This window comes from Campylobacter sp. RM16192 (assembly GCF_004803855.2).
Taxonomy (GTDB): Bacteria; Campylobacterota; Campylobacteria; order Campylobacterales; family Campylobacteraceae; genus Campylobacter_A.
The window spans coordinates 859,806-917,476 of the sequence record NZ_CP012552.1 but is presented as its reverse complement, the minus strand read 5'-3'; the positions used below and the strand labels follow the sequence as shown (position 1 = coordinate 917,476).

At 36.8% G+C, this 57,671-nt stretch carries 53 protein-coding genes and 2 pseudogenes (2 of these 55 cut by a window edge); 17 read left to right on the top strand and 38 right to left on the bottom strand.

Annotated features, from left to right (window positions below; translation table 11 throughout):
* Together pta and CDOMC_RS04740 are read left to right on the top strand one after the other, a co-directional pair.
* A protein-coding gene (gene pta, locus CDOMC_RS04745) for a phosphate acetyltransferase (RefSeq protein ID WP_172128382.1) crosses the window boundary here: on the top strand, positions 1–473 show its end. Its footprint begins 910 nt before the window's first position; 473 of the gene's 1,383 nt are visible here — the last part of the coding sequence; its start codon lies beyond the left edge, outside the window; its stop codon occupies positions 471–473.
* Positions 470–1,672 (top strand): acetate kinase, encoded by a 1,203-nt coding sequence (locus CDOMC_RS04740; RefSeq protein ID WP_172128381.1) that lies wholly within the window; start codon positions 470–472, stop codon positions 1,670–1,672. Before pta ends, CDOMC_RS04740 begins: the two co-directional genes overlap by 4 nt.
* Before the next feature lie 76 nt (positions 1,673–1,748).
* On the opposite strand, the gene CDOMC_RS04735 is transcribed toward CDOMC_RS04740, so the two are convergent.
* The gene (locus CDOMC_RS04735; protein WP_172128380.1) at positions 1,749–4,739 is read right to left on the bottom strand and encodes a molybdopterin-dependent oxidoreductase; all 2,991 of its coding nucleotides are present in this window, start codon (positions 4,737–4,739) and stop codon (positions 1,749–1,751) included.
* A 12-nt stretch (positions 4,740–4,751) separates the two neighbouring features.
* Positions 4,752–5,492, bottom strand: coding sequence for a 4Fe-4S dicluster domain-containing protein (locus CDOMC_RS04730; RefSeq protein WP_172128379.1), 741 nt, complete (start codon positions 5,490–5,492; stop codon positions 4,752–4,754).
* 152 nt (positions 5,493–5,644) lie between these two features.
* Here CDOMC_RS04730 and CDOMC_RS04725 point away from each other — a divergent pair, with 152 nt between their 5' ends.
* Positions 5,645–6,712: a tyrosine-type recombinase/integrase gene (locus CDOMC_RS04725; protein WP_172128378.1), complete on the top strand. Its 1,068-nt coding sequence runs from the start codon at positions 5,645–5,647 to the stop codon at positions 6,710–6,712.
* A 135-nt stretch (positions 6,713–6,847) separates the two neighbouring features.
* Here the strand turns inward: CDOMC_RS04725 and CDOMC_RS04720 are convergent, their stop codons facing one another.
* Positions 6,848–9,424, bottom strand: a complete 2,577-nt coding sequence (locus CDOMC_RS04720) for an ATP-dependent Clp protease ATP-binding subunit (RefSeq protein ID WP_172128377.1) — start codon at positions 9,422–9,424, stop codon at positions 6,848–6,850.
* Positions 9,425–9,624: 200 nt separating this feature from the next.
* Here CDOMC_RS04720 and CDOMC_RS04715 point away from each other — a divergent pair, with 200 nt between their 5' ends.
* The 9 genes and pseudogenes from CDOMC_RS04715 to CDOMC_RS10340 all read left to right on the top strand — a co-directional run.
* A complete protein-coding gene (locus tag CDOMC_RS04715; protein ID WP_172128376.1) occupies positions 9,625–10,944 on the top strand; it encodes a S41 family peptidase in 1,320 nt (439 codons plus the stop codon).
* A gap of 15 nt (positions 10,945–10,959) precedes the next feature.
* The gene (gene purC / locus CDOMC_RS04710) at positions 10,960–11,670 is read left to right on the top strand and encodes a phosphoribosylaminoimidazolesuccinocarboxamide synthase (RefSeq protein ID WP_172128374.1); all 711 of its coding nucleotides are present in this window, start codon (positions 10,960–10,962) and stop codon (positions 11,668–11,670) included.
* Positions 11,671–11,679: 9 nt separating this feature from the next.
* Entirely contained in the window at positions 11,680–11,916 is a 237-nt protein-coding gene (gene purS / locus CDOMC_RS04705) for a phosphoribosylformylglycinamidine synthase subunit PurS (protein WP_172128372.1), read from the top strand.
* Positions 11,913–12,578, top strand: a complete 666-nt coding sequence (purQ, locus tag CDOMC_RS04700) for a phosphoribosylformylglycinamidine synthase I (protein WP_172128370.1) — start codon at positions 11,913–11,915, stop codon at positions 12,576–12,578. The genes purS and purQ overlap by 4 nt, the downstream gene beginning before the upstream one ends.
* Positions 12,572–13,765: an SH3 domain-containing protein gene (locus CDOMC_RS04695; RefSeq protein ID WP_172128368.1), complete on the top strand. Its 1,194-nt coding sequence runs from the start codon at positions 12,572–12,574 to the stop codon at positions 13,763–13,765. The genes purQ and CDOMC_RS04695 overlap by 7 nt, the downstream gene beginning before the upstream one ends.
* Entirely contained in the window at positions 13,746–14,432 is a 687-nt protein-coding gene (locus tag CDOMC_RS04690) for a lysophospholipid acyltransferase family protein (protein WP_172128366.1), read from the top strand. Before CDOMC_RS04695 ends, CDOMC_RS04690 begins: the two co-directional genes overlap by 20 nt.
* Before the next feature lie 78 nt (positions 14,433–14,510).
* Positions 14,511–15,353, top strand: a complete 843-nt coding sequence (locus tag CDOMC_RS04685) for a hypothetical protein (RefSeq protein ID WP_185768481.1) — start codon at positions 14,511–14,513, stop codon at positions 15,351–15,353.
* Between the two features lie 114 nt (positions 15,354–15,467).
* Positions 15,468–17,333: a molecular chaperone HtpG gene (gene htpG / locus CDOMC_RS04680; protein ID WP_172128364.1), complete on the top strand. Its 1,866-nt coding sequence runs from the start codon at positions 15,468–15,470 to the stop codon at positions 17,331–17,333.
* A gap of 1,326 nt (positions 17,334–18,659) precedes the next feature.
* Positions 18,660–19,157 (top strand): annotated as a pseudogene (locus CDOMC_RS10340) (methyl-accepting chemotaxis protein); the annotation flags it as partial.
* A 33-nt stretch (positions 19,158–19,190) separates the two neighbouring features.
* Here CDOMC_RS10340 and CDOMC_RS04670 read toward each other — a convergent pair.
* The gene (locus CDOMC_RS04670; protein ID WP_172128360.1) at positions 19,191–21,224 is read right to left on the bottom strand and encodes an ATP-dependent helicase; all 2,034 of its coding nucleotides are present in this window, start codon (positions 21,222–21,224) and stop codon (positions 19,191–19,193) included.
* A gap of 143 nt (positions 21,225–21,367) precedes the next feature.
* On the opposite strand from CDOMC_RS04670, the gene CDOMC_RS04665 reads away from it, so the two are divergent.
* Together CDOMC_RS04665 and murG are read left to right on the top strand one after the other, a co-directional pair.
* Positions 21,368–22,531, top strand: a complete 1,164-nt coding sequence (locus tag CDOMC_RS04665) for a peptidoglycan glycosyltransferase FtsW (protein WP_172128358.1) — start codon at positions 21,368–21,370, stop codon at positions 22,529–22,531.
* Complete coding sequence (gene murG, locus CDOMC_RS04660; RefSeq protein ID WP_172128356.1) at positions 22,528–23,565, top strand: undecaprenyldiphospho-muramoylpentapeptide beta-N-acetylglucosaminyltransferase; 1,038 nt, start codon at positions 22,528–22,530, stop codon at positions 23,563–23,565. Before CDOMC_RS04665 ends, murG begins: the two co-directional genes overlap by 4 nt.
* Here murG and CDOMC_RS04655 read toward each other — a convergent pair.
* The 15 genes and pseudogenes from CDOMC_RS04655 to CDOMC_RS04595 all read right to left on the bottom strand — a co-directional run bounded on the left by CDOMC_RS04655 (position 23,543) and on the right by CDOMC_RS04595 (position 38,603).
* Complete coding sequence (locus CDOMC_RS04655; protein WP_172128354.1) at positions 23,543–24,280, bottom strand: imidazole glycerol phosphate synthase; 738 nt, start codon at positions 24,278–24,280, stop codon at positions 23,543–23,545. The genes murG and CDOMC_RS04655 overlap by 23 nt on opposite strands.
* A 9-nt stretch (positions 24,281–24,289) precedes the next feature.
* A complete protein-coding gene (locus CDOMC_RS04650) occupies positions 24,290–24,790 on the bottom strand; it encodes a PAS domain-containing protein (protein WP_172128352.1) in 501 nt (166 codons plus the stop codon).
* A 111-nt stretch (positions 24,791–24,901) separates the two neighbouring features.
* Positions 24,902–25,792: a TPM domain-containing protein gene (locus CDOMC_RS04645; protein WP_172128350.1), complete on the bottom strand. Its 891-nt coding sequence runs from the start codon at positions 25,790–25,792 to the stop codon at positions 24,902–24,904.
* A gap of 10 nt (positions 25,793–25,802) precedes the next feature.
* The gene (locus CDOMC_RS04640) at positions 25,803–26,507 is read right to left on the bottom strand and encodes a TPM domain-containing protein (RefSeq protein ID WP_236861367.1); all 705 of its coding nucleotides are present in this window, start codon (positions 26,505–26,507) and stop codon (positions 25,803–25,805) included.
* 106 nt (positions 26,508–26,613) lie between these two features.
* A complete protein-coding gene (locus CDOMC_RS10150; protein WP_172128346.1) occupies positions 26,614–27,504 on the bottom strand; it encodes a TPM domain-containing protein in 891 nt (296 codons plus the stop codon).
* Positions 27,505–27,576: 72 nt separating this feature from the next.
* Positions 27,577–28,458: a TPM domain-containing protein gene (locus CDOMC_RS10085; RefSeq protein ID WP_218975690.1), complete on the bottom strand. Its 882-nt coding sequence runs from the start codon at positions 28,456–28,458 to the stop codon at positions 27,577–27,579.
* 18 nt (positions 28,459–28,476) lie between these two features.
* Positions 28,477–29,067 carry a LemA family protein gene (locus CDOMC_RS04630; protein WP_172128344.1) on the bottom strand — a complete coding sequence of 197 codons (591 nt, stop codon included), beginning with the start codon at positions 29,065–29,067 and terminating at the stop codon, positions 28,477–28,479.
* 585 nt (positions 29,068–29,652) lie between these two features.
* A complete protein-coding gene (locus CDOMC_RS04625) occupies positions 29,653–30,054 on the bottom strand; it encodes a transposase (protein WP_172128342.1) in 402 nt (133 codons plus the stop codon).
* 125 nt (positions 30,055–30,179) lie between these two features.
* The gene (locus CDOMC_RS10335; protein WP_442861618.1) at positions 30,180–31,313 is read right to left on the bottom strand and encodes a methyl-accepting chemotaxis protein; all 1,134 of its coding nucleotides are present in this window, start codon (positions 31,311–31,313) and stop codon (positions 30,180–30,182) included.
* 195 nt (positions 31,314–31,508) lie between these two features.
* Positions 31,509–31,979 (bottom strand): annotated as a pseudogene (locus CDOMC_RS10330) (PDC sensor domain-containing protein); the annotation flags it as partial.
* A gap of 293 nt (positions 31,980–32,272) precedes the next feature.
* Complete coding sequence (locus CDOMC_RS04615) at positions 32,273–34,831, bottom strand: molybdopterin-dependent oxidoreductase (RefSeq protein WP_172128338.1); 2,559 nt, start codon at positions 34,829–34,831, stop codon at positions 32,273–32,275.
* A 23-nt stretch (positions 34,832–34,854) separates the two neighbouring features.
* The gene (locus CDOMC_RS04610) at positions 34,855–35,421 is read right to left on the bottom strand and encodes a cytochrome C (RefSeq protein WP_172128336.1); all 567 of its coding nucleotides are present in this window, start codon (positions 35,419–35,421) and stop codon (positions 34,855–34,857) included.
* A gap of 162 nt (positions 35,422–35,583) precedes the next feature.
* On the bottom strand, positions 35,584–36,315 hold the full coding sequence (locus CDOMC_RS04605) for a response regulator transcription factor (RefSeq protein WP_236861355.1): 732 nt from the start codon (positions 36,313–36,315) through the stop codon (positions 35,584–35,586).
* Entirely contained in the window at positions 36,305–37,552 is a 1,248-nt protein-coding gene (locus CDOMC_RS04600) for a PAS domain-containing sensor histidine kinase (protein ID WP_236861354.1), read from the bottom strand. Before CDOMC_RS04600 ends, CDOMC_RS04605 begins: the two co-directional genes overlap by 11 nt.
* A gap of 34 nt (positions 37,553–37,586) precedes the next feature.
* Positions 37,587–38,603, bottom strand: coding sequence for a bifunctional 3,4-dihydroxy-2-butanone 4-phosphate synthase/GTP cyclohydrolase II (locus CDOMC_RS04595; protein WP_172128334.1), 1,017 nt, complete (start codon positions 38,601–38,603; stop codon positions 37,587–37,589).
* A 537-nt stretch (positions 38,604–39,140) separates the two neighbouring features.
* Between CDOMC_RS04595 and CDOMC_RS04590 the strand changes: the two genes are divergently transcribed.
* Positions 39,141–40,709: a phage terminase large subunit family protein gene (locus CDOMC_RS04590; protein ID WP_172128332.1), complete on the top strand. Its 1,569-nt coding sequence runs from the start codon at positions 39,141–39,143 to the stop codon at positions 40,707–40,709.
* 335 nt (positions 40,710–41,044) lie between these two features.
* On the opposite strand, the gene CDOMC_RS04585 is transcribed toward CDOMC_RS04590, so the two are convergent.
* Positions 41,045–41,188 carry a hypothetical protein gene (locus CDOMC_RS04585; RefSeq protein ID WP_172128330.1) on the bottom strand — a complete coding sequence of 48 codons (144 nt, stop codon included), beginning with the start codon at positions 41,186–41,188 and terminating at the stop codon, positions 41,045–41,047.
* 183 nt (positions 41,189–41,371) lie between these two features.
* Positions 41,372–41,596: a hypothetical protein gene (locus tag CDOMC_RS04580; RefSeq protein WP_172128328.1), complete on the bottom strand. Its 225-nt coding sequence runs from the start codon at positions 41,594–41,596 to the stop codon at positions 41,372–41,374.
* A 175-nt stretch (positions 41,597–41,771) separates the two neighbouring features.
* Between CDOMC_RS04580 and CDOMC_RS04575 the strand changes: the two genes are divergently transcribed.
* Both CDOMC_RS04575 and CDOMC_RS04570 read left to right on the top strand, forming a co-directional pair.
* Positions 41,772–42,176: a hypothetical protein gene (locus CDOMC_RS04575; protein WP_172128326.1), complete on the top strand. Its 405-nt coding sequence runs from the start codon at positions 41,772–41,774 to the stop codon at positions 42,174–42,176.
* 2 nt (positions 42,177–42,178) lie between these two features.
* Entirely contained in the window at positions 42,179–43,036 is an 858-nt protein-coding gene (locus tag CDOMC_RS04570; RefSeq protein ID WP_172128324.1) for a tyrosine-type recombinase/integrase, read from the top strand.
* 326 nt (positions 43,037–43,362) lie between these two features.
* On the opposite strand, the gene CDOMC_RS04565 is transcribed toward CDOMC_RS04570, so the two are convergent.
* The 17 genes in view from CDOMC_RS04565 to CDOMC_RS04485 are tightly spaced (at most 55 nt apart) and all read right to left on the bottom strand, a layout consistent with a single transcriptional unit that may run on beyond the window.
* On the bottom strand, positions 43,363–45,804 hold the full coding sequence (locus CDOMC_RS04565; RefSeq protein WP_172128322.1) for a hypothetical protein: 2,442 nt from the start codon (positions 45,802–45,804) through the stop codon (positions 43,363–43,365).
* Positions 45,804–49,415 (bottom strand): hypothetical protein, encoded by a 3,612-nt coding sequence (locus CDOMC_RS04560; protein ID WP_172128320.1) that lies wholly within the window; start codon positions 49,413–49,415, stop codon positions 45,804–45,806. The genes CDOMC_RS04565 and CDOMC_RS04560 overlap by 1 nt, the downstream gene beginning before the upstream one ends.
* Positions 49,415–50,263: a hypothetical protein gene (locus CDOMC_RS04555; RefSeq protein ID WP_172128318.1), complete on the bottom strand. Its 849-nt coding sequence runs from the start codon at positions 50,261–50,263 to the stop codon at positions 49,415–49,417. Before CDOMC_RS04555 ends, CDOMC_RS04560 begins: the two co-directional genes overlap by 1 nt.
* The gene (locus CDOMC_RS04550) at positions 50,263–50,532 is read right to left on the bottom strand and encodes a hypothetical protein (RefSeq protein ID WP_172128316.1); all 270 of its coding nucleotides are present in this window, start codon (positions 50,530–50,532) and stop codon (positions 50,263–50,265) included. Before CDOMC_RS04550 ends, CDOMC_RS04555 begins: the two co-directional genes overlap by 1 nt.
* A gap of 55 nt (positions 50,533–50,587) precedes the next feature.
* Entirely contained in the window at positions 50,588–51,706 is a 1,119-nt protein-coding gene (locus CDOMC_RS04545) for a hypothetical protein (RefSeq protein ID WP_172128314.1), read from the bottom strand.
* Entirely contained in the window at positions 51,703–52,317 is a 615-nt protein-coding gene (locus CDOMC_RS04540) for a hypothetical protein (protein WP_172128312.1), read from the bottom strand. Before CDOMC_RS04540 ends, CDOMC_RS04545 begins: the two co-directional genes overlap by 4 nt.
* Positions 52,304–52,552, bottom strand: coding sequence for a hypothetical protein (locus CDOMC_RS04535; protein WP_172128310.1), 249 nt, complete (start codon positions 52,550–52,552; stop codon positions 52,304–52,306). Before CDOMC_RS04535 ends, CDOMC_RS04540 begins: the two co-directional genes overlap by 14 nt.
* Positions 52,553–52,555: 3 nt before the next feature.
* On the bottom strand, positions 52,556–52,969 hold the full coding sequence (locus CDOMC_RS04530) for a DUF5675 family protein (protein WP_172128308.1): 414 nt from the start codon (positions 52,967–52,969) through the stop codon (positions 52,556–52,558).
* A complete protein-coding gene (nrdD, locus tag CDOMC_RS04525; RefSeq protein ID WP_172128306.1) occupies positions 52,944–53,120 on the bottom strand; it encodes an anaerobic ribonucleoside-triphosphate reductase in 177 nt (58 codons plus the stop codon). Before nrdD ends, CDOMC_RS04530 begins: the two co-directional genes overlap by 26 nt.
* Before the next feature lie 2 nt (positions 53,121–53,122).
* Positions 53,123–53,581 (bottom strand): hypothetical protein, encoded by a 459-nt coding sequence (locus CDOMC_RS04520; RefSeq protein WP_172128304.1) that lies wholly within the window; start codon positions 53,579–53,581, stop codon positions 53,123–53,125.
* Positions 53,574–53,882 (bottom strand): hypothetical protein, encoded by a 309-nt coding sequence (locus tag CDOMC_RS04515; protein ID WP_236861353.1) that lies wholly within the window; start codon positions 53,880–53,882, stop codon positions 53,574–53,576. The genes CDOMC_RS04520 and CDOMC_RS04515 overlap by 8 nt, the downstream gene beginning before the upstream one ends.
* A complete protein-coding gene (locus CDOMC_RS04510) occupies positions 53,879–54,292 on the bottom strand; it encodes a hypothetical protein (RefSeq protein ID WP_172128302.1) in 414 nt (137 codons plus the stop codon). The genes CDOMC_RS04515 and CDOMC_RS04510 overlap by 4 nt, the downstream gene beginning before the upstream one ends.
* Positions 54,293–54,294: 2 nt before the next feature.
* Positions 54,295–54,636 carry a DUF1353 domain-containing protein gene (locus CDOMC_RS04505; RefSeq protein WP_236861352.1) on the bottom strand — a complete coding sequence of 114 codons (342 nt, stop codon included), beginning with the start codon at positions 54,634–54,636 and terminating at the stop codon, positions 54,295–54,297.
* The gene (locus CDOMC_RS04500; RefSeq protein WP_172128300.1) at positions 54,636–55,247 is read right to left on the bottom strand and encodes a hypothetical protein; all 612 of its coding nucleotides are present in this window, start codon (positions 55,245–55,247) and stop codon (positions 54,636–54,638) included. Before CDOMC_RS04500 ends, CDOMC_RS04505 begins: the two co-directional genes overlap by 1 nt.
* A 1-nt stretch (position 55,248) precedes the next feature.
* Positions 55,249–56,235, bottom strand: a complete 987-nt coding sequence (locus CDOMC_RS04495) for a leucine-rich repeat domain-containing protein (protein ID WP_172128298.1) — start codon at positions 56,233–56,235, stop codon at positions 55,249–55,251.
* A complete protein-coding gene (locus tag CDOMC_RS04490; RefSeq protein ID WP_185768479.1) occupies positions 56,232–57,620 on the bottom strand; it encodes a hypothetical protein in 1,389 nt (462 codons plus the stop codon). The genes CDOMC_RS04495 and CDOMC_RS04490 overlap by 4 nt, the downstream gene beginning before the upstream one ends.
* Positions 57,613–57,671, bottom strand: the final stretch of a protein-coding gene (locus tag CDOMC_RS04485) for a hypothetical protein (RefSeq protein WP_172128296.1). Its footprint extends 601 nt past the window's final position; 59 of the gene's 660 nt are visible here — the last part of the coding sequence; its start codon lies beyond the right edge, outside the window; the stop codon is at positions 57,613–57,615. The genes CDOMC_RS04490 and CDOMC_RS04485 overlap by 8 nt, the downstream gene beginning before the upstream one ends.

Below are 57,671 nucleotides of genomic sequence, written 5' to 3'. Positions count from 1 at the left end.
TCCCAAATCCGGACGCTAATGCCCTAGCTCATATAGCAATCTCATCTGCTAAAACAGCGGTTGAGTTTGGAATAGAGCCTAGAGTCGCCCTACTCTCATATGCAACCGGAAATAGCAGCGAAGGAAGTGACACAGATCTAATCAAAGAGGCAAAAAAGATCATTAACGAGCTTGAGCCAGAGCTTAAGGTTGAAGGACCGATACAATATGACGCGGCAATAGATATTGGAGTGGCTAGAAAAAAGATACCAAATAGTGAGGTAGCGGGACGCGCCAATGTCTTTGTATTTCCAAACTTAAATTCAGGTAATATAGGCTATAAAATCGCCCAAAGAAGCGGTCATTGTATAGCCATAGGACCGATTTTACAGGGATTAAAAAAACCGGTAAATGACCTAAGTAGAGGATGTTTGGTGGATGACATCATAAATACGGTTTTAATAACAGCAATACAAGCAGGAGAGAAAAAGTGAAAATTTTAGTCTTAAATTCGGGTAGCTCATCTATAAAATTTCAGCTTTTTAACATGAAAGACAATCATGTCATAGCAAGCGGACTTATCGAAAAAATAGGCGAAAATAGCTCATACGCCAAGCTAAAAGATACGGCTAAAGATAGGATATATGAGGAAAATTTAGCTATCAAAGATCACCACGAGGGACTTGAGGTGATGACAAGTCTTTTTGTGGCTTCAAATATACTGCACGATCTAAGCGAGCTTGACGGAATAGGACACAGGATAGTGCACGGCGGAGAGAGTTTTACAGAGTCTGCTTTGGTAAATAAAGATGTGATCACTAAAATAGAGCAAAACTCAATACTCGCCCCGCTTCATAATCCTGGACATCTAGCCGGCATAAGAAACGCCATGCAAGAGAGCGGCGAAAAGGTGCCTCATGTGGTTGTGTTTGATACGGTTTTTCATCAGACAATGCCTGAATATGCCTATAGATATGCCCTACCTTACGAGCTTTGCAAGCGCTTACATATCCGCAGATACGGCTTTCACGGCACATCACACCACTATGTGACAAAGACTGCCGCACAAATGCTTGACATAGATTATAGTAAATTTAACGCCATCTCGCTTCACCTTGGCAACGGCGCTTCTGTTTGTGCTGTTCAAAATGGCAAAAGTGTGGATACTTCCATGGGGCTTAGTCCGCTTGAGGGGCTTATAATGGGCACAAGAAGCGGCGATATGGATCCTGCGATTATAACCTATCTGCTAAATTTAGGCGAACTAAAGGCTGATGAGATAGATGCCTTTTTAAACAAAAAGAGCGGACTGTTAGGAATTTGTGGCTCAAACGATATGAGAGAGGTAGTTGCAAAGATGGAACACGATGAAAGGGCTCACCTGGCCTTTGAGATGTTTTGTTACCGCATTAAAAAATATATCGGTGCTTATTATGCAGTACTTGGGCGCGTTGATGCGCTTATATTTACAGGTGGCATCGGCGAAAACGCTCCATACAGTAGAGAGAAAGTTTGTGGAGATTTGGCGCATCTTGGCATAAAGATAGATCACGAATTAAATTTCGCCAAAGCAAGCGGAGCTAGGTGTATAGACGCTGACAAAGCATTGATAAAAACATTAATCATCCCTACAAATGAAGAGCTTGAGATAGCGCTTGAGACAAAAAGAGTTATAGAGTCTTCTAAAAAATAGATCACACAAATACATATAATTTTACATAAAATAAATTTAGGCTAGCCAAATAAGCTAGCCTAATGTCCGTAAAGAGCTAAATTTTATAGATATTTGCAGGTAACGCTTGTCTTGCGCAGGTGCCTACAAGCCAGTCGTTAAGGCTAAATTTGCCCTTGCGTTTTGGATCAAGCAGACCAAGTAGGTTGTGGTTTATACCCACTTCTGTTCCTTCTATCCTGAGTGCCGGTTTGCCGTCTATATAGTGAGTTCTGGCACCAAATTCAGTATGTCCAAAGCCGTGTTCAAGGCTTATAATGCCTTTTGCAACGCCGTTTGTTACAAACGCCGTGCCTTTTGCGCTTGCGTATGGAGTTACGACTTTAACCTCATCGCCCGTTTTGATATCCTGCTCTTTTGCTATATCTTCGCTGATACGCACGAAATTTACGGGATGTATGCTTCTCATCCTATCGCTCATTATAGTGTAGTAGTGCTGCGCGTTTGATTTTTTCGAGCTTACCAGATACTTCCACTCGGATTTCGGGAAGAATTTTTCAAGAGGAGTTCCGTCGCTTGCCACAGGCTTCATCAGCGTAGGAGTTCCCGGCATGTATTCGCCCGTGATAGAGTGGCGATGTCCGCCAAGCGGCTCGTAGTATATCGAGGCGGGATTTGGCGCAGGCACTTTTACAGTCGCTTTATCGCCCTTATAAGCCGTGACGTAGTCGTCGTATCTTCCGCCTTTTGCAAGTACGTGAGCGACCTTTGCCACCTCTTCTTTTTTAAGGTATTTTTCTATCTTTGGCATAACTCTGTGAATTTTACTAAGCTCGGCATCTTCTTTGCTAATGTCGCTTACCGCTTCGCCGTCAAAGGCTAAATTCGCAAGTGCGGCAGCATAAAACTGCTCTTTAGTGTCAAGATCCATAGCATTGCCGTCTTTATCCTTAAAGGCACCCTTGCCAAAGCCTTTTAGCCCAAGCTTTTTAGCGATAGTTATATAAAAGAGCTCCACATCTATCGGCGTGCCATTTTTATCCTTATCTTGTCTTGGAGTTACCGCAGGATAGCGCACGACTGAAGTTTTAGTTATAGTTCCCCAAAGTGCGTTTGGCATACCCCAGTTTTCTAAATTTAACCCGTCAGGCACGATATAGTCGGCATAGGCGTTAGTTTCGTTCATAAACGCGTCTATACCGATGAAAAGCGGCAGATCACGGCTATCTTTTAGAGAGTCTTTCACTGCCGTTTCAAGCCCCGCTTGTCCGTAGATGACGTTTGTCATGTAGTTGATGAAAATTTTAGCTTTATAAGGATATCCAACCGCATGACTTGTAAGAGTTTCGTTGATAAGCGGCATAGAGATAGGATACCAAGGTTGCTGTGCAGGATAGCCCGTGCCACCTGCTGCGACCTTGCGCTTAAACTCAGAGCTTGTCTCGTAGTATTTGCCCGAGCGGGATAAATTCACACCGCTTGGCTTATATGCGCCCTCAAATTTCTCAAGCTCATATCTGCCGCTCATAAATTTATGCGTGCCTGCGCTTGCGTTTACGTTTCCACCCTTGTAGCCGTAAGTTCCCATAAGCGTATTTAGACAAAGTATCGCGTAAGTGCTCATTGCGGCTTGCGTGTGCATCATGCCGCCGTGCACGTTCGTGCTTACTTGGCGACCGTTTTTTGTGAAATTTTCACAAAGCCAAAGTATATCATCCATACTCACGCCGCAAAGCTCCGAATACTCTTTCATAGTGTGCTTGAAGGCTGACTCTTTAAGAAGCTGCATAGAGCTTTTTACGGCTACTTTTTCGCCGTTTATGTCTATCTTGCCTTTATAGTAGAGCTTAGCAGGCTCATTTACTTTATAGCTTTGGATTTTACCGCTTTGGGAGCATACTTGCCACTCGTCATTAATTCGCGCAAATTTGCCGTAGTCTTTATGTCCTTTTTGAGTTATGACTAGGTGAGTTGCGTTGCACCAGTGAATTTCGCCTGCTAGCTTGGCTTGCTCTAAATTCGGCTGGATGAGGTAGTTTGTAGCGTATTTTTCATTTTCGATTATCCATCTTATCATCGCCATAGCAAGCGCTGAATCCATGCCAGGCTTTATGCCTATCCAGCGAGCCTTATCGCTTGTGGCGTATTTGATAGAATTTGAAACCGTCGGATCGATGACAGCGTAAGTAAATCCGTTGTCCGAACTTCTTGCATAAGATACCATCTTAGCTTGCTTTTGGAAAGGATTTCCGCCATTGCCGGGTGCCGTTCCCCAGTAAATGCTAAATTTAGAGTGCTCGTAATCAGGCTTAGTATGAGCAAATCCACCCGCATTGTGAGCTATCTTACCACCCGCTCTAAATCCGCCGCCGCAAATTCCTCCGTGCGAGTAGTGATTAACGGTGCCAAATGACTTTTTCATAAATCTATCAACAATATCGCTTCTGCCGTCATATAGATAAAAGCTTAAGAGCTGGTTGCGTTTGGTGCCGTATTCGGGATTTTCGGGATCGATTAGCTCATCGGAGTAGATAGCGCGAAGTCCGTCCACGTGTCCTTCACCAAAGAGATCTCCACCCTCGACAACCTCTTCTATGAGCTGCTCAAAGCTGATAGTCTGCCACTTACCCTCGCCTCTTTTGCCAACTCTTTTAAGCGGAGAGAGAATTCTAATCGGCGAATAAAGCATCTCAGGAAGCATAGCGCCCCTAACGCAAACGGTAGCTCGCTGATCGTCATTGCCGCTTCTGGTTGTAGCTATTAGCGCGTCGTTTATAGAGGTGTTATAAGGCATCCAGTGGAAATTTGCAAGCGGATGGAAAGGATTTCCCACAGAGCGAAGAACGCGATCGTTTTTATCGTCTATATGAAGCCTAAGACCACATTTTGTAGTGCACCCGTGACACATAGAAAACACTATCGAGTGCCCTTCATTCATCACGACTTTACCGTCTATTACTTTAAATTCCGGCTCATGAGAATTTCCTTGAACCTTATAATCATCTATCTTTTCATCTTTATTTGCAACGGCAGCCACAGGAAGAGCCGAGGCAATCATAGCTTTTTTAATAAAATCTCGTCTTTGCATCTTTAGCTCCTCTTAAAGCGTTATCTCTTCGTTCCAATGAACGACTCGTTTATAGCCTGCTTCCTTCTCCGCTTCTACGTCGTTTTTGGTTAAAACCTCGCTAACACAGTAGTAAAACACTTGCGGATTTGTATTTTTCGGACTATCTATAACCATAGTCTCGTGAGTTGCTAAAAATTTTCTGATATTTGAATTTGGATCGTTTAAATCGCCCATTATACGGCTTCCGCCCACACAGGTTTCCACACAGCTTGGAAGAAGTCCCGCACGAAGTCTGTGATCACAGAATGTGCATTTATCGGCTTTTAGAGTAGTCGGATTAAAGTATCTTGCGTGATACGGACAGGCCTCAACGCAAAGCGCACAGCCTATGCACTCGCTGCTGTTTATCTTAACGATACCGTTGCTTCTTTGATGACTTGCGCCGGTTGGACACATATCGATACAAGCAGGGCTTTCGCAGTGATTGCAAAGTCTTGGAAGTGAAGCCATAGCAGCTCTTTTACCGTCTTTTGCGTAAGCTTCATATTCTGAAACTATAGTTCTAAACATCCCTGCTGGAACGTCATTTTCCATAGCACAGTTCATAGTACAGGATTGACATCCGATACAGCGCGTAAGGTCTATCACCATACCAAAGCGCTCCCCTTTGCCCTCTTCAAACTTAGTCGGTGCGGCTTTTAAAGCGGTAGCCGCAACAAACAGTCCCGCAGCAGCCATAAAACTGCGACGCGAATTTTGGCTTGATTGCATCTTTTCCCCTTTATCAAAAAGTTTAAAACTTGAGAAATTTAACATAAATTAACTTAAAGTTATTGTTAAATTTAACTTTTTATTTTAATTATATTTTCAGGTGTATAAATTTGATATAATTTCCATTATCTAAAATTTCGCAAGGAAAACATTTGAAATACCCGCTTGATTGTAAAGATAGTTTTGAAAAGTCATTTCTTTTTTGGCTAACGAGATACGTTAAATTTAAACTAAGTTCGCTTTCAAACAAAGAGCTAAGAGACCCAAAAGCTCTTGCTAGCGTAAATTATTCCTTAAGCCGTAGTGTAAGGAGCATAAACGAGCTTGACGGACTTGTAAAATCAGCCAGAAACGCTGGACTTACCGGCATAAATACCTATTTTAACCCGCTTAAAAAAATTTATGAGACGCTTTGCTTTTACGAGCTTGAGAGTTTAAAACAGATAGACGAAGAGCTTTTAAGCGAAATTTTAGCTAGCACGACTGGTGGACTAAGAGATGCAAGCAAGAAAAACTACAGAATTTCGGTTATAAATTTCTTTTCGTTTTTAGATAAGCAAAACGAAGAGGACGGCAGAGCCCACATATACGATATCTCACTTAAAAACTGGGGCGGCATAAGCGGGACGCGGGGACAAAAACTGCCTGAATTTATGAGCGAAGAGGAAGTTAAGAGGTTTTTAGAGGCTATCGAAAATAGTGACTTTAAGGTAAATACAAACAGAAACAAGCTCATTATAAAGACGATAATATTTACGGGAATTCGCGTAAGCGAGGTTCTGAATTTAAAGCGCAAGGATATAACGGAAGATGGCGATTTATACACTATAAGAATTCGCGGCAAAGGCAACAAATACAGAATAGTAATGATAAAGCGCCACCTCATAGAAGCTCATCTTGACGCGATAGCGATAAACTATATAAATAAAGAAGGCTATCTCTTTATAAACAAAAAAGGTACGCGCCTAACGCAAGCTTACGTAAGCAGGATAGTGGAGCAAATTTTGTTTAAAGCCGGAATTCGCAAGGAAAAAAACGGCGCTCACATGCTTCGCCACACCTTTGCGACAATGTTATATAAAAAGCAAAAAGATCTCGTTTTAGTCCAGGAAGCACTCGGGCATGCAAGCTTAAATACATCGCGAATTTATACGCATTTTGATAGCGAGAAACTAAAGCTAGCAGCCCAAATCGCAGAGGATATGAATTTAAAAAATTAAGATAAGCTAAAGCTTAAAACAGCTTTGATTAAATTTCATTAGAAAAGCTATTTGTATCGCAAATTTTACTGCAAGTTATCGCGACTAATCAAAATAATAAAGAGTAAGTAAAGAGCCTTTAATAGGCTCTTTAAACTATCTTAAAACTTCTATGGATATATCTTCACCATTTGAGCTTATCACGATCTCATCGCCGCTTTCAAGCTCATCTTTTAGTATCATATCGGCTAGGCGGTCTTCTACTAACTCATAAAGTGCGCGTCTAAGCGGTCTAGCGCCATAGACTATATCAAATCCGGCCTTTGCTATAAATTTCTTAGCCTCTTCATTCATGCTAGCTTTAATGCCGCGATTTAGAAGCGTTTTTTCAAGCTCTTTAAACATAATTGCTACGATTTGAACAAGTCCTTCTTCGCTTAGCGGATTAAAGATGATAGTATCATCAAGCCTGTTTAAAAATTCAGGCTTAAAGTAGCTTTTTAGCTCGTTTTTAACAGCCTCTTCTCTCTCTTCGCCCTTTAAATCCATGATAAAATTTGAAGCGATGTTTGAGGTTAGGATAATGATCGTATTTTTAAAATCAACCGTCACACCCTTATTATCCGTCGCTCGCCCGTCATCCATAATGCCAAGCAGGATATTAAACACATCTTTATGCGCCTTTTCTATCTCGTCAAATAGTATCACGCTATAAGGACGCCTTCTAACGGCCTCGGTTAGCTGTCCTCCCTCATCATATCCTACATATCCCGGAGGCGCTCCAAGAAGCCTTGAGACGCTATGTTTTTCCATATATTCGCTCATGTCAAAGCGTATAAGCGCTCTTTCGTCATCAAACAAAAATTTAGCTAGAGCCTTAGCCGACTGGGTCTTGCCCACGCCTGTTGGACCAAGGAAAAGAAACGATCCTATCGGACGAGAGCCTTCATTAAGTCCTGCTTTATTTCGTTTGATAGCTCTTGCTAGAGCGTGAAGCGCAGGATCTTGTCCTACCACGCTATCTCTTAAATGATCCTCTATCATCAGGTATTTTTGCTTCTCGCTCGTTAACATCTTTGAAACCGAAATTCCCGTCCACTTGCTTAAAATTCCCGCAACCAACTCTTCATCCACTTGATTTTTAAGCAGAACGCCCGCCTTTTTCATCTCTTCCCACTTGATCTCAAGCTCTTTTTGGCGGTTTGAAGCGTCTAAAATTTTGCCGTATTCTATCTCGGCGGCCTTTTGAAGATCACCGTTTCTACGTGCTATCTCAGCCTCGTTTTTAAGAGTTTCTATCTCTTTTTTTGCATTTGAAATTCCGTTAAATACGCTCTTTTCATTTTCAAATTTCACTTCAAGAGCTTGCTTTTTCTCGTTTAGATCGGCAATTTCTTTCTCTATCTCTTTAAGACGCTCTTCGTTTTTAGTCTCATCTTCCATCTTGAGCGCCTCTTTTTCAACCTGAAGCGTTACTATCTCGCGCTTAATCTTAGCCAGATCATAAGGCTCGCTTTCTATCTGCATCTTAAGCTCGGCAGCCGCCTCATCGATGAGGTCTATAGCTTTATCAGGCAAAAAGCGGTTTGAGATATATCGATCGCTTAGCTTTGCAGCCGCTACCAAAGCGCTGTCGGTTATGCTTACGCTATGGTGAACCTCTAAACGCTCCTTTATACCGCGCAAAATTTGCAAGGCCTCATTTACGCTTGGCTCTTTTACGTCAATGGGCTGAAATCGGCGCTGAAGTGCGGCGTCTTTTTCAAAATATTTCCTATACTCTTTTAGTGTCGTTGCACCCACGGCATGCAACTCTCCTCTTGCAAGTGCAGGCTTGAGGATGTTTGCCGCGTCCATACTTCCCTCGCTCGCTCCCGCACCTACGATAGTATGAATTTCATCGATAAAAAGTATGATATTTCCCGCGCTTTTTACTTCGTTTATGACGGCTTTTAATCTATCTTCAAATTCACCCCTATACTTTGCGCCCGCAATAAGAGCGCTCATATCAAGCGCGATAACTCGCTTGTTCATAAGACTTACGGGAACGTCTTTTGAAACTATCTTTTGAGCTAATCCTTCAACGATAGCTGTTTTTCCGACACCAGGCTCACCAAGCAAGATAGGATTGTTTTTGCTCTTTCTTATTAGAATTTGCATCATCCTGGTTATCTCTTCATCTCGCCCGATAACCGGATCAAGCTCGGCATTTATCGCTTTTTTTGTTAGATCGATACCGAATTTTTCCAAACTATCAAGAGTTTCGTCGCTTGTTTGAGTGTCTATCTTTCGCCCTGCCCTAATGACTTCTAAACTCTTTTTGATCTCAAGAATATCGGTAAATTTAGCCAAAATTTCTCTTATCTCTTTAAGCTCTAAAGCGGAAATTATCCAAGTATCAACCGCTATAAAGCTATCGCCCATACTTACCATAAGAGCTTTTGCGCTCTCAAGCGAATTTAAAAGTTCGCGAGAAATTTGGACATTTTCTTTGCTTACATTTGAGCTGGTTGCCAGGCTTGAAATTTTACTCTTAACCTCCAAATCAACAGCATTTTTTGAGATCGACATCTGGTTGAAGACTTGATTTAGTATGGAAGCCGAGTCCGTCACTAAGCCCCAAAAAACGTGCAAAGGCACGACTTGTGGATTTTTAGCGTGTATGGCTAAACTTATACCGTTTTCAAGAGCTTCTTGCATCTGTACGGTTAAACTTTCACCTATGTTTGCCATTTTATTCTCCTTAGTTTTATAATAATAGTATTATATAACTTTAGTGAAGTATTGTCAAGTTTCATTAGTATATGTATTACATATCGATATAAACATTAAGCTTTTTATTTCTAAATTTTAAATCTCTAATAGCTTAAATTTAGCGACATTTTATACAATTTTTTCTATAATTAAACCCATTTAATATATAGGAGAATTTTTTGAGCAAGAAAGGGATTTTTTTCACTTCAGGGTTGGTTTCTGCAGCACTTGCCGCCACATTAATCACAGCAAACCTGAATGCAAAAAACAATGAAGATGATGCGAGTGCAAGAGTAGAAGCTCTATCTAAACTTACAAAGACAATATCAACAGTTGAAAAGTACTATGTAGACGATATGAAATTTAAAGAGATTGTGGATAAAGCCATAGAAGGGCTTTTAAACAATCTTGATGCACATTCTGGCTATCTAAGCGAAAAAGCTTTTAAGGATATGCAAGTGCAAACAAACGGTGAATTTGGAGGACTTGGTATAACGGTAGGGATTAAAGATGGCGCACTGACAGTTATATCGCCTATCGAAGGCACTCCTGCAGATAAAGCAGGCGTAAAAAGCGGAGATATCATCCTAAGGATAGATGGCAACGCAACTCTTGGCACAACGATAGAAGAAGCCGTTAATAAGATGCGTGGCAAACCAAAGACACCAATTACCATAACTATAGTGCGAAAAGGCGAGCCAAAGCCGTTTGACATAAAACTAATTCGCGACATAATCTCAGTGGAATCAGTATACGCAAAGATGATAGAAAATGAAAATATACTATATCTTAGAGTAACAAATTTCGATAAACATGTTACTCAGAAAGCTGAAGATTTTATTAAAAAATATCCAAAAGCGGAAGGTATTGTTCTAGATCTTCGTAATAACCCTGGTGGACTTTTAAATCAAGCTGTAGGACTTACAAATTTATTCGTAGATAGCGGAATAATCGTATCTCAAAAAGGAAGAAATTCGAGCGAAAATTCCGAATACAAGGCATCAAGAAGTAACAAGATAACAAATCTTCCTTTGGCTGTATTAGTAAATGGAGGAAGTGCAAGCGCTAGCGAGATTGTAAGCGGTTCTCTACAAGATCACAAAAGAGCTGTTGTAGTAGGAGAAAACACCTTTGGCAAAGGAAGTGTGCAGATAATATTACCTGTAGATGGCAAAGAGGCTCTAAGGCTTACTATAGCTAGATACTACCTGCCAAGCGGACGCACAATACAAGCAGTAGGTGTAACTCCGGATATAAAAGTATTTCCCGGCAAGGTTCCTCAGGAAGAATCAAGTATGTTTGCGATAAAAGAGAGTGAGTTAAAAAAACATCTTGAAAATGAACTAACAAAAATTTCAGATCATAAAAAAGATGCGAATTTAACAGCTAAAAAAGATGAAACAAAAGAAGATAAAACTATACTGGCTCAAGCAAAAGTAAATGAAGACATGCAACTAAAATCTGCTATAGATGCTATAAAAGTGTTAAAAATCAAATAACTTAAGGAGAACAGGATGGAGAAAAAAGAGTTAATCTACGAAGGAAAAGGCAAAAAGATGTACGCGACTGATGACGCGGATCTTTTGATAGCTGAGTTTAAAGACGACTTAACGGCTTTTGACGCTCAAAAGAGAGGAAACGAGGCTGGAAAAGGCGCTCTAAATAATAAAATTTCAACGCAACTTTTCAATCTTTTAAAAGAAAAGGGTATAGAAACTCACTTGGTAAAAACACTTAACGATACTGAACAACTGATTAAAAAATGCAAAATCATCCCTCTTGAAGTAGTAGTAAGAAATATAGCTACGGGTTCACTTACTAAGCGCCTGGCTATACCTGACGGAACAGTTTTGCCTTTTGCTTTGGTTGAGCTATATTACAAAGACGATGCACTACATGATCCTTTGGTGAACGATGAGCACTGCTTGGCAATGGGGCTTGTAAAGAGCGAAAATGACCTTAATAGACTAAAGCATCTAGGTAGAGAGATAAATTCTGTATTGTTTAAATTTTTTGCGGATAGAAAGTTAAAACTTGTTGATTTCAAAGTCGAATTTGGCGTAGATAAAGATGGAAATATTATACTTGCAGACGAAATTAGTCCTGACAGCTGCAGATTTTGGGATGCAGATACAAATGAAAAGCTTGACAAAGATAGATTTAGACAAGATATTGGAAATGTAAAAGTAGCCTACGAAGAGGTTTTAAGAAGAATTTTATCATAAAGGGTATAGATGAAAGCTATAGTAAACGTATCGCTTAAAAATGGAGTTTTGGATCCTCAAGGAAAGGCTGTAGAACACGCACTTGGCTCGCTCGGATTTAACGGTATATCAAACGTAAGAGTCGGAAAACAAATCGTTCTTGACATAAATGCTAAGGATAAAGATGAGGCTAAAAAAGCTCTTGCAAATATGTGTGAAGAGCTTTTAGCGAACACAGTTATAGAAGATTACGAGATAATAGTATGAAAGTAGCGATAGTTCTTTTTCCAGGAACAAACTGTGAAGCGGATACAAAATACGCATTTGATCTTTTAGGATGCGAAACAGAAATCATCTGGCATAAGCAAGATAGTATAAATGCGGACTTGATAGTTCTTCCTGGTGGATTTAGCTATGGAGACTACCTAAGAACGGCAGCTATTGCCAAATTTTCTCCAGCCATGAAAGCCGTCGTAGATCATGCTAAAAAAGGCGGATATATCCTAGGAATTTGCAATGGTTTTCAAATGCTAACAGAGCTAAAATTGCTTGATGGGGCAATGAGAAGAAATGAGAATTTGAGCTTCATTTCAAAGTATCACCATTTAAAAGTAATTTCAAACAAAAATTTATTTCTCTCAAATTTACAAGAAGAAGAAATAGTTGCCATGCCAATAGCTCACGGTGAAGGAAATTTCTATACTGATGAAGATACTTTAAAAAGCATGTATGACAACGAGCAAGTGCTTTTAAAATATTGTGATAAAGATGGAAATGATCTAAATCCAAACGGCTCGATAGATAGTATCGCTGGAATTTGTGATAAAAATAAAAAGATTTTCGGACTTATGCCACATCCGGAAAGAGCATGCGAGAAAATCTTAGGTGGAGATGACGGACTTAGGATGCTTAAAGGGCTAGTTTGTTAAAACAAATCGCCCTATCTTTGATAGCCGTTTTTTCTATTGCGCAAGAACCTAGTATCTTTGATATGATGGGAGGCGAAAGAAGCGAAAAGGTTATCAAAAAGGCTCCGCTGCAAACTATAGCTCCCACAAACGAGCCTGAAATAAATATATCTGAAACTCAAATTTATCAGACGGTAGAGCCAAGCCAGCTTATAATCACAACCTCGGATATGCCAAAAGAGGTCTATTCGGGCGAGATTTTTAAATTCGGAATTACTGCCAATATTCAATCAAATATAGTAGTAGATATCCAAACAACGGTATTAGAAAATGAAAATTTAAAATGGTTGAATAAAAATATACAATGGGAAAATATCGGTAACGGAATTTACAAAAGTGAGATATTTTTAGAAGCTAACTCAACAGAACCAAAGAATACAAAGATAACCATAAATTTAAAAAGAAATGGTGAATTTTTCCAAACTGCAAATACAACTATCAATCTACCAAGCTTAAAACAGATAAAAAGCGATCAAAATTATAGCCATGTAGTAGCAAACTCACTAGAAATTAAAAAACATAAAACAAACAAATTTGATGACAAAAATTTAATTATGATAGTTGAACTAATCGGCAAAAATACTAATATAACCGACTTTTGGCTAAATGACCCTGCAATATTAAAGCAAGGAGTTGATTCCGTAAGTGGAAATTTTAATTCACATAGCGGTTTTTATTTTGCAATTTTTACTCCTGAAAAAACTTCTCTGGATTTTAGCTATTTTAATCTAAAAAGCAAAAAGCTAGAAAGCTTTTCTCTTCCTGTTATAGTAGAAGATGACGAAATAAGCACTCAAATCGGACTAAATCCGAAACAAAGTAAATTTGAAATCTATAAAGACACAGCCGGATATATTCTACTAGCGACCTCTTTTATTTTGTTCTTAATCAAAAGAAATAGTATATTTTTAGTATTGACATTGTTTTTTGGAACTTATGGAATATATAGCTATAACCCGTTTGGAAATGCGGTGCTTAAAAAAAATGTAAGCATAAAAATTCTCCCTACTCAAAATTCAAGCATATTCTTTACAACTGAAAATGAAGAAAAAGTAGAAATTTTAGGAGAAAGAAAAGAATTTAAAAAAGTCTTGCTAAATGATGGCAAGGTTGGCTGGGTATTAAAAGATGATATTATCAAGAATTAAAGCCGCCTATTTTGCGGTTGAATTTATAATCAGTATTCTTTTTGTTGTATTTTTTATGTGGCTCTTTAAAAACAACATTCGTAATATAAGGCGTATTTGGGCTAAGACACAAAGATTTTTTGGATTTTACTCCATAAAAATTGAGGCAGAATTTAATCAAAACGCCAATATGATTATTATGAATCATCAAAGCATGCTAGATATAGTGGCTCTAGAAGAAGTACATCCTAAAAATCTTTGCTGGATAGCTAAAAAAGAGATAGGAGAAATACCTATCATAGGCAAAATTTTAAGTTTACCAAAGATGATTGCAGTAGATAGAGAGAGTAAGCACTCTTTAGTAAAATTAGTAAAAGAAGCGCAAGACAGAGTAAACAGCGGACGTGTTTTAGCTATTTTCCCTGAAGGAACTAGATCTCAGACAGATACGCTTTTGCCTTTTAAGGGTGGAGCAAAAATAATAGTTGATAGGCTAAATTTAAAAGTTCAGCCGATAGTAATAGTCGGAAGCGATATAATGGATGTTAAAAAATTCAGATTTAAAAATGGTGAGATTAAAATAATCTGTCTTGACGTCGTTGATACTAGCGATAAAAATTGGCTAGAGATCACACGAGAAAAAATGCAAAAAGTCCTTGATAAAGAGCGAAATACTAGTAAAAGCTAATATATCATATATCATTATTAAACTACTTAAACTATGATAAGATTTTTTATTATTTTATTTTTATTGCTCCAAACATTAATGGCAAACGAGATAAATTTTGATATTTTCTATGATCACAACACTACAAATGAAGAGGTTAATAAAGAGCTAGATAAGTTACTTCTTGTTTTAGATAAAAATCCAAATTTGATAAATAAAGAGTTTGGTGAATATAATGAGCGAATTTTTTCATTTTTTATCATAAATAGCAAAGTGGGGAATACAGGCAAATTTGATTTTGAACGTTTAGAAAAAGTTCTTAAATTTAGACCTGATCTAAATTATAATATGTATAAAATAGACAACTCTTCACCACTTCATATGGCTATTGCCCTAGGTTTTGATCATGAGATAAAAAATGCAATAAGCGAAGATGAAATTTTAAGACTGATGGAAATTCTAGTTAAAAACGGAGCTAACGTAACAGCCAAAGAGCTTTTAGTCACAGCCTACTCTAGTGATAAATTTGAAATTTTTAAATACCTTCTTGATAGTAAAATAAGAGATACTAGCAGAATCATGCTTTCTATCGCTGCCGATATAGCTATATTTATAGGGCACAACGGACTTTCTGTCCAGAGAAAGAAGACTCAAAACAGCAAAGAAAGAGAGTTTGTAAAAACAGATAAATTTAAAAATTTTTATGAAGACAAGATAAAATTTCTAGAAGAAGCGCTTAAATTTATAAAATTAAGTGAATTTAACTCTAAAGAGATCGAAACTTTTATAATTATAAATTCTATTTTGGACAACGAGAAAGCCATTAAAATTTTACTTGATAATGGACTTTGCAAGCTTGCAAAGATTTGTGATTTTTCAATAGAGACCGCAAAGCATTATAACAGTAAAAAGATATTAAAGCTACTAAAAGATATGAAATAAATATTAAACTTGATATTAACTATATCAAGTTTATTGAATTTATATTATAATTTATTGAAAAAATTAGCAATTTGTAGTATAATCTGCCAAAAATTAAACAAAAAAGGAAAAAATATGGCAAAAAAAGCAGATAAATTTGAATTTCAAACCGAAGTGAATGAGCTTTTAAACCTCATGATTCACTCACTATATTCAAACAAAGAGATTTTTCTAAGAGAGCTTATATCAAACGCATCAGACGCTCTTGATAAATTAAACTATCTTTGCTTAACCAACGATGATTATAAGACTTTAAATTACTTGCCTAGAATTGACATAATCCTAGATAAAGATAAAAAAACACTCACAATCAGTGATAACGGCATAGGCATGAACAAAGAGGATTTGATAAATAATTTAGGCACTATCGCAAGAAGTGGAACGAAGAACTTTGTAAAAGAGCTTAGCGGTGAAGCTAAAAAAGATAGCGCACTTATCGGACAGTTTGGAGTTGGATTTTACTCAGCATTTATGGTTGCCGATAAAATAGAAGTTTTAAGCAAAAAAGCCCTTGAAGACAAAGCCTTCTTATGGAGCTCAGATGCAAAAAGCTATGAGATTAAAGAGAGTCAAAAGAACGCTCACGGAACAATCATAACTTTATTTTTAAAAGATAGTGAATTTAGTGAATTTTACCGCATAGAAGGTATCGTAAAAAAATATTCTAACCATATTCCATATCCTATATTTTCCGATAAAGAAGAGTATATTCCTCCAAAAGATGGAGAAAAAGAAGGAAGCTACGAAACTAAAAATGTACAGATAAATAAAGCCTCTGCCCTCTGGAAACTAAATAAATCAAATATCAAGGCTAATGAATATAATGATTTCTACAAACAAATCAGCCATGACAGCACGGATCCTTTGGCATATTTTCATACTAAAGCCGAAGGAAAGATAGAATACACCACCCTATTTTTTATCCCGGCTACAGAGCCGTTTGATCTATTTCGAGTGGATTACCAAAGTGGCGTAAAGCTATATGTAAAAAGCGTATTTATAAGTGATGACGCAAAAGAGCTTTTGCCACCATTTTTAAGATTTGTAAGAGGAATAATAGATGTTGAGGATTTGCCACTTAACGTAAGCCGTGAAATTTTACAGGAAAATAAGATAATGGCAAATGTAAAAGATCAAAGCATCAAAAAAATATTAACTGAGCTTAATAAAATCAAAGACAAAGATAGAGAAAAATACATAAAATTTTACAAATTATTTGGAAAAGTGCTTAAAGAGGGGCTATATGGATTTAATAACGATAAAGAGCAAATTTTAGATCTTGTTTTATTTAAATCTAGTAAAAGAGATAGTCTGATAAGTCTAAAAGAGTATAAAGAACAGATGAAAGAGGATCAAAAAAGCATATATTATATAAGTGGAAACAACGAGTCTATGCTAAGAAATTCACCTCTTCTTGAAAGCTTTAAGAAAAACGATATAGAAGTCTTAATAATGGACGAGGAAATTGATACTATAGTAATGCCTATGGTCTATGAGTTTGACAAAACTCCTATTAAGCCTGTAAATCACTCTGATATAGATAGCGAAATAAAAACCGAAGAAGATAAGATTGACGAGAGCAAGCACACTGAAATTTTAGTAAAAATGCGCGAAATTTTAAAAGACGATGTTAAAGACGTTAAGCTTAGCTCCAGACTTAGCGACTCGGCTGCTGTTTTGATATATGATAAAAACGATCCTGACTTTTCTATGCAAACTATATTAAAGCAGATGGGTCAGACAAATTTGCCAAAGGTTAAACCTATTTTAGAGATAAATCCAAATCATGAAATTTTTGAAAAATTGAACAAAAACGAGGCTATGATCCATGATATATCTACTCTACTTCTTGATATGGCAAAGATCAATGAGGGAATGAATATAGAAAATCCTTTAGAATTTAGCAAAACCTTAACTAGAGTAATGCTAAAAGCACTATAAAAACTACTATTTTTAATTTTGGTTATCTTAAATTTTGAGTTTTTAAGATAACCAAAAATTTAGTTATAAATTTCTATTTCTTTAAGCAAAAGATAATACTTCTGGTAATATAATAAAGATAGATTAATTTAATGAAAATATTTATTTTTGAAAATAATCAAAGGAGTGCCAATGTCGCTATTTCAATCAAAAGGCTTTCAGCGTCTTTTGATGATTTTAAGTATAGCTTCGATACTTGTTTTAGGATATATCTTCCTACAAATGCGAAGCGTGTCAGAAGACTTAGTAGGTGCTGCACAAAAACAGCTTACATCATATAAATTGGCTGACGAACTTAGGCAAAGCTCTGATGACTTGACTAGTCTTGTTAGAACTTTTGTGGCTACTAATGGAAATCCGATTTATGAAAAACAATACAATCAAGTATTGGATATAAGAAATGGAAAAATTCCTAGACCTGATACAAAAGAGCAAATTTCTCTAAAAGATCTTATGCAAAAAGAGGGATTTACACAGGATGAATTTAAGAAGTTGGAATCTGCTGAAGGAAAATCTACAGATCTTGCCAAGCTTGAAATAAAAGCTATAGATATTATTAAAAAATACGGTTCTAAAGATGAAGCTATAGAGCTTGTATTTGGCAAAACCTACAATGACTACAAAGCTGAAATTTCTAAACCTATAGATGAATTTTTCGCTTTAGTTGAGCAAAGAACAACAAAAAGCTTTGAGTTTTTTAAAGATAACCTGACAAACCTTCAAATTATATTCTTGACTTTATTGATAGTAACGATCATACTTGTAGCTCTGCTTGCATATGTTAGCGAAAAGGTTCCAGAAGGGCTTCTTGGAGCAAAAGCATCAAAGATAGAAGAAGTTGTCAAAGAGGTTTCAAAAGGAAATTTAGCAGTAGCTATAAAAACAGACAATCCAAACAGTGCAATTGGGCTTTTAAAAACAGCTGTTGATAACTTAAAAGCTCTAATAAGCGAAGTTAAACATCTCTCTGCAGAAAACTCATCAGTCTCATACGAGCTATCTGCAGCAGCTATTCAAACTGGAAAAAACGTTGAAAACTCATCAAATATAATTCAGGAAACTACAAATAAAGCTACAACTATAAAAGAGCAAATTGAAAATTCCATAGAAGAAGCTAAAAAGAGCAAGGCTGATATGGAGGCTGCGAGTAGCAGTATCATAGAAGCAAATAACGCCATAGAGCATCTAAGCAACAAAATTCAATCCAGTGTCGAAGTTGAGCTTGATCTTGCAAGTAGAATTTCTCAACTTAGTAGCGACGCAGAGCAAGTAAAAGGTGTGTTAGCTGTAATAAACGATATAGCAGATCAAACAAACCTATTAGCACTCAATGCAGCTATCGAAGCGGCAAGAGCTGGCGAGCACGGGCGCGGGTTTGCAGTAGTTGCCGATGAGGTTAGAAAACTGGCCGAAAGAACTCAAAAAAGCCTAGTGGAGATAAATGCTACAATAAATATTATAGTGCAAGCTATATCAGACTCAAGCGAGAAGATGAACTCAAATTCTAGACAAATAGGAGAGCTTACTTTAGTGGCGGATGAGGTTAGAGACAAGATAGTATTTATGAGCAATAGTATGCAAAAAGCTATAATTATGTCTGATACCAGAGTTGAAGACTATATAAAAACTGGTGATAATATAAAGCAAATTATCTATGGAATGTCAAATATCAACAACATCTCATCCGAAAATACAAAGAGCGTAGAAGAGATAGCAAACGCGACAGATCACTTAAATAAAATGACAGAGATACTAAATAATAAACTTTCTGAGTTTAAAACTTGATATTTTATGGTCTCTTACTGAGACCATAAAAATTTATATTTTTTCCTTGGCCATTCCAGCTTCTATCAAAAATCTACTTGGTTGATAAGTAACTCTTTTTATCTTATCGTATTTTGCATAGCTTAGATATAGCTCATCTCTTGCTCTAGTAACAGCAACATAAAACAGCCTTCTCTCCTCTTCCAAACTTCCGCCCATACCCATAAGCTTTAAATTTGGAAAGCGATTTTGTGCAAGATCAACTATAAAAACCTGATCAAATTCAAGCCCCTTGCTAGCATGTACGCTTAGTAAATTTACACCCTCTCCTTCGCTCATCTCATTGCTGCCAAGAGTTATGAAGTTATAAAATTTTTCCAAATCACTGTAGTTTTTACTAAGCTCACTTAATATTTCAACTTTAGCCATGATTTTTTCTATAGCTTCTGTTTTTAAGCCCTCATCAATATTTCCATTTTTCATTGTAGCTCTTTTGGTAGCTAAAAAATCAACTATAAGAGAGTAAATTTTGCTATTTTTAATCTCGTTGATTAAAGAATTTGGTCTAGAAAGACGTCTTGCATGAAGTAAAAAATTATAAATTTCATACAAAAATATTGCCGCATTTTCATTTAATTTTTCCATTTTAAGTATCGGATGAGAGAAAAATTTATCACTAAATTTAAGCTTAGAAAACCTTGACATCTCACCTATTTCACTAAATTCGTCAAAGAGTCCTAATTGATAGTTTTTTTTCTTTTTTTCAAAGGCATTTACTTTATCGTCAGGATTTAAAAACCCGTCTATCAAATTTCCGTGCCCTACTTTTACAATCAGATCAAACATCTCCTTACTAAGAGCGGCTCCAACGCCCTTAGCATATTCGCATACATGAATAAAGGCCATAATATCTTTTGGGTTTATTAAAATTGCGTATATATCCATTAAAGCCCTTATCTCTCTGCTTTCAAAAAAACTAACCCCTCCTTTTCGCTTAGAACTAATTCCTCGCTCTTTTAAAGCCACCTCAAGCCCATCCGCACTTGAGTTGTTACGAAAAATTATTGCAATATTTTCTTTGCTAAATTTTGAATTTGATATTATGTCGGCAATATTTGAATATTGATTAAAAAGCTCATCATAAACAAGAAGTTTTGGTGATGGTAAATTTCCCTCTCGGCTTACAATCAGTTTTTTATCATACAAACGAGGATTGTTTGAGATAACTTTATTTGCAAGGGCTAATATGCTTGAGCTACTGCGGTAATTTATATTTAAAGCATAGATACTGGCATCTTTAAACCTATCTTTAAAAGATCCGATTATCTCTATATTTGCACCGTTAAAGGCATATATACTCTGATCAAAATCACCTACACAAAATAAGCTTTTGGTATTAAACGCATCTATTAAAGAGCCTTGAAGGGTATTTGTATCCTGATATTCGTCTATTAAAATTTCATCATATTTTAAAGGCGCTCCCTTTCTAAGCTCATTTCGCATTTTTATAAGCAGATCGTTAAAATCCGCATAGCCAAATTTTACCTTTTCTTGCTCAAACTCATTTAAAATATCATCATAAATTTCAGCATATACAGCCTGCTCTTCATTTCTAGCCTTAAACCACTCATAAAAACTCTCTTCATTGCTTGAATTTTGATAAAGTGAATATAGATCGTATAGATAAGCTCCACCATACGCCTTAGCTTCGCCCAAATGTTGAAATCTGCGCCTTTCCACAAGACTTTTTAAAAGAGTTTTTAGCTCGCTTGGCTGTTTTAATACTATATTTTTTTCAAGAGATTTTAAAAGAGAGTAAGATACAGAGTGAAATGTGCCAGCAGTAATTTTAGAAGTAATTTTTTTGTCAAAATAACACTCTAGCCTCTCTATCATCTCACTTGAGGCCTTGTTTGTAAAGGTTAAAAGCAAAATTTTACTAGGATTTACTCCTAAATTTAATAGATGCGCTATCCTTGCAACGATCGTTGAAGTCTTGCCTGTGCCTGCGCTTGCTATGATAAGATTGTGCCCAAAAGGCGCGGTTGCGGCACTGTATTGATCCGAATTTAGTCTTGAAAGTGGCATTTATCCTCTCTTAAAAAAGATTTGATTATACGCTAATTTAAATTTAAAGCTTATAAAATTTAAATTAGTACTTACGCTTTTAACATATTTATAAGAAAATTTTAAGTAAAATCGAGGCTAAATTCCAAAATACGGAGAGAGTTTTGCAAGTAGATAAGTGGGTATTTTACGCTTGCGTAGCACTGATAACTATAGGTATTATTTTTTCACTCTCTTTACCTGTTTTTACCGTACTTTTTTTCAACTACGAGCCTTATCATTTCTTTTATAGGCAACTAGCAGTCGGCGTTTTAGGCATATTTATCATGTGGGGTCTATCACAGCTGAATCCAGATAAATCGCTAGTGTTGATAGGCTTTGGATTATTTATCCTATGCGCTCTTGCTATGGGTGTTATGCATGCACTTCCAAGCTCTATGGTTACGGATGCGGGAGGCGCAAAAAGATGGATTAGACTACCTGGATTTTCACTCGCTCCGGTTGAGTTTTTTAAAATAGGCTTTGTCTATTTTCTTGCATGGAGCTTTGCAAGAAAGATTGATGATAGCAAAAAGAGCTTAAAGGAAGAATTTAACCTAATACTTCCGTATTTATTTTTATTTTTGATAGTTGTTTATCTAATAGCAGTCCTTCAAAACGATCTTGGTCAGGTTATAGTTTTGGCTCTTACTCTTGTAATGATGGCTCTTTTTGCAGGAACTAGCCTTAGGCTTTTTGGGATAGGGCTTTTTGGAGCGGGCATGCTTGCCACAATCGCAATAGTAACATCAGAGCATAGAATTTTACGTATTAAATCATGGTGGGGAACTATACAAAATATAGTGCTTTCAATACTGCCTGAAAATATGGCAAACGCCTTAAGAGTAGCAGATGTGCCTGAGCCATATCAAATTTCGCACTCGCTAAACGCGATAAAGCACGGCGGATTTTTCGGAGAAGGGCTTGGCGCAGGAGTATTTAAACTAGGCTTTTTAAGCGAGGTTCATACCGACTTCGTATTAGCGGGTATAGCTGAAGAGATTGGTGTATTAGGAATATTTGGTATCACTTCAATAATTGTATTTTTACTATATAGAATATTTAAAATTTCATCAAGGAGCGAAAATAAGGTCTATCATCTATTTTCACTAGGCATAGGGCTTTTGATATCATTTTCTTTTCTTATGAACTCTTACGGAATTACTTCCATAACTCCTATCAAAGGTATAGCGGTACCATTTCTAAGCTATGGAGGAAGTTCTATTTTGGCACTTTGCGTAGGAATAGGAATGGTTTTAATGATCAGTAAAAAGGCATCAAGCAAATGATAGTAATATGCGGTGGTGGCACAGGAGGACATCTGGCTATCGCAAAAACCCTCAATGAAGAGATTGCAAGTCGTGATATAAAAACCGTCTTCATAGGCTCAACCAACGGGCAAGATATGCAGTGGTTTGAAAATGATCAAAATTTCAACTCTAAATTTTTCTTGCCTAGCCAAGGAGTAGTAAATAAAAAAGGCTTTAATAAGCTTATTTCACTTTTTAATATCGTAAAACTAGCTTTTAAATGCAGGCAAATTTTTAAGGATAATAAAGTAAAGGCCGCAATAAGCGTAGGTGGTTACAGTGCAGCGCCTGCGGCATTTGCAGCCATTATATCAAATATACCGCTTTTTATACACGAACAAAACTCCATAGTCGGAAATTTAAATAAAATTTTAAAACCATTCGCAAAAGAGTTTTTTAGCTCATACGATGAGCCTAAATTTGACTATCCTGTAGCGGATAAATTTTTTGACACCTCGCGAGAGAGAAAAGAGCTAAGAACTATAATATTTCTAGGAGGCTCTCAGGGCGCATCGGCTATAAATTCACTTGCTTTAAATCTAGCTACGATATTAAAAGAAAAAAATATAAAAATAATTCATCAATGCGGTAAAAATTCGCTTGATAACTTACGAGAAGAGTATAAAAAGCTTGGATTTACAGATAAAACTTTAGAACTTTTTGACTTCAGTAAAGAGATAGAGCTAAAAATGAAAAAGGCCGATTTAGCCATAAGCAGAGCTGGAGCTAGCACACTATGGGAGCTTTGTGCAAACAATCTACCAACTATATTTATACCATACCCTCATGCAGCAAATAATCACCAAGTGCATAATGCAAAATTTTTAGTAGACCAAAATTTAGCTAAATTTTGCTTTCAAAAAGACAACAAAATAGACCAAAATGAGATTTTAAAACTAATAGAATCTATAAATTTAGAAGAAATTTCACTAAATTTAAAACATCAAATAAATAAAAATGGCGCAAGAAATATCGTGAATGAAATCCTATCTAGGATAGCTTTTCTCCGATAGAATTTACTTTAAGCTCTTTTAGTTCATATGCCAAATAGTGATATATAAGCTCTTCGGTTTTTAAGCTTTTATCACTAAATATTGGATTTATCATTGATATTATCCTATCTGCCATTCCTGCAATCTCGACTAAAAGAAGCTGGTCGTGTCGTTTTTTGGCTATTTTGATACTATATAGAAAAAATTTATATAAAACTTTAAACTCGCTCAAAATTACATTTGATATGATATTGGCTCTTATTTTTAGTGTTTCATCTATTTTTTTTTGGAATTCGACTAGGTCTTTAAGTATATTTTTTATGATTTTCATCTCTTTAACATTTCTTTGTATCCATCTTTTAGAGTCCGCTTTAAGTAAATTTCCATATTCCAAAACAAAAAGATCGACAATTTTTTTTATATTTTTGGAAGCCTCTTGAAGCTTACTGCTAACTTCAAGGCTAACTCCTTTTTTTTCAGTCTTGATTGAAATTTTCCTAATAATCTGATTAAGATATAGGCTAATATTATAATAGTATTCATCATTATCAAAAACATTTGCAAAATACATGCTATCTTTGTTCTCTAAAATATCATGCACTTTAATGGAGTCAACCAAAGCACTAAATTCGGCAATACTCATTTGAGTAGCCTCTTTTGCAATCTCTATATTTAAGAGTAATGCAAGTTCAGACTTTATATCATTGATGTTTTTTAATATTGAAGGATAATCCATTTTGTCCACCTATCCTCTTTGGAGCTTATGCACCAATTCGTCATACTCCATATTAGATTCTTTTAAAATTTTCTCTAACAATTTACCGGAAGCTTCCATACCACCTATTTTTTCAGCTTCTAAGAGCTTTTTGTATACACCTTCTATGAATTTTACGCCATCCATATTGGGTCTTCGTCTAACAGAGTGATATCCCACTATTTCGCCTCTTTCATCCAAGGATGCGGTTACATTTGCAAAAACCCAATAATATCCGCCCTTAAAGCTTCTGTTTTTAACAAATGCAAAAATCTCTTTCTTTGATTTAATCCTATCCCACAAGAGCTTAAAAACAATACGAGGCATATCCGGATGCCTTATGATATTATGAGGCTTTCCTAAAAGATCACTCGCCTTAGCCCCAATGATTTCCAAAAAAGGCTCATTGCAATATGTTATTTTTCCTTTTGTATCAGTTTTAGAAACTATAAAATCATTTTCTTTTACAAAATACTGCTTCTCTTCTTGCATACTATAAAAACCCCTTAATTAAAGGAAAATCTATATAAATAAAAAGGATTATATCTAATAAAATATAAATTTTATAAATTTTTAATAAAACTAATCAGCATTTGATTATTTTTACCACCTGCCACTAGCTCCACCACCGCCAAAGCTTCCCCCTCCTCCGCTAAAGCTACCGCTGCCAGAAGAACCGCTTGAGCCGCCACTATCATCACTACTATATACTCTGCTACCTCTACTTTTAGATTTTCTATTTATAGAGCTATTCATCTTTTGAACCATAGGATAAATCAATATAAAAAACGCTCCAAGCAGAGCAAAAGAGACTAAAGCCGTATCAGTCTTTAAAAACATATCCAGAAAAGAAGATGAAAACACACTAGCAAATGCCGACATAAAAGATGTTAAACCAATGTCTTTTAAAAACTTAAATTTAAAAATTGCCCCTATGAAAAGTAAAGCAAATCCACCAACTATCATAACGGTAGTAAAACTAAAAAACGTATCTATCTTAGGATCCGTCACATAATCATTACTGCTATCATCATCTATGAAGTCTATTATCTTAGTTACTCCATCTAAGATGCCTTGTTCGAAATTACCATCTTTAAATTTAGGAAGTATTACTCTTTGTATTATCTCATGGGTTATAGCATCTGTTAATGATGCTTCTAAACCATATCCGACTTCTATACGAATTTCTTTTTCATTTGGAGCTATTACTAATAATACTCCGTTATCTTTATCTTTTTGTCCTATAGCCCAGTATCTACCAAGTTCAAGAGAGTACTCTTCTAGACTTCTTCCTTGAAGAGAATTTAAAGTAACTACAACAACCTGATTTGTAGTATTTGATTCATGGTTTGCAAGAATTTTAGTTAAATTTTCTTTTGCTCCTTGGCTTAGTATATTTGCTTCATCTACTACTCTGCCGGTGAGGGGTGGGAATGAAATTTCACCTGCAAACAAAGATAAAAAAGTAAATAAAATAAGTAAAATTTTCTTCATTTCTAAGCTCTTAAGCCTTTTTTGCTTTTTTGATACCAAACAAAGGGTTTAAAAAGCCCAAATCCACATACTTGCTGCCATCTTCCCTCATATCTATACGCATAGTTAAAAGTGTAAATACAAAGACAATGCCAAAAAATAGAAAAGAAGGCATGCCATAAGGCAAGGCTTTCATTAAAAACACAGTTAGCATGCCTGAGAGCACAGAAGACATACCGACTTGAATCAAAAAAAACAGATTAAACTTATGACTCACAATCCACAAAAGAAGCCCCCCAAATACCGATATCGCAAGTATGGCTATAGTGGCATCTTCATAAGGATGGTTGATGTAGTCATTGCTCTTATCGTCATCCATAAATTCCAAAGTCTTGATAACACCCAGCTTGAAAGCGCCGTCTATATTTCCTTGTCGTAGTCTAGCCTCTATAATCTCAGATGCTATCGAATCACCCTTAAGCCAGTCGCCGTTTGTAACGATAATAGCTTTTGAATTTAGATAGTCTCGCGAGTCGTAAGATACAACTAAAATAGCTGTCTTATCGTCTATATTCCAGTGTTTTGCAAGATTTTGAGCGTAAGTAGTGATGTACTCTTCTTTTTTTAGTTTTACCGTAACTACGATAAGTTTGTTACTATATTTGACCTCATGCTCCTTTATCCTCCTGCTAAGATCGCTCTTCGCAACTTCATTTATCAGACCTGACTCATCCATGACAGTGCCTGAAAGCTCGGGGAAATTTGCCTGACTAAAAGCAAAGCTAAAAATAACCACCAAAGATATCAAAATTTTCTTCATAACAACCTCTTTTATCCTAACTCTACCACTTGCCGCTGGCTCCGCCACCGCCAAAGCTTCCGCCGCCGCCTCTAGTGCCGCTGCCGCTGCCACCTTCGCTTTCAACGAAATATTTATAGCTATCAACCCCTTCTTTCCAGCCATATATTAATTTTTCATCAGGTGTGCGCATAATCTCTTTTAGCACATAAGGAAAAGCAACTACTATACTTAATAAAATGGCTAATGTTTTATATATTATAGGATCTATTGGCGCGCTGATAATAGCTCCGACAAAGCCTCCTACTATGATCGAACCAACGATACTAGAACCTATATCGCTTATCACCCTGCGTCCGCTTAGCCTACCTATAAATATAAAAACAGAGCAAGACGCTATCAAAAAGGCAATAACCAGCAAAACATTATCGACAAATACCTGCTCTTTTACCACATTGTTGCTTGCATCTTCATCCGTAAAGTCTAAAATTCTAGCAACCCCTTCTAAAACTCCTTCTTCAAAATCACCGCTTTTAAATTTAGGCACCATTACTTTTTCGATTATGCTCTTGCTTGCAGCATCTGTTAAAACTCCCTCAAGCCCGTATCCAACTTCTATGCGCACTTCTCTTTCACTTGGAACTACTACTAACAAAACACCGTTATCTTTATCTTTTTGTCCTATGGCCCATTTTCTTGCAAGCGCTAAAGAGTAGTTTTCTATGGAGCGGTTTTGAAGCGATTTTAAGGTTACGACTACGATTTGATTAGTAGTTGCTTTTTCATGAGCTTCAAGTGTCGCAATTAAGCTATCTTTTGCGCTTTTAGTTAGTATATTTGCTTCATCCACAACCCTGCCTGTAAACTCGGGAAGTGAAATTTCAGCCGAAAAGAGTGATATAAAAGCTAGTAAAATAAACAGTATCTTTCTCATAACAACCTCTTTTTTGAGTCAAATTGTAGCTGATTGCAAATTTGACCTGTGTTTTGCGTAAATTTTATAAATTTACCATCTTCCGCTGGCTCCGCCACCGCCGAAACTTCCGCCACCGCCGCTAAAGCCGCCTCCTCTACTTCCACCGCTAAAGCCTCCACTACTGCTACCTCCACTAAATCCGCTGCTTTTCAAAAGTCCTCTTGGCATCTTTCTTATGCTGTTAAAGGCAAATACAAAAACTACGATTGCAACAACTGTAGCCACCACTGTCGCCATCACAGCTGAGCCTGTAAATGCGATAGCCAAAACTCCGACAAAAAATCCAAGCAAGCCAGACGCTAGAAGAGAGGTAGCTATATCGCTTACTATCCTATGTTTAAATAGTCCGCTAAGAAAAACCAAGATAAGCGAACCTCCTACAACACTCGATGAAAGCGTGTAGAACATATCCTCGATCGGATCCGTCACATAATCATTACTGCTATCATCATCTATGAAGTCTATTATCTTAGTTACTCCATCTAAGATGCCTTGTTCGAAATTACCATCTTTAAATTTAGGAAGTATTACTCTTTGTATTATCTCATGGGTTATAGCATCTGTTAATGATGCTTCTAAACCATATCCGACTTCTATACGAATTTCTTTTTCATTTGGAGCTATTACTAATAATACTCCGTTATCTTTATCTTTTTGTCCTATAGCCCAGTATCTACCAAGTTCAAGAGAGTACTCTTCTAGACTTCTTCCTTGAAGAGAATTTAAAGTAACTACAACAACCTGATTTGTAGTATTTGATTCATGGTTTGCAAGAATTTTAGTTAAATTTTCTTTTGCTCCTTGGCTTAGTATATTTGCTTCATCTACTACTCTGCCGGTGAGGGGTGGGAAATTTAACTCTGCAGCAAAAATAGCCGCAAAAAGAAGCAAAACCGACAAGATCTTTTTCATAATAGCTCCTTTATGTTGCTATTTAAACGAAACTTCCGGTGTCTTTTGCTCGCTCTCAGCGGCTTCAAAAGTATCTTTTACCTTAGCTTCAGGATGAAAAATTTGAGCTACAAATTTGCCAGGAAATGTTCTAAGAGCCAAGTTATACTCCTTAACGGAAGCTATATAATCCTTCCTTGCTACAGCGATGCGGTTTTCAGTGCCTTCAAGCTGAGACTGGAGAGCTAAGAAATTTTTATCAGCTTTTAACTGAGGGTAGTTTTCACTAATAGCCATAAGTCTTCCAAGCGCTCCGCCGAGAGTTTTTTGAGCCTCTTCAAATTCTTTAAGCTTTTTTGGATCCTCAATAGTACTAGCATCTATCTTCATTTGTGAAACTTTGCTTCTAGCCTCTGTAACCTCAGTAAATACACCTTTTTCGTGTGCTGCATATCCCTGAACAGTATTAACTAAATTTGGTATCAGATCAGCGCGTCTCTTATATTGATTTTGCACTTGCGACCACTTCTCTTTAGTTGTCTCATCAAGTGTCGGAACTTGATTGTAATACTTTAAGAAAATTCCTCCAAACATGGCAACTATGACTAAAAGTCCTGCTAATCCTTTCATTTTAAACCTTTCTTAGTGATTTTAAATTTTAACTTATTATAAGCTTTTATAATAAAGCAACTTATGTAAACCTACCAAAACACCAACCATAGCCATTTTAAGAATCTTAGCTTTTTATAATTTTGCAATACACAACCGGTTTCAAACTTAAATTTCTGTATGCTTTGCCATTTAAACTATTAAATAGCAAAGAAATAAATTCACTATCAGTCAAAACATTTAAGTTTACCAATAAAGCAAAAAATATTCGTTTTAAAACCTTATTATATAAATTTTCTATTTTGATTATACTACTTTTTTAATGAAATATTAATACGAATTTTTTTATAGCATAAATTATTTTTGATGATGAAATTTATATTAAAATCAAAAGAAATAGTAAAGCTATCAATTTATATTTTTAATGATAATTGTACTCATAGAGGAAATTAACCTATTCCTAATCGTCAATATTATCAAACATAAAAAGCTTTTATAGTTTTATAAATATAGACAATATAAGATCAACTATTATTGTAATATATGATTTAGAAGTTAAAATATAATAAATACTGATAAATATTAAACAAATCAAATAGGCAAAATCTAGAAAGCTAGTTTTGTTTGGCATAAAATAAGCTCTAATACGAAAATCACTCCACACACTATTATATAGATACTTTTGATATAACAGCAACTCATACTATATGAATACATCGAAATAATCTGATCGTTGAACAAGGGACTTCGTTTCTCATGCTTCGGAATAATGATAGGTTCAAAGGTACTGTTTCTATCTCTCGGTGCATGAATATCGGTAGTACTGTTATCATCCAATACACTCTTGTCAGTATAACCGTTACGGCTGTTACCGGTGTTATCCACTGCATTGTCGTGCTTTCTGTAACCAAGATGCTCATCCATTTCGGCTTCCAACACACGCTCATAGAACCTACTCTTAAGCTGTCTCAAAAGCCCATCAATGCCGGTAAGTTCGTCTTTTGTCATCCCATGAAAATCTCTTTTGGTCAAGCATCAAATCGATTACATCTTTTTCTTTGTTCTTTCTTTTGGCTGTCATAATATTTCTCCTAATATATCATTTTTCACCCATTTACACAATTTATTTTAAATTAAAATTTATTAATCCTTACATCAGCCAAAATTATTTTAGACATCTTATCAACCTCTCTAGTAACTTCATTTGTTTTATCTACTATTCTGATATTTTGATGAGTCATATCATCGATTTGAGAGATGGATTTATTTATCATGCTTATGCCTTCAGCCTGCTCTTTTATACTCTCACTCATCTCATTTATACTTTGAGCTAGGACATTTGCATTAGCTTCTATCTCACTTAGTGATTTTTGAGTTCTTTCCGCTAGTTTTCTAACTTCATCTGCAACTACCGCAAAGCCTCTTCCGTGTTCTCCAGCTCTGGCTGCTTCTATGGCTGCGTTAAGTGCTAGTAAATTTGTTTGATCTGCTATATCTCTTATTATTACTATTATGTTTTTTATCTCTTCTGATTGTCTTGTTACATCTTCTGCTTTTTGACTTATAGCATCCATTGAGCTTGACATCTGTTCTACTGCCGCAGCACTTTCTTGAAGAGAATTTGCTTGGATGTTGGTTCCGTTGGTAAGCTCTTTCATGGATTTAGCCAAAATATTAGCCTTTTCCTCGAGCATCTGAGCCTCATTTAGATTGTCTTGGAGCATCTTACAAATTACATCTCCCATGTTTTTTACGCCCATAACCATATCTTTTAAATCACTTTCAAGCCCCTCTCTAAGCTCTACTTTTTGAGTAAAATCATTTTTTGTATATAGGCTTAAGACCTTTGTGATATCTTTTAAATTTTCAGATATAGAAACAAAGAATGTATTTAGTAAATTTTTTAATTCCAGAAGTGACGGATTATTTGGATCGGATGAAATTTTCACACCCAAATTTCCTCTGATCATCAAATTCGCAACACTATTTAGCTCATCTATCATCATGTTGTCTTTCTTGATACCATCTATAACTTTATCTATATTTTCATTAATTGCCCTACTCATGACTCCAAATTCGTCATTTGTGCTTATTTCTAGCTTTTTAGGAGCTTTTGCTTCATGAGTTACAAATTTAAATACGTCATTTAGCTTATCTTGGATAGCTTTTATTGGATTTAGTGATTTTTTAAGCAGTATATATACAAACGCTGAAAGAGATATCACAAATATTATCGCTAAAATAGCTTGAGTTCTTAAAATAGGCATAGTACTGTTACTGAAAGTATCACCCTCAATCTCTGCTACAGCCAGCCAACCCTCACTATTTAAAGATAAAATTTTAGCAAATACATTGTGATTTTCTTGATTTACATAAGAAATCAATCCATTTTCATCAAAATTTTTACCCTCAACCTCTTTCATAAGCTGCACTGTAGAAGGCAGAGATTTTGACAAATTGCCTGAGTTTGAATGCATTAAAATTTTTGCATCTTTGCCTTCAATGACATAGATATAGCTATACTCGGTTCTACCCATTTCAAGTATCTCTTTATTTAGTCCATCTATGCCAACATTTAAAGACGCCACACCTATTAGCTTGCCATCTTTTATAGCAGGAGCAGAAAAACTAACCACTAGTTGATTATTTGCTACAGATATATAAGGCTCTGTAAAGATAGCCTTATTTTCAGATTTTGCCTTTTTATACCAGCCACGAGTCCTTGGATCATAGTCTTTTGCCGGGTTTCCGTCTGAAAAAAATGTTGCACCATCAGATTCTCTACCGTAATAAGCAAGAGATATTAAGCTAGTACCCCAATGCCTAGCATCTTTGACTATTGTTAAAATTTCATCATCGTTTCCAGAAGAATCAGCTATATCTCTAGCAAGTTTTACTACATACTCTTTATAAGAATCAAAAAATTCACCCATAACACTTTTTACATCTTTTAGGATCTGCTCTTGATTTTGATTTACAAGTTTGACAACCTTATCTTGAGCCATACAATAATTGACCACAGATATGGCAGCAAACGAAATAAAAAGTGCCACAATAAGCATAATAGCTATTTTGTTTGTTATCGATCTCATTTAATATTTTCCTTATTTTAAATTTTAATTAATTCTACTAGTTTATTATTTAAAAGATATTAAAACAAATAGTATTGCGAGATGTAGAAAATAGCAAATTCTACCGCGATTATTCACGGTAGAATTTAAAAAAATTATGCAGAAAATTTAGGATCGCTAAATGCTGTTAGATTAGGAGCTTTGCCTTTAAATTTCTCGATATTTACAAGAGCTGTATGAGAGATATTTCCGTTTGCAAGTTTGCTGGTTGGCATATCTATAGTTAGAGTATTTGCCGAACCGTTTTTGCAAAGTCCGTTCATATCAGGATCATACCAAGCACCCTCAGCTAGTCTTACAACGCCAGGCATGATGTTTTTAGTTACAACCGCTCCAGCAAGCGCTTCACCACGAACATTAAATACGCGAACTAAATCACCACTCTTAATACCAAGTGATTTAGCATCTTTTTCGTTTATCCAGACTGGCTCACGATTTGCTACTGCGTAATTATCGCGGATGCTTGTGTTGCTTAGCTGTGAGTGAAGTCTGTCTGCAGGGTGAGCGCTGATCATGTGGAAATGTGCAGGTTTGTTTTGCATACCTAGCCACTCAATCGGCTCAAACCACATTGGGTGTGCCTTGCAGTCATCATATCCCATCTTTTCGATAGTTTCAGAGTAAATTTCGATAAGCCCTGAAGGTGTTCCAAGCGCGTTTAGGATAGGATCTTCTCTAAATTCTCCGTGTCTTACCCATTGATCGCTCTCCGGAGTGGAAGCAAATGTCACAGGCTCATTTGCAGCCCAAAATTCTTTAAAAGGCTTCATATCTGTTACTAGATCAGGCACTGCTTTTACTTGGCTATAAGCTGCGTCATAATACTCTTTGATCCAGTCAAATTCGTTTTTACCGTTATCAGTATATGCTACAACTAAATTTTTCGCATAGGCTTTACAAAGGTCGCTAAATATCTGATAATCGTCTCTTGACTCTTCAAATTTTTCAACGACTTGCTTCATAGGAACGATGTTCATATTTGAGTAATCGCCAGTCATTGTAATGTCGTTTCTCTCGTAAGCTGTTGTGGTTGGGAACACGATATCAGCCATCTTTGCAGTTGGTGTCCAATATGGCTCGTTTACTACAATAGTTCTTGGTTTTTGCCATGCTTTTACAAGTGTGTTTGTATCTTGGTGATGGCAGAATGGGTTGCCACCTACCCAGTAGATAAAGTCTATATCAGGATATGTAATCTTTTTACCGTTGTGATCTATTACCTTGCCAGGATTTAACAACGCATCTGCAATTCTAGCTAGAGGGAACACGTATTCTGTCGCTTTTGAAAGCCAACTTTGACCTGTTCCTGATACCGCAACCGGTTTAGCTATGAAGCGACCATTTTTATCAAAGCTTCCTGAATTTGTACCGATAAATTCTCCGTATTCATTAAAAAATCCCAAGCTGGCACTATTCATACCGCCGATTACTCCACCTTTGCAAGTAGGCGCGCCACCGTTTGAATAGTGGTAGCTTAAGCCAAAGCCTCCGCCTGGAAGTCCGATTTGACCGAGCATAGCAGCTAGAGTTACCATAGCCCAGTGCGGTTGCTCACCGTGATGAGCTCTTTGCATACCCCAACCGCTCATTAGCATAGTGCGGTTATTCATAAATGTATCCGCAAGCTCTTTTAAAAGCGAAGCTTTAAGCCCACAAATTTTGCTTGCCCACTCTAAGTCTTTTACTACACCGTCTGTTTTACCAAGCAGATAAGGAAGGAATTTATCAAAGCCAACTGTATAAGTTGAAATAAAATCTTTATCGTATTTATCGCTTGTATATAGGTAATGCATCATACCAAGCATCATTGCTGTATCGGTATTTGGTATAGGAGCTATCCACTCGGCTTTATCAAAATATTGAGCTGTTTCACTTCTGATAGGATCTATGATGATTACTTTTTTACCCGATTTTTTAAGCTCTTCAAGATATTTAAAGCCCTGCTCGTCAGCACTTGTCCATGCTATTCTAAGTGTATTGATAGGATTTGCACCCCAAATTACAACTACTTTTGAGTGTTCAAGTATAAGCGGCCAGCTGGTTTGCTGCTCATAAACTTCAATACTTCCCATAACGTGAGGCATGATTACTTGACTAGCTCCTGTTGAATAATCTCCCAGGTGTCCTACAAATCCGCCACTTAAATTCATAAATCTATGAAGCAAAATTCTAGAATTATGCACGTTTCCGCTTGATTTCCAGCCGTAGCTTCCCGCAAATACACTTTGAATTCCTTTTTCTTTTCTTGTCTTTTTAAGCTCTCTGGCTACAAGCTTGATCGCGTCTTCATATCTTACCCTAACCCACTCGTCTTTGCCTCTAAGTTCCGGTTTTGGATTGTTTGGATCCATTAGATAGCTTTTGCGCACCATCGGATATCTTATGCGACTTTTATATACCATATCGGCGGTAAAATTTTGAAGCGGATTTGGTATATCGCTTGTCTTTTGGATAGGGTTTGAGCCGACGATCACTCCGTCTTTAACCTCTACTTTTAGCATACCCCAGTGAGCTGCGGTATTTACGGTGCCGTTTTTGACAAGTCCTGAATTCAACTCATCTGCTAATAAATTTGTGGCTGTAACTTTTGATAGTAGCGGAGCTCCTGCCAAAAACGCACCAAATTTTAAAACATCTCGTCTTTGTGTATTCATCTTTTCTCCTTTTATAGTTGTTATTACTTAACGTCTGATGAGTGTTTTTGTAAATATTGCGTGATAAGCCACTCGTCTTTCTTATCTATCGCGGTTCTGCTAAGCATCGATTTTATAAGCCCTGGCCATTGATTTGCTTTATAATGATCGGTTGCATGAGCAGTGTGGCAAATCCCACAATTGTCTTTATACATCTGATCAGCTCTTGCAAACATAGGAGCTAAATCACTAGTAAAATCTCCCTTGGTTGTATAAACACTCACTTCAACCTTGTCCCATTTTCCTCCCTTGCCTTTTTCGACTAAGTTAAATTGGACATTAGCTGTTTTTGAGAAAGCAGCCGCAATAACTCTTTGAGAGTCGCTGTAATAAATCACATTATTAACAGTTGGATTTTTATACCCACGTATAGTTATCTTTACTTTATCTTTACTCTCTTGAGTAATCTTAACTGCGTTTGTTGGAAGCAACCTGCCTATAGACTTAGTCGAACTCTCGTCCGCAAAAATCGGCTTCACAACATCTGTATAAACATCGCTTGCAGCAAACAGCGAACAAGCTAACGTTGCAGATAGTAGTAACTTCTTCATATTTCTCCTTGTCATGTGGTTGTAGAGAAATTATAGATAAAAAGTATGATTTAATTGTGATTTTTTTGTAATATCTAAAAATTTTGTAAATTAAATATAGTAGTTTTTAAATTTATAAAGCTAGCGTAAATTCATATAAAATATCAAAAAATTGGAGCTATATTAAATATAATCAACTCCATTTATCGTTCTTTCGCACTCTTCATTTAAACAAAGTTTATATCCTATGCCTTGTGCATTTTGGATAAGCTCAGGGTATAGTTTTTTTCTAAGCTTATAGACAAACGCCCTAATAGCATCGCCCGTACAACTCTCGCCTAGCCAAACGCAAGCCTCTATCATATCAAAGCTAACAGTTCTTGTTTGGTTTTTAAGAAAAAGATGAAGCAAAGCCTGCTCTTTTTTAGTCAGTGCCACAGGCAACCCATCCTTATAAAGCTCTCTTGTAAATGCATTAAATATAAAGCCTTTTTTAAGATCAACACTTGCAAAATCGCTCTTAAATTTATTTGCTGCAAAACTCATCATCATCACAAGCTCTCGTTTATCAAAAGGCTTTTTAAGCAATCCCGAACTCTTTACGTCAATAGCGCTTAGCATATTTTCATCGCTATCATAAGCGGTTAAAAACAAGATGGGCACGTTCTCATCAGTCTTTCTAATGATAGCTGCCATTTTTAACCCGTTCATTCTAGGCATATTTATATCAGATACTATCAAATTTATATTGTGTTCGCTAAAGCACTCTAGCGCCTCTTTTGCATCTTTGCAGGCGTGAAGTTCATTTACATATTGACCTACAGAGCTTTTTATAGCCTCCCTTAGGTCATCGTCATCTTCAACGATCATTAAATTTACATCTTTTAAAATCTCTTTTATTTTGTTATACACCATCTTTTGCCTTTAAACAAAGCGTGAATTTTGTAGGATTTGCATGACTTTCAAGCCTTAATCGTCCATTTAGCTTATCGGTCGCTAAAATTTTAGCCACATATAGACCCATTCCAGTTCCTACATCTTTTTTGGTTGTAAAAAACGGTTCAAAAATTTGCTCCATTTCCTCTTTAATACCTCTTCCGTTATCGCTAACGCTTATACAAATTTCATCACCGACCCTTTTCAAATCTATCCATAGCTTAGGCTCGAAATCAACATCATCTTTCATACATTCAACCAACTCGTCTTTAGAATTTGAAAGCAAACTGATTAAGATTTGTTTTAAATAAGAAGGCACTCCATTTACTATAAAATTACCGTCTTCGTAACAAAATTCAAATGAAATTGCGTTTGTATTCATCTGAGGCTTTACTATAAATGTAAGCTCATTTATAACGTCTTTTACATTAAAATCAATTACACTGTTGTCTTTTTCATAAAAACTTCTAAAAGCGCTTATGGTTTCATCTATGAGCTTCACACCTCTTTTACAGCGAGCAAGATGGATTCCGATATCATCAAATTGATTAGATGATACACACTCCTCTATATTTTCAAGCGAAAGCAATATAGAGCTTAAAGGTTGACGTTGCTGATGTGATATGGAATTTACCATCTCTCCCATTACTGCGGTTTTTGCATTTACTATTAACATTCTATGATGCTCGGCTTCTTTTTCTTCAAGCTCCCTTTCGTGAGTCACATCGCTTGCGGTTATTATAAGCCCATCGAATTTAACTCCGCCATCAAGCACACTAGAAATATTCAGGCGATAGAAGCGTCTATTTTGATTAACTACAAAATTTTGAGTATCGTAAGGATGATTTTTAAGGCTTAAGAAGCTTTTTAAAGCACCCAATTCATTGACATTTAAAATAAGATTATCAAGAGTTTGTCCGTAATAGCCCTTGCTTTCAAGTCTAAAAATTTGCTCAAATTTTTTATTAATAAATTCTACAATCCCATCTTTATCTATAAGTAAAAGTCCTAAATTTGGAGTCTTTGCAAATGCTTTTTCAATATCATTTTTAATTAAAGCTGTCTTGTTTAAAAACAAAAACAATAAAAATCCGCCAACTCCAAATCCTCCAAATATTGCAAATATGAACCTATCATGCTTAAAATAAAAATAACAACAAAGCAATTCAAAAGCAAAAAACATTACCAAAGCAGTGGTAAAAATCCATTTTTGCAAAAAAACTCCTAAATTTTATTCAGCCACACAAATTTTAGTTTAAATCTTTATATCCGACTATATTGAGCCCAAAACCACTAAGCGCTACAAATTCTCTGTTTTTACTAGAGCTTATCAGCTCCATATCCTCTATGCCAAATTTCCTTAAAATTTGAGCTCCGATACCAAAATCCTTTATAGTATTATCGCAAGTCTTCTCATCTTGCAAAAAGACTAAAATTCCACTATTTTCGCTTAAATATTTTATAGATTTTAAAAGCTCTTCAAATTTTGATGAAGTCAAAAGCTCCATATCGCTTTTTGTTTTATGAAATTTGACATTGGCCCTTCTTGAAATTTCACCGAAAGTAAATACAAAATGCTTTTGATCTCTATGGTCCTTTATCTCGTGCTTTATCGCATCAAACCCAGCTATCTTAGCCGCAGCCTTATCCTCAATACTGATTAAACTTTCATGCTTTAATCTATATTCAACAAGCTCTGAAACAGAGACCATATTTAGATTAAATTTCTTACAAAACTCCTCCAGATCAGCCCTTCTAGCCATATTTCCATCGTCTTTTACTATCTCGCAAATCACGGCAGATTGAGTAAGTCCAGCATATTTACAAAGATCCACAGAGCCCTCCGTATGGCCTGTCCTACTAAGAACTCCGCCTTTTTTGGCTATAAGCGGGAAAATGTGACCCGGCTTTACAAAATCTTCAGGCTTAGAAGTATGATCGGTTGCTAAACGTATCGTCATATCACGCTCATAGGCACTAACTCCGGTAGTAGCGGCTTTTGCATCGATAGTGACTGTAAAAGCTGTCTCGTGACAAGAGGTATTTTTACTAACCATTAGATCAAGTTCAAGTCTTTTTGCTATATCTTCGCTAACTGCAAGACAAAGAACGCCTCTAGCATGAGTTATGGCAAAATTTACTTTTTGCGTATCACTAAATGCACCAGCAAAGACCAAATCTCCCTCGTTTTCTCTATCCTCATCATCAACCATTACAATCATTTTACCATTTTTTATATCGGCAATTGCCTGCTCAACTCTATCCATTTTTTCTCTCTATAATTGAAATTTACAAGCATTATACCTATTTTTGTTTAAAATTAAAGATTAAAACAAAATAATAAACAATCTATAAATTTTATATTTTAAATATGTTATTTAGTTTGTAATTACTGAGCAAAATTTAATTACTACATACTTGCATACTATTTATTTTAAGCCATATAGAATATAGCAGAAAGCATTACGAGTTAATAAACTTATGCATAAATAATATGCTAATTCCACAATAAAGACAGTTAAAATACATTACAAAAAACATTAAAAAATCGCAAGAAACTATCGAAAATTTACTAAATTCAATTTAAGCAAAAATTAAGTAAGTTTGTGAGGGCTTCAAAACATCGATAAAATGGGGGTTTGGTTGCGGAGGACGGATTTTAAATTATTTTAAAAACTACGTATTTAACACAATATCAATATATATTATGTTTCTAGTGTCCGTTGTAGTGTCCTCAATAATTTTTATATAAAATTTTTAGGAAAACAACGAGTAACCTTTAAAATAAAAAACAAAGGCTGCTTATGGATATATCGCCAGAACTATATCTAAAATTTGCTAAAGATATTGAGCCCGGAATTTTTGAAAATAAAACCCCTAAAATTCATCTTGACCTTATTAAATTTATCGATAGACCAGAACAATATAAAGCCGCAGCGGTTTTTAGGGGTGCGGGTAAAAGTACTCTATTAAACAAAATTTATGCTACCGCGCGGATATACTTTAAGGCAGAGCCTTTTATCATGATAGCCTCCAGCAACGAAGAAAAAGCAATAAATTTTCTTGAAGCTGCAAAAAATATCATAGATAAGGCAACAGCCAAAGGCTACGGAATCAGGCGTGGCAAAACATGGAACAAAGACAAGATCGAAGTCTTGGTTGATACCGGGCAAAAGGACAAAAACGGCAAAAAAATTGAAAAAAAGTGTTATGTGGTGTCTATCTCAGCCGGGCAAGATCCGCGCGGTGCAAATATAAACAACATCAGACCAACGCTTATTATTATAGATGATTTAGAAAGTAAAAACGGACAATACGGTATCACTAGCAAATCAAATAGACAAAAACTAAAAAGTTGGTTTTATGCCGATTTACTCCCTGCCCTGCACCCTACAAAGGGTAAGATAGTAATTATAGGGACGATATTGCACGACGATAGCATATTAAACAATATCATTAACCCAAAAGAAAGCGACGAAGAGGCTGATAAATTCAAATGGACAACCATCAAAATACCGATACTCAAAAATGGGGTGAGCTCATGGCCGTCAAGATTTCCTCTAGAAAAAATCAAGCAAATTAAAAACTTGCTAGCCGGCAAAGGAATGTCAAACGAATTTTATCAAGAGTATATGTGTGCGGCCATTGACCCTCAAAAGGCAATTTTTAAAAGGGAGTATTTTAGATATTTTAAAGAGCTAAATTTTGATATAGATAAACCTTTTGTAACGGTGAATGTAACAGATGGAGTTAATAATAGAGAGCTAAAAACGCGTAAGGCCAAAAGCATAACAACCGCAGATGCAGAGGGAATTTCATTAAGCGAATGTAGAATTTTTACCACGATAGATCTTGCAAGCGATAAAGGCAAAGATCAAACCGCCATTGTGACTTCTGCTATAGACAAGAAAAATAGAATTTTTATTATTGACGTATCAAGCGGTTTTTGGACTCCATTTGAAAAAAGCGTGAAAATTATAGAAATTTATCTTAATTTCCAGCCAAACAGGATAGGCATAGAAAAGGCCGGGATGCAAAATGACTTCTTCTACACTATCGACGTGATACAAAAGCTTACGGGAGTCAGGCTCCCGATTGATGGGCTTAGCCATCAGGGCAAAGCCAAAAACACAAGGATATCAAATCTAGAGCCATATTACCGCACCGGGCAAATATACCATAACGCAAGCCTGAACGCTACTAATGAACTTGAGGCGCAGCTACTTAGTTTTGATCCGGAAGTAGAGAGTAAAAGCGATGATCTAATGGACGCTGAAGCCTATCTTTTACAATACCTGTTAAATCGTTTCTTTGACGAAAGAGATTATGTAGACGAGGAATATGACGGCTGGGCAGATGAAAGCTGGGTGTAGATGCGCAACCCGGCCGCCCGGCAAGCGCCAACGCTGACGCCAAGCAAAGGCAAAGAGTTAAAATACATATAATTTTACATAAAACGTATAGCAAATTAGATAAAAATGCGCTCTTGTCGTAGTTTTGTAGATAAAATATAAGATAAATTTATAATGTAAAAATCTCAAATTTTTAAAATTTTAAAACTGAATGTGGTATTATGGCTCGGCAGTCCAATGGGTTCATACCTCCCTCTGCCTCATAAAAAACAACCAATCGCACCAAACACCAGCCCACCAACCTTAAAAAATAAAACTAACTTGCCAACTCTAACCTTAAACCAAATCAGCCAAATTTAACCAAAATCAATCAGCCCAACCTTAAACCGCTTTTTTCTCAATTCCGCAAAAGCCCATTTTACCGCACTTTTAGTTTTTTTGTATTGAAAATTGTGCTTTTCATTGTATTTTTTTATGGCCATTTTTTGCGAAAATCCCACATCTGAACCTTAAGCCAATTTTTCATTTTTTGTCGAAAATCCTAGCAAAATCCGTGCAAATTTCTCTCAAAAACACTCCTTTTTCGTAAAATGGGCTGGCTAAACTCTCAAAAACTCACACATACACCCCACCCCGACAGTTCATCTTGTTATTTTGCTCCCGCATTTCCCGTGTGTTGGTGCTTAGCGCTTATTTTTTTGTCTGAATTTTTCCAAAAGATCCAAAAGCTCGTCAAAAGCTTTAGCTTTCTCATAATTTGCAAGCCAGCTCTCTATCCAGTCTGGGACTGGACGCTTTTCGTCATTGAAACTTCTCACTGATGCAGGATTGAGACCGACTGTAGCCGCAAAATCTGCTACAGATAGGTTCATTGCTTTTAGTTTGGATGTGAATTCATGTTTTGTCATTTTGTTCCCCCCTTATACATTATATATTATTATTGCGATTATATCAAAAAATGAAACAAAATATTTTATTTTTTTAGAAAAATAATTCAAAATGTTTTAAAAACTCTTGACAAATAAAACAATTTGTGTTATTATTTCAATAAATTAAAACAAAATGTTTCAGAAAGGACAAAAAATGAAACCACAAAACATCAAAAGCGGAGAATACACACAAATCATAAGCGGAGCAAAAAACGTCTCCGGGAAAGGCAAAGAGTACCTAGTCAGATTTTATAATGGTATGATAGGAGAATATATGTATGTCACCGAAGGCACAAAAATATATTGGCTTGAGCCAGGCGATTATATCGGCGACAAAGATAAAAAGATGTTTGCAACGATAACATCTAATAACAGCGAAAAATACTTTGTTAAAAATAAAATATTTAGAAACACAAGCCCAATAGGAAATGGAAGCATAGACCATTTTGTCGAACTAGAGAACGGGAAAATACTAGCTACAACTATAGAAGGAGATTTAGGATATATAGAAGTTTCTAAGAAAGAATACGAAGAAGAAAGATGGATTGAGAGGTTCTAGATATGAAACTCTCACAAATTTCAAGCTCCTACATAAGGGAGCTTGAACGAACAGACTATGCTTATGTAGGCGAAATAAAATGCCTATATAAGCATACAAATAAACTTCCAGGTGATATAGAGAAAATCACTCAAGCGGATATTGTGGCATGGATAGAACATATGAGAAGCTATCTAGCTCCTCAAACAATCAAGAAGATTGTATTAGCGTGGAGAAGAGCTTGCGAGTTTGCGATAGAAAAAGGCATACTTGACAAGAATCCCTTTTTAAAAGCCAAATATCCAAAAGTTCATATCCCAAGAACCTCCCCTTTTACAAAAGAAGAGGTAACAAAACTACTAGAATGCTCAAGCGGTAGCATGCAGGCTTTTTTGGCTGTTGCCTTTTATACAGGGGCTAGGACATGCGAGATACTGGCTCTTGAGTGGAGCGATATAGATTTTGAGAAAAAAACTATATCTATCACAAAGAGCCTCTCAAGAGGTATTGTGAAAAACAGGACAAAAACAGAGGTGGATAGAGAAATACCACTATTTGATGAGATATTGCCGTATCTAGATCAGATTGATAAAGGCACTAGGTGGATTTTTTCATACAACCGTGATCACCTATTTGGCTCCTATTCTTTGTATAGGCCATGGAAAAGACTTTGCAAGGAGTGCGGAGTAGAATATAGGTCATTGAGACACACAAGACATACTTTTGCTACTCACATGGTGGAAAAGGCTGTCAGAGGAGAAATCCCAATCAAGTGGGTATCACAAATACTAGGACACTCTTTAGAAATGACACTGAAAGTCTATGCTAGGTTTATCAAAGACGAACATTTGGGTATTGAGAGAGGGATGAATATTTTTTAGCGCCCCTTGACTTTTTGTTAGGGGAGCTGTAAAATGCTGACTGTGTGCATTTAGGCTTTTAGGCAAATTCTAACATAGCGAGACACTGCAAAAAGCGGACGAAGTAGAGTTTCAAAGCCTAAAAGGCAAATTCTAACCTAATCGCTTTTTTCATGTGGATTATTTTAATTTAGAGTTTCAAAGCCTAAAAGGCTTTGAAACAAGCATGGAGAGATTAAAACTTGTGGTGCGGTTTGGACAGAGTTAGAATTTGCCCTTTGGGCTTTAAAAAAACAATATGATTTGCACCCAAGAGCGCTCGGCGTCAGCGCTCAGGGATTATAAAATCAAGAGCCAAATTTTAGGCTCTTAAACGGATCTGCGCCGCCAAAGCCGCCAGCCTTCTCACGCCTAAGTAGCTCTATATCAAGCTTCACGCCGTCTTTTTTCGCTACATCCTTATATAGCTTAAATTTTCTCTCCAGCTCGCGTTTCTTCTCTTCAAGCTTTGATTTATCCATCTTCGCAAGCTTTTCATTATGGGCTTTCGCCTTTCGCATCTTATCTTTGTCCTTGCTATCAGGCACTCTTGCAGGCACGAGCTTCGCATACTCGCGCTTGACCTTATTTACCTCTTTTTTATACTCTTTCTCAGGATCAAATCGCCTCACACCGACACCGCGCAAAAGTATCCCACCATATCCGAGATCCTCTTTGTTATAGTCTTTTGGTGCTATGTCAAGCCCCGTTATATCCGCGATTGCCTGTTCGCCAAGCTGCCTTGCATATCTTCCAAGCGTTATAGGCGGAAAGTAGCTTTTTACAAGCTCTCCGCTGCGGCTAAAAATTCGCTCAAGCATCGTATCATCCTCACCTTCAAGGCTGTATCCAAGCGTACTATTACCAGCTAAGATAATATTTCCAGCTCCCATCACAAACCCGCCGGTAAATTCAAGCTTATCAAACCCATCAAACCTAAACCCGGGCATAAGCCGCCCTGAGTTAAAGTACCAGCCTGTACTGCCTACCCTGGTCCAGCTTTTTAATCCGAATATATTAGGCAGCACTCCGCTTTCCGCCCACTTTGGTTTTGCAAGGTTTTCTTTTTCATTATCTCCAAGCCAAGCGCTCGCACCAAGCCCTGCCATCACAGCCTGCATCATCAAAAACCTATGCGGCTTCTTCATGGCTGCCTTTAGCACCATAGGCGTAGCTTTAACCGAATAATGGATAAAAGGCATCACACCACTCTTATCAGCTAGCTTCAAAGTACCGTTAAAATGAGTAGAATAGTCCACATAATGATACTGCGCATCCTTCATCGCAGCGGCAAGCTCATCAGGGCTAAATTTCTTAAAGTCATTTACATTAAAGCCCCTGTCTTTGGCGATAGCCTCTAAATTTTTCTTAAATCTTGCGATCTTAAATATCTTATCCTCCAGCGCATACAGCCTCCTTGCGAAGTCGCCGCTTTTAGAGCCCTCTGTCATATACAAAAACTCCCCTATTTTTCGCAGTTTGCCCTTTTGCACATCACCTTTTAGCGGCTTTATCACTCCTTCAAGATCGTTTAAATGGCTATCAAGTCCTAGCGAGTCCGCGAACTTCTCCCATTTTTTAAACTCCCCGTCCCTACTCATTGCCTTGCCAAACATCTTCATGCTTTCCAAAAAGTCTCCATGCAAAAACGCCAGCGACATATTTGAGACGAAGTTATAGGCATGTGTAAAAGGATTTTTGACAGTTACGTTCACCTTGATATGATCTATGATTTTATAGTAGAAGTGATTATACCTCGCCATCTCTCGCCCGAACACTTCCGCCTCTTTTAAAGCCGTGTGTATCTCTTTCGGGACATATTTGCCCGCAAGCGCCCCATATTTTTTAACGCCGCCTCCTACACTCTCATCACTCACTCTTACATATTCTACGTCCGCAGACGAGCCAAGCCCGTCTTTACGGGCGGTGATTTCATCCCCTGCGCCCCTCTGAAGTCCCCGCGCGCGGGGTTCCCCTGTTTTTAAAGCTATAAACTCGCTCTCATCTATAGCAAATTTATCGGCAAACTCTTTGAGCAAATTCGCCTTTTGCAGCTGCAACTTCTGCTCTAAGATAGTGTTTGTGATTGCAAATGCCGCGTCATCTTCTATCTCAAGCAGCTGTTTTTGCTCCCATGTGAGATCTTTTCTTTTAAAAAATTTTGATTGAGAAAGCGCTTTTGCTATTTTCGCGTTACCTTGCGCCTCTTCAAGATGCTTTTTATAGTAGTGTTTTATGTAGTGAGTTATGACGTTATCTTTATCAAGAGCTCCCGCTTCTACTAGAGCGTTTGCGCCGTTGTCTATAGCCTGCCTTACCTTTGTATATAGACCTCTAAGATGCTCAGGAAGGCTTTCTACTATCTTTTCAGTTGCCACCACGCTCTCACCTGCAAGCTCTTCTAACCCGTCTTTGCCAAGCTCTCCGTCAAGTGCCCTAAAGAGTATCTTTCTATCGCTCACACTTAGATTACCAAAATGCTCTTTAAACTGCTTAGCCTGAGCATATATAGCAGCTCTAGTTCTTGTATAAGTTTGCAAGAGTTCATCAACCTCTTTGCCGAATTTCCTCACATCAAGAACTTTGCCTGCATACGGGATATTCTCATCCGCCCAATTCGCGAATTTATCATATCCGCCCTCAACCTTTTCAAAGGCATCATCCACAAAGTTGTCAAGCTTGTTTAAATACTTTAAAAGCCCGCCCTGCTTCTCTTTTAGCTCCCTTAAAGGACACTTTACCTTATCCATCAGCATAGCTCCAATCCGTCTTTTATATTTCCATCTTCATCAAGATTTTTAGCCTTAAACTCTTCAAACTTTCTTTCGGCAATAAGCTGTTTTTTAGATTTAAAGTTTATAATTTCATTGTGCCCGGAGTAATTGTAAGTTAGAGTATTATTCTCTATGCCGGGCTTTCTGTTAGAAAAGAAGCTTATTATTCTCTCTTTCCCGTTTTTTTCACCCGCTATCACTCTAAATCTAACCCCCTCATCGTTATAAGCCTCATAAATTCTCTTGCCGTCTTTTAGGCTCATCTCGCCGTTTCTGATCACGTCTCCCATCTTTAGATACTCTTTTTTTGTGACAAACCCACTCTCTTTAGGGTCTAAATGCTTTTTTATATGCTCTGCGCCAAAGCCTTTTTTGCTTACAGGGTTTTCTATCCCTTTTTCAAATTTTATAAATTCCTCCGCCGCGGATAGGTCTTTATTTACCAAAGTTGATTTTTTATCGTTAAAGGCTACGTTGGCTATCCCCCTAACCTCCCTTTTTAGCCTATTTAACTCGGCGGTCTTTACTATCTTTTCTTTTTTGATAGGATCAAGCTCGTTGTGATAAGCCGCCTTTTCTTCAAAGCTCATACCTTTTAGCTTATCTTTACCCATAAGCTCATCCATTGCGCTTTTTCTAACTGGAATTTCGTCTATATCAGCCTTGCTAAAGCCGTCTATCTTAACCGCTCCGCTCTCGTCAAAATCCACAAAATACCGCCTTTTATCTCCACCTTTGCCAACCTTATCAAAGTAAAATTTATTCTCATTGATAGATTTTATTTGGCTGTTTGATATATCTTTTTTAAGAGTTTTTATCTGCGCCTCGTTTAGATCTATACTCTTGCCTTTTGCAAGCGTCTTTACATTTTTTAGATCAAATTCTCTTAAAATTTCATCCTTTACGTTTATGTCTTGTAGGCTATCTTTTACGAAGTTATCTACACTTTTTTGAATCTCATTTACTACTTTTTTATCGCTAAAATCTATATCTTCTCCATTTTTTATTTTTTTTGATATAATACCTTTGTCCGAAGAGTGTTCTATGGGCTTTAGGGCGCCAGAGCTTCGGACGGTATCGCTCGACGTGGCAGTCTTCACGTTGGCTTTGATAGGAGTTTTACCAAAGTCTGTCCTGCTGGCAAAAGCGCTATCTTTCTCAAATACCCCGCTTTTAAAAATTACTTCTGCCTCATCACTAATTTTATTTAAATTCGTTGGTAGCCCAAGCTCGCCTGCCGATTTGCTACCTTGCGGGATGAAAGTTTGGATAATGCCCGTATTCTCTTCTTGTTTGTTACCGATTGTAGTATCATATCCGCCGTTTTGTGGTATAATATCTTTAGAAAGCGGTTTGGCATGAAACGTCTTGCCCGTAAAAGCTTCAGCGAGTATATTTGAAGCTTCTCCGCTTTTAAAAATTACTTCTGCGCCGCTGTCAATTTTGTTTTGTAATGTACTTATTTTTTTCAATGAATTACTCGAGACTACATATTCACCTCCGGAATCTTTTGTAATACTTGTAAAAACAGCCTTTTTATCGCCAATATCTTTTATAAAAATATATCCGTCGCCGTCCTTTACAACAAAATCAGGCTTTTCAAGCGTTGGCTTGATAAGAGACACAAATTCTGTTCTCTTTCTACCAACCAATTTTACCAAAGACCCAAATTTTAACCTTACAGCTCCTCCTAAAATTTCTTTCACCTGAGACGGGATTTGTGCTATATAATCATCATAAACACTTTTTAAATTAAATTCTTTTTTCCATTCGCCAATTATTTTTTCATCAATACTGAAGTTTTCTTTTGATACCACTTGCTCTGGGCTAATACGGGCATTATCCGCGTCATCAAATTTAACGGCTCCGCGCTCTTCCACTGCTTCATCGATCTTGGCTCTCCCAGCATCCTCGCTGCCGACTGGAGAATCTGGTCTGCCATTTTGTGGTATTTGTGCATCGCCTGCTTGTCCTGCCTCTGCTCTGCTTGCATTATCGCCGAGACCAAAAAGGCTATTTTGTACCCTCCCAGCCTCTCCTGCACCCTCTGCTCTGCTGTTTTCATTTATTCTTGCCTCCGCCTCTTTTGTTTTTATAAATCTATCTAAAATAAATTTTTCGCCCTCTTCGTCTACTTTAACGCCTATAAATTCGTTAGCTATGTTTAAATCTTTTTTGGCGTAACTATCCGTAAAAGCTTCCGCCGCCTCATCGGTAAAGCCGGCTTTTTTAAGCCTTGCATAAAACATATCCGTAGGAGTATTAAAAACAAAGCTATTTTCTATAGCATAAAGTATTCTATAGCCGCTAAACCTATTTTCAACGCCTTGTCCGTTATTTATAAGACTTGTTATAAAAGCCTCTTCTTTGGTCGGCTTGTGAGCTAAATTTACAAGCTCGGTTAGCATTCTCGGTCTTAAGTTTGGGTTTTCTTTAACTATCTTGTGAGTTGTTTTTTGCATATCCGCATATTGTGTTAATGAGCTCTCTTTGGCTTTATAAATGCTATCCATAACCGCATCGCGCTCCATTTGTAAAGGAGCAAAATACTCTTCCGCCTTACTAGGATTACTTAAAAACTCTATCCCACTTTTAAAATTTTTTATATCGTTAAATTTCTCATCATCTATTACGCTTTTTTCTTTACCTGCAAGATAGTCATTATAAACCTGCCTTCTTACATCCTCACCGCTATTATGAAGATAAAAGTCTATATACTCCTTTACGCCAAAGCCTTCTTGTTCGTTTGGCTTGCCCACACGTGATGCTGCATCCACCCTTGAAAAATCATCATTGTTTAGCGCATCTATATCAGCTTGTGAAGTTGCCTCTTTTATTCTGGCATCTTTTGCTTTGGCTATAAGCCTACTTATGCCTTTTGCGGCAAGCTCCATAACACCGCCAAGCAAAACCCCGCCACCGGCACCTATTGCCGCATCTTTAAAGACATTTTTATCTTCATCTATGCCTGTTCCATATATAGCATTGCTAAGCGCTCCAGTTGAAGCATAATAAAGTGCTTTTCTGCCTAAATTTGCGCCACTTGCAAGCGGTATAAAATTTATAGGGTCAGTTGCAAGGCTACCAAACATCTCGCCGACAGCACCTTTTATATTCCACTCGTCAGGATGTGCTTTCGCCCAGCTCTTCTCTAGCCGCTCTACTTTCTCAATATGAGGTTTTAACGCTTTTCCTATAGGATTTTTGTGTATATACTTGCCATTTTCATCTCTTTGCCCTTCATAAAAAGGGTTAAGCCTGTCTACAACTTCTTCTGCTGCGTTATATATGCTTGCAACCCCTTTTACTACGCCCTTGCCTATTCCTGCCCAACCCCTAATATCATCTATTTTTTGAGCCTCAAAAGCCGTCTTTTCGTCTATATCGCCCGCTATTACTTTTGCTTTGAGTTCATCATTAAGATTGCTTGCTTCAACCCTGCTTTCAAGCTCTCTTTGTTTTTTCTCAAGTTCAGATTTTTGTTTCATATACTCTGTCTTCGCAAAGGTGTTAATACTCTCCGGAGAAAAACCGGCTTTTTCAAAACTAGTTATAAGATCGTTACCCAAAAACTCCCTAGCAGTCATTACATCACTCCGTCGTAAATATCAAACCCAAACCTATCGCGTTCCGATTCGTCGTAAGCCCCCGGCTTAAATTTAAACTCCGGCATCTTCTTTTTCTCTTTTTTATCACGCACTTTAGGCAAAACATCCGGTATTACCTTCTCCTGCTCATCATTTGCAAAATCAGCCGCATGCTGCGCCATTTCAATTTGAGTTTTGGCCTCTTTGAGAGTATCGACTAGATCCGTCTTTTTGATGATATATTTTCCTTCGCCTACCTTTCTAAACCCCTCTCCCCGTATTATGCCTTTGCCTACGAGCGGCGCTATCTCATCGGCGCTTGTGAGCATATACCCATCAGGCACGTCTATATCTTCGCTCTTTTTTTTGCCGTCTTTTTCTTTTTGCCTTAGGTTGCCGTATGCGAACACTTCCTCGTCACTCCAATCTTTAGTGGCTTGGGGGTACATCTTTCTGAGCATAGATATATTGGCCGCTTTTTCAGCCTCCTGCTGTTGTCTCTTATGCGTTCTTTCCTGCTCTTCAGATAAATATTTTTTACCCAAAGTGTCATAATAACCCTTAGTCACTTCTAATTCTGCTTGTTTTGCCAAAAGCTCTTTATCGAATTTAAGCCTATTGAAGTCACTATCTTCTTTGTGTTTTTGGATTTCCCAGTCAAATTTGGTCTGATTAAAATTCTTTTCATCAGCATATCTTTGCTTCTCATCATCAATCTTTTGACGATTTGCCCCTATCTGCCCTAGCTTCATAAGACTATCACCGATCGCACCAAATGCCGCGCCTACTCCTGCCCCTTTTGAAAATTCAGGAGCCCTTAGATACTCTATATTAAACCCACGGCTCATTATATGTCTTCCTCCTCTTTCTTTTTGTTGCGAGATGTTTGAAAATTTGATGCATTCCACGCATTTTCTAGTGTTTTTTCTGCCTTGTTGCGCCTACGTCTCTCTTCTCTTAAAATGTCTAAATTTAGGTCATAGTGCTTTTGCGCAAGCTTGCCTTGTTTGTATGCTCCATAAGCACTGCCAACACCTCCAACGATAGCTCCCAAGCCTTGCAGGCTATCTGCATTGTTTTTGAAAAAATCATTAGTTTTGCCAATCCAATCCCACATCTTTTACTCCTTATGTTTTATCTATTTTGCTGCCATTTTTCCTATTTTTTATATATTACGCGAGCATTCCGCCTGTTGCTCCGGTACCATCTTCAAAACCTCCCCAGCTTCCGCTACTTGAGTCGTAATCTCTCTCACTTCCGCTACTTGAGTCATCATTTGTATATTCTTCATATTGTTTTGCCAACTCTTCCACTAGCGTTTTGTCTTCTTTACTTAATTCAATACTTATGTTTGACGACCTTAAATCATCTCCAATTTGTCCTACATAAATTCCAGAACTATTCCTAAAACCAGCAATTTCTCCAGTTGCGAAATAATCATCTTTACTGATAATAAGATACTCTCCATCAAGCATCCCAAACACACTTTTTATGCCATCCAAAAACCCAAGTGGAGCCTCATATATTCCCTGCCCCAACTCATTATAAGCCACAAGCTCACCACCAAATCCAAAACTAATATCAACCCCCATCGCTAATTCAAAGATTTCATTAATTAAACTACTAACCATGTCAACAGCAAAAACCCCACCGAAGCCTCCACTAACACCAACTGTTTTTAACACACTACTTGTGGCACTATCTATTGCCAACCCTTTAAACGCTCCATATACTGCTTCTGCTACGTTTGCACCCTCAAACCGACCATTAACAATGCCGTCATACGCCATTCCGCCAATTATTGCACCAACTGGCCCAAACATATGGCGTCCAACCTCTTCAAAAACGTTTTCTAAAATTCCATCTGCCACCAATTCTCTATGAAATGCTCTTAGCCCCTCAACACTGCCGCCTATATTGCCACTTAGTAAAATATTTTGTGTTTGTTCGCCTGCACCATGTTGAATATTTTTTTTGATATTCGAGATTTTCTCTACCTCTTTTATGAAAAACTGCAAAATATTGTATTTTTGTTTTTGTATGAGCATAATCTGCATCGGCATTAAAACGAATTCACAAAAATCCTCGTTAAAATTTAACAGCCCAGCCGTAAGAGAGAACGACTGATCTATAAAAAAGCTTCTTAAATCGGGGGATGGCAAATTTATCGCGTTATAGGCGTATCCGTCAGCGTAATTGCCGTCAAATAACGCTCCAGCCATAAAATCATACACATCGCCTATCGGAGGGTTAGTTATGTTTAGAAATTTTTCAAGCCCTATGTAGCTCATTTTTTTGGCATATCAAAATCTGTTGGGGGCTGTAGACCTGGCAGATCGTTTCTGATAAGCCCCTGCAATATATTGAAAAAATATTCAATCATGCTCTTAGGGACATTGATACTGTGTGCGTGATTGTTTGTTACAAAATCTTGCATCATTGCGCCTACTTTTATCACTCTGTTATCGCTTACTTGTTTATCTATGGCTTGCTGCTGGCTTCCCGCTAGTGCTGTCTCTTTTTTTAGTTTTGCTATTTGTGCGCCTAAAAGCTCGTTCTGTTTTTCAAGCCCTTGTTTTTTGAGATCTTTGTGTTCTCTAAGCTCGTCATTTTTCAGTTTTATGCTTTCACCTTGTTCTTTTAAGGTATCAAGTTCGGTGTTAAATGCTAAATGTTTATGTGTCAATTCAATTCCAAGTTGCATTGCAGAAGTTGTAAAAGGAACCACTAAATTTGGCAACATGGCGCTCAGCATTTTCACCTTATATTCATTACTTACCGCAAGTTCGTTGATTTTTTGGTCTAAAAAATCAAGAGTGGCTTTATATGGAGTATCTTCCTCGACACTAAGCCTTAAAAGTTCTTTTGTAACCTCTTTATATTTTTCCTTAAAATCTTCCATACTTTTTCTCTCTTTCAAGTTTTGAGACCTTGATCTCTTGAATTTTTAATGAAGATTGCATATTCCCCACTGCGCTTTTTATACCGTTATTTTCAATCGTAAAAATCCTATTACTTAGACCAGATATTGAATTATTAATTGATTCCATATCTTTTTTTATAGCAAGGACGCTTTCTTTTATTTTGCTTATTTCTTGTTTTAATACATCTATTTGAGTTTGTTCTTCTTGTGTCATTTTTTACACACCATCGTTTATGATTTCTACTTCAAAGAGTTTGCCTTTTGTATGGGACATAAAGGCTTCAAGCGTATTCATGCTTTGATAAACTCCTTTTTCGTCGTATCTATTGCCTAAAAGAATACAGCCTTCAGTATCTCTTGGAAAATTACCGGCATGGACTAGGATATATCTTTTCTTTGGCACCACTTCGTTATATAAAAGTGGCAATGTTCGCTTAAATCTTGCGCTTTGATGCCAAGAGATGTGATACAGTCCTTGCGGAACTCTTCTATCTCTATTTGGCTCGGTAGTGTCTGCACCCTTTGGCTCAAGAGAGTATCCATCAAGCAAAATTTGCCCATCATTTTCTAACCTAAATTTACCAATCGTGCCATCAAAAATATTTTTAAATCTTCGTATTGTTAGTTTCATGTCTTTCCTTAAATTTCACTCTTTCTTTATGCTCGCCTTTTTTACCGACGTTAAAGCTTTCTACGGGACGGTGATAGCCCATTACACGAGTATAAACCACGCATTTAGTGCGTTTATTTTTTACTGCTTCTAAAAATTTATCTTTTGACATCGCTACTCCATCATCTTATAGTTTTCGTTCATATCAACTCTTGGAGGACGTGGGTATTCACTCTCATCATCTTCATGCTTTTTACGCCTATCAACAGTTGCACCATCAGCGCCTCCAACATAAGAATAATCTATATGATCAATATCTCCTGACAGTCTTCTATCTAAAAGCTTATTTATTTTGTGCTTAGTCCATTCAGCACCTCTCCAAGCGCAATATCCGCCTATGCCTAACGAAAATTCATCACTATTTGTTATTGGGTGAACTATGAGATAGACTATCAAACAGGTAAAAGCAGATGATGTAGAAGCGGCAATGCCTGAGAGATGAAACCTCCACCCTTTAACATTATTCATTGAAGAGTTTTTTTCATCCTTGCCTAAAAGTCCTCCTGCTATACCTATGATTGCGGCTTGCCAATAGACATGCAAATTACTAAAAAAGTTTTGTATCTCATTCATCCACACACTCCATTAGCAGCCTTTCTGCCTCTTGGTAATATTTTGCTATCTCTTTTGCACTATCTAGTCTATCTTGATCAAATTTAGGCTTCTCGGGTAGCTTAACCTCACACTTTACCGGCACATATACGTTTTGATATTCTGTGCGGGTAATGATTTCAGGCTTTGCGCTACAACCGCTTAGCAAGATCACACTTGTTAAAATGAGATAAAAGGTTATCTCTCTAGCTCTTGCCAGGATAAACTTCTTAACTCTGTAAATTAAATACGCTCTTCTTGGAGCTGTCTTTGTAGTTTTCATCTTCCTAGCTCCTTAAATAAATTTTCGTAGTAGACTAGCTTTGCTTCACATTTGCTATCTTTTGCAGGCACCTTGATAGTCCTATACTTTGTCTCTACCTCTTTTTTTATTTCAGGCTGAATGTTTTTAAGTCTTTCATTATCGATTGAAATTTGCTTTATCTCTGCGTTTTGCAAGTCGATTTTTGATTTGCAAGTTTGCAGATCTGCTTTTGAAATTTCGTGCTTTGTCTTTTCGCTTTTTATCTCTGCTTGCAACCTGGCTGTCTCTTTTATAAGGCTGTCTATTCTGCTGTCTTGTGTTTTAACTAAAATAAAAAGCCCGATTGCAACTCCTACTAATGCAGAGATGATTATTATCCACATCTTATTACCTGCTACAAATTTTAAAAGAGTTGATAAAAGATTCACTACTAGACCCCTCCATACCTAACCACATGATAAGCCCTACAACTAATGTAAAATATCCATGTCTTAATCTTAGAAACCCCAAGCTCTAGCATCATATCCTTAAGGCATGTATCAGCCCTAAGATATTCTTTAGGAGTTCTATTGCCCTCTGTCATAAAGTCATGCACTACAATAGCTGATAGGTATTCAGGTGAGTTTGGAGGGAATATACTCCAAAATATTCTAGGTATATTTGCTCCGTTTGTTTTATATCCTATGGGAATTTCTACTCCCCTATATGTATATGGTTCTACTAACTCAAACTTGTCTTTACCAACCGGCTTTAATATAGGTCGCTTTATCACTATTCAACCTTTGTTAAATCTACATCAATGGTATCTGGGAATTGGATGGCTTTTAGCGTGGTAATTGACGTTGCCTGCGAGATAGTATTTTCAATATTCCACTTGATGCCATGAATGAGAACCCCTGCGTATTCAATAGCTTTTTTGATAGAGTGAAGCTGCTCAATTGTTACCTCTTTGAAACTATCATCAAACATTCTAAACACTTTCTGAGGGTTTATCTCATAAGTGTTTATCAAAGCTTCTGCGTTGGCTATATAGTTATAGCCTCCGTCAATTACCCCAAAGCCCTTTAGATTAATCTTGCATCTATTAGTCTGCTCTTTAGCCCACTCTTTAAGCTCCTCTAGCTTAATGCTCTTAGCCATTTCAATATCAACATCGGCTATCTCTTCATTAATTATGTAAGCTTCTTCAGTCTCCTCAGTGGTTGTTTTAATGTATTGATACTTATCTTTAGGCTGTTCTGAAACTTTTATTTCCTGAATTGGAATAAGGTTAAACTCTTTTCTTTTTTTCTCTGTAAGATTATCTATAAAGAAAGTTCCATCATCTGTTATGATGTAGTTTTCCCAGATAGTCTCTTTTGTTTTTGTGTTGTAGTATTTCATTTTATATTTCCCTAATTGTAATATATTGTGATAAGCTTGAGCTTCTTATAGCCGTTTCAACCATGTCTCTCATTCCCTTTTTACAAGTTATTAAGCTTAATTTGTCACAAGAAGAAAAAGCACCTTTCTCAATAATGGTAACTAGTGGGATATTGACTTTTGCTAATCGTTTGCAACCAGAGAAAGCAAGCTCCTTTATTATATTGGCTTTTGGAAAAGATACAGTAGTTAAACTATCGCAACGTCCAAAAGATGCTCTTCCAACGAATATAACTTCCGGCAAAGTTATCGATGATAAAGCACTACAACCCCAAAATGCATTATCTTCAGCACTTCTTACTTTAGGAAGATAAACATCAACTAACCTAGAACAATTCTGAAAACAAGTCGCGCTTATAGTTTCAATGTTTGGTAACTTTACTTTTTCCAGTCTTTTACATGAACTAAAACTTGTTCCTCCAACTGAAGTTAATAAAGGAAAATCTATCTCTCTAATTGGGGAACCGTGGAAAGCACCGTATTCTACTGTTGTTAGTTTTGGGAATGATATTTCCGACAAAAAGTTACAATTGCTAAAGCAATTCTGACCGATGGAAGTTACTTCCGGGAATATAGCAGAAGTTAATGATTCGCATATATAAAATGTATTCTCCTTAAGTTCTTTCACTAGCGGAAACTTCACCTTGGTTAATTTACTGCATTGATGAAAAGCACCTCTGCCAATCTCTTTAACTTTGGGAAAATCGGCTTTGCTAATATTACTGGCATAAAAAGCATCTCCTGAAATACTTTTTATCCTTTTACCAAACATATTTTTATAAGAACTAGAATGAGCATATCTTCCGCCCGAGACAATATTTCCTCTCTCCAAAAGAGTTATAGCCCCGGAACTATCTTGATGGTATAATCCTTCTCCTTTATCTTGGGATAAAAACTCATAGTCTTTTAAGCCCGATGAAGTTTTTCTAAATGAACTTCCGTAAATCATTTTAAATTCCCCGCAAATTGTAGATAAACCTTATTATCAATAGGGCTTATAAAGTAACTAAATAAAGACTTCCCCTTAGTCTCAAAATCTTCCGGATTAAGCATCTTAAACTTAGCATCAAAGCCTGTAATAATGTTTTCTACAAAGATTAAACCGCTCTTACCGAGATTTCTTATTTGATTTTCATTAGAGCAAGTAAAAGTAATGTTGTCCTCGTTAAAGCTTTCTTTAGTGCAGATGAAATTGATACCTAGATCAAAGTCTATTTCATTGCTAGTTACGTTAGCTAGGTATTCTCCGTCAGTGTTTTTGTGATGGATATTTAGGTATGGTATAAGCTTACTAACCTGACTATAAAGACTTGCTTCCTCGCTTGGATAGCTAAAGCTCTTTATCTCGCTTGGGATTGTCTCTTTTGTTACAAAGTTAGCATCTGCTTTTTTTAGATAGTCCTCAGCAGGACTTCCGCCAAGTTTATTACTATCCTCTGCCGTTGCTGTTTTACCTAGATATACTTCATCGTGATTATGCGTGCTTGCAGCAAACTCGCTTGCGGCTCTGCCCTCAAGCAATGCACTATCTTTGGCTTGTTCGTCTTTGCCAAGCTTTGTATCGTCCGTGATCGTTATATCCTCTGTTCCGTCAAAGCTTACTTTGTTTATATTTCTAGGAGTGCTTAGCTTTGTAGCTTCAAGAACCGATTTTTCGTTATCCGCAGTATTAGATACGTTTGATATTTTTTGATTTATGCTTTGTATTGTTTGATCAAATTCTCTTTGTTTCTCGCTTAAAACCTCGGCTATCTTTTGGCTTGAATATGTTTGCGTACTTGAAGTGCTTGCGTCATTCACTACACCGCTATCAAGCACACTTTGAACATCCGTTTTTAGCTTTTCAAGCGATTTTAAAAGAGTATTTAGCCCCTCAAAATCGCTCTTAAATTTTGTGAAATCAACGTCAAAAAGCTTTTTATTTTTAGCTATTTCGTCCGCTTTTTGCAGTGTCTCGCTATGTTTTGTGTCTATTTGTGTGTATTTTTTGTTGAAGTCGCCTACCTTTTCTAAAAACTCGCTATTTTTTGTGCTAAAACTAGAAAAATCACTATCAAAACTACTCTTGTTTTGGTTGAATTCATCTATCTTTTGGGTTGTAGGCTCTATTTGCGATTCTAGCCTTTCTAATATAGGGTATTTCTCGTCAAAGTCCGCTTTTTTTGTGTCTATATCGCTTTTTGCTTCGTCTACGCTTTGTTTATTGTTAGCTACCTGCGCTGTATTTGTTTTTACATTATTTGCGCTTTGTAAAATCTCTGTTTTTATCTCTTGAAATTTTGTGTTAAATTCTAAAATTTCTTTACAAATTTGCGTAAATTCTTTATCAGCCATCTTGTTTTCCTATTATTTTATTTTTCATATACCTATCAAGTTCTCTTAAAT

Bases quoted from the DNA above. Each gene is read 5' to 3' on its own strand.
- CDOMC_RS04735 (WP_172128380.1), bottom strand. From the start codon at position 4,739: ATGCAAAGACGAGATTTTATTAAAAAAGCTATGATTGCCTCGGCTCTT.
- CDOMC_RS04730 (WP_172128379.1), bottom strand. From the start codon at position 5,492: ATGCAATCAAGCCAAAATTCGCGTCGCAGTTTTATGGCTGCTGCGGGA.
- CDOMC_RS04720 (WP_172128377.1), bottom strand. From the start codon at position 9,424: ATGGCAAACATAGGTGAAAGTTTAACCGTACAGATGCAAGAAGCTCTT.
- purC (WP_172128374.1), top strand. From the start codon at position 10,960: ATGGAGAAAAAAGAGTTAATCTACGAAGGAAAAGGCAAAAAGATGTAC.
- purS (WP_172128372.1), top strand. From the start codon at position 11,680: ATGAAAGCTATAGTAAACGTATCGCTTAAAAATGGAGTTTTGGATCCT.
- purQ (WP_172128370.1), top strand. From the start codon at position 11,913: ATGAAAGTAGCGATAGTTCTTTTTCCAGGAACAAACTGTGAAGCGGAT.
- CDOMC_RS04690 (WP_172128366.1), top strand. From the start codon at position 13,746: ATGATATTATCAAGAATTAAAGCCGCCTATTTTGCGGTTGAATTTATA.
- CDOMC_RS04685 (WP_185768481.1), top strand. From the start codon at position 14,511: ATGGCAAACGAGATAAATTTTGATATTTTCTATGATCACAACACTACA.
- htpG (WP_172128364.1), top strand. From the start codon at position 15,468: ATGGCAAAAAAAGCAGATAAATTTGAATTTCAAACCGAAGTGAATGAG.
- CDOMC_RS04670 (WP_172128360.1), bottom strand. From the start codon at position 21,224: ATGCCACTTTCAAGACTAAATTCGGATCAATACAGTGCCGCAACCGCG.
- murG (WP_172128356.1), top strand. From the start codon at position 22,528: ATGATAGTAATATGCGGTGGTGGCACAGGAGGACATCTGGCTATCGCA.
- CDOMC_RS04655 (WP_172128354.1), bottom strand. From the start codon at position 24,280: ATGGATTATCCTTCAATATTAAAAAACATCAATGATATAAAGTCTGAA.
- CDOMC_RS04650 (WP_172128352.1), bottom strand. From the start codon at position 24,790: ATGCAAGAAGAGAAGCAGTATTTTGTAAAAGAAAATGATTTTATAGTT.
- CDOMC_RS04645 (WP_172128350.1), bottom strand. From the start codon at position 25,792: ATGAAGAAAATTTTACTTATTTTATTTACTTTTTTATCTTTGTTTGCA.
- CDOMC_RS04640 (WP_236861367.1), bottom strand. From the start codon at position 26,507: ATGGATGAGTCAGGTCTGATAAATGAAGTTGCGAAGAGCGATCTTAGC.
- CDOMC_RS10150 (WP_172128346.1), bottom strand. From the start codon at position 27,504: ATGAGAAAGATACTGTTTATTTTACTAGCTTTTATATCACTCTTTTCG.
- CDOMC_RS10085 (WP_218975690.1), bottom strand. From the start codon at position 28,458: ATGAAAAAGATCTTGTCGGTTTTGCTTCTTTTTGCGGCTATTTTTGCT.
- CDOMC_RS04630 (WP_172128344.1), bottom strand. From the start codon at position 29,067: ATGAAAGGATTAGCAGGACTTTTAGTCATAGTTGCCATGTTTGGAGGA.
- CDOMC_RS04625 (WP_172128342.1), bottom strand. From the start codon at position 30,054: ATGACAAAAGACGAACTTACCGGCATTGATGGGCTTTTGAGACAGCTT.
- CDOMC_RS10335 (WP_442861618.1), bottom strand. From the start codon at position 31,313: ATGCCTATTTTAAGAACTCAAGCTATTTTAGCGATAATATTTGTGATA.
- CDOMC_RS04615 (WP_172128338.1), bottom strand. From the start codon at position 34,831: ATGAATACACAAAGACGAGATGTTTTAAAATTTGGTGCGTTTTTGGCA.
- CDOMC_RS04610 (WP_172128336.1), bottom strand. From the start codon at position 35,421: ATGAAGAAGTTACTACTATCTGCAACGTTAGCTTGTTCGCTGTTTGCT.
- CDOMC_RS04605 (WP_236861355.1), bottom strand. From the start codon at position 36,315: ATGGTGTATAACAAAATAAAAGAGATTTTAAAAGATGTAAATTTAATG.
- CDOMC_RS04595 (WP_172128334.1), bottom strand. From the start codon at position 38,603: ATGGATAGAGTTGAGCAGGCAATTGCCGATATAAAAAATGGTAAAATG.
- CDOMC_RS04590 (WP_172128332.1), top strand. From the start codon at position 39,141: ATGGATATATCGCCAGAACTATATCTAAAATTTGCTAAAGATATTGAG.
- CDOMC_RS04580 (WP_172128328.1), bottom strand. From the start codon at position 41,596: ATGACAAAACATGAATTCACATCCAAACTAAAAGCAATGAACCTATCT.
- CDOMC_RS04575 (WP_172128326.1), top strand. From the start codon at position 41,772: ATGAAACCACAAAACATCAAAAGCGGAGAATACACACAAATCATAAGC.
- CDOMC_RS04570 (WP_172128324.1), top strand. From the start codon at position 42,179: ATGAAACTCTCACAAATTTCAAGCTCCTACATAAGGGAGCTTGAACGA.
- CDOMC_RS04565 (WP_172128322.1), bottom strand. From the start codon at position 45,804: ATGGATAAGGTAAAGTGTCCTTTAAGGGAGCTAAAAGAGAAGCAGGGC.
- CDOMC_RS04560 (WP_172128320.1), bottom strand. From the start codon at position 49,415: ATGACTGCTAGGGAGTTTTTGGGTAACGATCTTATAACTAGTTTTGAA.
- CDOMC_RS04555 (WP_172128318.1), bottom strand. From the start codon at position 50,263: ATGAGCCGTGGGTTTAATATAGAGTATCTAAGGGCTCCTGAATTTTCA.
- CDOMC_RS04550 (WP_172128316.1), bottom strand. From the start codon at position 50,532: ATGTGGGATTGGATTGGCAAAACTAATGATTTTTTCAAAAACAATGCA.
- CDOMC_RS04545 (WP_172128314.1), bottom strand. From the start codon at position 51,706: ATGAGCTACATAGGGCTTGAAAAATTTCTAAACATAACTAACCCTCCG.
- CDOMC_RS04540 (WP_172128312.1), bottom strand. From the start codon at position 52,317: ATGGAAGATTTTAAGGAAAAATATAAAGAGGTTACAAAAGAACTTTTA.
- CDOMC_RS04535 (WP_172128310.1), bottom strand. From the start codon at position 52,552: ATGACACAAGAAGAACAAACTCAAATAGATGTATTAAAACAAGAAATA.
- CDOMC_RS04530 (WP_172128308.1), bottom strand. From the start codon at position 52,969: ATGAAACTAACAATACGAAGATTTAAAAATATTTTTGATGGCACGATT.
- nrdD (WP_172128306.1), bottom strand. From the start codon at position 53,120: ATGTCAAAAGATAAATTTTTAGAAGCAGTAAAAAATAAACGCACTAAA.
- CDOMC_RS04520 (WP_172128304.1), bottom strand. From the start codon at position 53,581: ATGAATGAGATACAAAACTTTTTTAGTAATTTGCATGTCTATTGGCAA.
- CDOMC_RS04515 (WP_236861353.1), bottom strand. From the start codon at position 53,882: ATGAAAACTACAAAGACAGCTCCAAGAAGAGCGTATTTAATTTACAGA.
- CDOMC_RS04500 (WP_172128300.1), bottom strand. From the start codon at position 55,247: ATGAAATACTACAACACAAAAACAAAAGAGACTATCTGGGAAAACTAC.
- CDOMC_RS04495 (WP_172128298.1), bottom strand. From the start codon at position 56,235: ATGATTTACGGAAGTTCATTTAGAAAAACTTCATCGGGCTTAAAAGAC.
- CDOMC_RS04490 (WP_185768479.1), bottom strand. From the start codon at position 57,620: ATGGCTGATAAAGAATTTACGCAAATTTGTAAAGAAATTTTAGAATTT.